Raw genomic sequence first — 48,865 nt, 5'->3', positions numbered from 1 at the left:
CGCCCAATACCGCGCCATGCTCGACGCCGCCCAGAAAGGCGGCTATGCCTACCCAGCGATCAATGTCACCTCGCTGCCCACCATCAACGGCGCGCTGAAGGCTTTTGCGGAGTCCAAGTCGGACGGCATCATCCAGGTCTCCACCGGTGGCGGGGAATTCGCCTCCGGCACCGCGGTCAAGGACATGGCGCTCGGTGCCATCGTCCTCGCTGAGGCCGTTCACATCCTGGCGGAGAAGTACAACGTCCTCGTCGCCCTCCACACCGACCACTGCCACCCGAAGAACGTGGAGAAGTTCCTCAAGCCCCTCCTCGCCGCCACCAAAGCCCGTCGCGAGGCTGGCAAAGGCAATCTCTTCAACTCCCACATGTTCGACGGCTCCGAACTCAGCCTCGAAGAGAACATCAGGGTCTCCAAGGATCTCCTCCAGCAGTGCGCCGAGCTCGACATCATCCTCGAAGTCGAAGCTGGCGTCGTCGGTGGTGAGGAAGACGGTCACGACACCTCCGGCGTCGCCAACGACAAGCTCTACACCACTCCTGAGGACATGGTCGCCGTCTATGAAGCCCTCAACGGCATCGGTCGCTTCATGTTCGCCGCCACCTTTGGCAACGTCCACGGCTCCTACAAGCCCGGTGCTGTCAAACTCAAGCCCACCATCCTCCGCGATGGCCAGAAGGCCGTCATGGACAAGCACGGTGCCGCTGCAGAGATGGATCTCGTCTTCCACGGCGGTTCCGGCACGCCTCTCGAAGAAATCCGCGAGACGCTCGGCTACGGCGTCATCAAGATGAACATCGACACCGACACGCAATACGCCTTCACGCGTCCCATCGTGGCCCACATGATGAAGAACTACGACGGTGTCCTCAAGATCGACGGCGAGATCGGCGACAAGAAAGCCTACGACCCCCGCTCCTACCTCAAAAAGGGCGAGCAGGGCCTCTGCGACCGCATGAAGGAAGCCTGCAACGACCTCCTCAGCACCGGCAAGACCATCTTCGGCACGGTCTGAGACCAACATCGTTTCGCCAGTCAACAATCCCACGAGGGCCATGCTTCATCGCATGGCCCTTTTTCTTCGGGTTTCTCACTTCTTCGCGTCAGCTTTCGCCTCGGCGCCGTCCTTCTTCTCCGGCTTCGTCACTTCCCGCATCGGATTCGGGGCCTTCTCGTCCTTGTAGAGCTGGAATTTGCTCTTCACCGGGCGGCGTGGCCAGAAGTTGTTCTCGATGTCGGTGTCCACGAGTTCCTGGCGCGGGTCGAAGGTGATCGACTTCAGCTCCTTCTTCGTGAACAGCATTTTCGAGGCCCTCTGGGTGTTGAAGCGCCAGATTTCCGGCGGCAGCTTGATCTCCTCGGTGCTGCCGTCGGTGTATTCGGCCTTCAAAATGACCGGCGTGACGAGCCCGCCGACGTTGCGCAGCTCGATGGAGTAGAAGTTGTGCTTCGTCTCCAGGAGCTTCGGGTCGATCTCCTCCTCGTTGAGTTCCTTGATGAGAGCCTCGAACTTCTTCTTCTCGCTCGGCAGCACGGTGGTCTCGTCAAAGCTGTCGTAAAAGTCCTTCAGTTCGGGAAAACGGTCCACGCGCTTCGAAAGCGGGTAGTTGCGCTCCTTCGTGGTGGTTTTGGGCAGTTCGTCCTCCTCCTGCTTCTTTTTCTTCTTCTCGATGGCAGGATCACGAGTGTCGAGTTGCAGCCACTTCACCTCCTCGACGGCCACATCGACGTGATCGACGCTGTAGAACCAGCCGCGCCAGAACCAGTCGAGATCCACACCGGTCACGTCCTCCATCGTGCGGAAAAAGTCGCTCGGCGTCGGCCGCTTGAACATCCAGCGCCGGGCGTAGGTCTTGAACGCGTGATCGAAGGCCTCGCGGCCCAGAATGTGCTCGCGCAGGATGTTCAGCGCGGCAGTCGGCTGGCCGTAGGCGTTCGGGCCGAGGTCGGCGATGCTTTCGCTGTTCGTCATCACCGGCACACGGTCGGTGGTGCGCATGTAGCTGACCATGCCACGCTCGTCGCGGCGGTGCTTCCAGTCGTTCTCCCATTCCTCCTCGGCCAGGTATTCCACAAAGCTGTTCAGGCCCTCGTCCATCCAGGTCCACTGCCGTTCGTCGCTGTTCACGATCATCGGGAACCAGTTGTGGCCGACTTCATGGATCACCACGCCGATGAGCGCATACTTCGTGCGCTCGGGATAGGTGCCGTCCTTTTCAGGACGCGGGCCGTTGAAGCAGATCATCGGGTATTCCATGCCGCCGATCGGACCGTTCACTGACCACGCGACGGGATACGGATAATCAAACGTGAACTTCGAGTACACCTGGATCGTGTGCGCGATGGCATGTGTGGAATACTTGTCCCACAGCGGCATGCCCTCCTTCGGATAAAGTGACATCGCCATGACCGGCGGGCGGTACATGCGGTCGGAGATGCCGCCTCTGCGCTCCGGCGTCGGTGGATGCGTCGCGCCCTCCACTGCCATCGCGTCCCAGATGAATTTGCGCGAGGAGGCGAAGGCAAAGTCACGCACGTTGTCCGCCTTGAAGATCCAGGTCTTCTTTCCCTTCGGCTTGCCCTTCTCGGCCGCCCTCGCCTCGTCAGGCGTGACGATGAAAACCGGCTTTTTCGTCTCCTCCTGGGCCTTCTTGAGCCGTTCACGCTGAGTTTCGGTCAACACGGCCTCCGGATTCTGCAACACGCCCGTCGCACCGACGATGTGGTCATCCGGTGCGGTCAGCCGCACGGTGTAGTTGCCGAATTCCAGCGTGAACTCGCCCGTGCCGAGGAACTGCTTGTTGATCCAGCTCGCGTAATCGGTGTAGGCCGCCATGCGCGGAAACCACTGCGCGATGGTGTAGATGCAGTTCTTGTCCTCCTCGAAGTATTCGTAGCCGGTGCGGGCGCTTATGCGCTTGCAGTCGTTGATCGGGTAGCTCCAGCCGATGTTGAAAACGAAGTCCGCCCCTGGAGCCAGCGGTTGCGGCAGATCCAGCCGCAACATCGTCTTCACCACCGCATGCGGCAGCTTTTCGCCTTTTGCGTCCGTCAGCTTGGCGATCTTCATCTCGCCGTCGTAGTCTTCGTAGGCCAGCAGCCGGTCCACGGCCGAGTAAGTGATCTTTCCCGGATCGATCCCGCGCTTCGTGTTCGGCGCCGCACGCGAGTCGGCGTTGTGGGAGAGGTAGTTCTGATCGAGTTGCACCCACAGATACTCCAGCGTGTCCGGCGACGCGTTGTGATAAGTCACCGTCGCCTCCGCTGTGATCGTGCGCTTCACATCGTCCAGTTCGACGCTGATGTCGTAGTCGGCCTGGTTCTGCCAGTAATCACGCCCCGGTGCTCCCGAGGCCAGTCTCACCGTCGAGGGCGTCGGCATCGTGGAATCCAATTGCTGGAACTTCTGCACCGGTGCGCCGGTTTCGGCGGCAGCAATCGACAGCAGGGCGAAAAACGCAGGCAGAAAGGCTTTCATGGGCCGCGATTCTCCCAATCCCGGCCCGGAAGGCAAGCCCCGCGTGCTCGCAAGATCAGGTGAGGCTCCGTCACTTCATTTCGCCCAGCAGACGCTTCAAAGCGGCCAGGGTGAAGGTGTTTGACGCCGCCTTTTCATGACCTTCGAGCTTTGCCAGGGCCTCCGTGGCCTGCGGCTTGCGCTTTTCGCGCACTTCGATGCCGAATCGCAACTCCAGCAGGTCGAAGGCGTGATCGGCCGTCGGTGTGGGCTTGCTCTTGAGCGCCGCGTCGATCACCTCGCGGGCGATTTCGGCCTTGCCGGCGTCCAACGCGTGTTCGGCCAGGGTAATTGCGAGCCGTTGCTTCTTCGCCAGCGCGGCATGCAGCGCCACCGCGTTCTCCGCGATCTCGCGGCGGCTCAAAACGCCCTCGTCGATGATCTTGGAGAAGACCGTGGTCGGATAGCGGCCGGCGATCACGTCATCGGCCAGCAAATGGACGACCAACTTGAGCCGCGAAGCCAGCGGCAGCCGAGTTTTCAGCGCTTCATCACCGGCGAGGCGGCCGGCGTTGCGCCAGACCTCGTCCTTCACATTCAATCCGGCGATGATGGTGCTCAGTTGCGGGCGGCCCAGCGTTTTGCGCCAGTCTGCCAGCATCGTGTCTCCAGATGCCGCCAGCAGAGGCATCAGCAGGCTGACCAGATGCCCGGTGTGTTCGGAGCGGCTGTCGCCACTGGCATCGATCAATGGCATGAGGAGCTTCTGCCAGAACGCAGCCTCCCGTCTGCCTCCGGCCTGCCAGTGGGCGCTGATCGCATCCGCCAGCGCGTCTGCCAGCCGGTTGCGGGCATAGTTCCGCTGGTAAAGGTTGTCGCCCGTGATGTCAGCGAGTGTCTGGAAGGCGTCGCTCCAGGGCTTGGCATTTCCTGCGAGGGCGCTTTTCGCAATCGCGGCGCTCAGGATGTAGGCGGTCTCCGCACGTTCGGCATTGTCCTCGGTCGCGGCGAATGAATCGATCTCGATCCTGGACGCGGCGTCATCGAGAATGCTGCCCAGGTGCGCGGCGGCGGCACGCGGCGCGTAGTTGGAGACGAAGGTGGCGGCAAACACGCGCAGCGCCTCGTCCTTGAACGTGGTTTTGGCGATGCGTGGCGCCAGGGCGGCGATGCGTTCTTCAAAGGTGGACGGTTCCTTGAAGGCGCGGACAAAAGGCATCGGATGATTCTGCGACTCGGCCACGATCAGCTCACCCAGCAGTGCGAGTCCTGGGTCTTTGCAGGATTTGGCCAGCGCAGCTGCGTTTTTGGCGAACGCGGGCTCCCATTTCACGATGCCGGAGTTCCACCCGTGCAGATGGGACGCCTCCTTGGTCAGGAAATCCGCCGCGCGTGACTCCCAGCCGCTGGTGGCGATCAGCGCGACGGTCGTGCGCATCGTTTTGAGGTAAGCGGCATCCTTGTCGAGGAGCTGGGTGAGCCAGCGCTCGTTCCGCGCACGGGCGGCGACCTGCACCATGGCGAAGGTGGGCTCATAGGCCGTGCCGTAGTAGTTTCCACGGCCTGCTTTCTCCTGCGCAAAGCTCTGGCGGCGGGTCCAGCCATCCCACAGCTCCTGGGCGGTGCGTTTCCACGCGTCATCGACGGGCAGTTGCACAAACCGGCGCACGATGTGGGCGAGTTGTGAGCCGTGGACGCAGTGCATCTCCTTGTTCTCGCGGGCGGCGAGTTGAGCGGCTTTTTTCACCAGGTCATCCGGCACGGCAAAGGGACACACGTGGCAAAGATGGTGCGCCAGGGCCACACGCACACGTGGATTGATCTGATCGTTCAGGATGGCCGTGCGATGATGCTTCATGAGCAGATCGATGACCGGTGTGCGACCGATCTCGCAGGTGCCGTCCGGCCCGCGACCTTCGGCGCTGGCGGTCAGGAACAGGCGTCCGGAGATCGCCAGTTCACGCAGGATGGCCGCACGGGCGCCCCCGGCCTTTTCATTCTCCGCCCAGCTCGTGATCACGCTCACGTCGCCGGGTTGCAGCCGCGTGAGCAGATTGTGGAAGGGAATTCCGAGCAGTGTGGCGTGTTGGGGCTTCAGATGACGCGCGATCTCGGTCACGAGGCCGTTCATGCCCTCGGTGGCGGACGCTCTGCCGCCCCAGAACTCCCAGCGGTTCCGCATCCAGGGGCCCCAGCCATTCGCCGTGTGCCAGCCACTGCAGGCCAGCAGGCCGGACTCTTCCTCGTGAAACAACTGCATGCCGAAGCAGAAGACATTCGCCGGGGCGTTGTTGAGGATCTTCGACAGCATCTCGCTGCGCAGCGTCCAGCCGTTTGACTGGCCGTTCTCCCAGCCCTGGCGCTGCTGGCGTGCCTCCATGATCCGCAGCGCCTTGTCGAAAAAGGTCGCGCCGCCGCTGAAGTCGGCCTTGCGCATGTGGAATGTGGCCAATGCCTCGCGGAACTCCGTTTCGAAGGTCCGCACGTCGAGTTTGAACTCCTCGAAGGGCTTCCCGGCCATCACCATCTCGTGAAAGCTGGTGGACTTCTGCTTGATGAGATCACGCAAGGCTGGCGGATAATCGACAAACTCATCCGTGCGCATGGCGAGCGCCTCGGCGATGAGCGGGACAACCTCCTTGCGCAGTTTCACGAGGTCATCCGCATGCTTGGCGACGAATTCGCCCACCGCCTTGTCACCGTTCTCGTCCACGAGGCAGCGCACCAGCTCCATGCCAAAGCTGCGGCTCTTCTGGGTGTCGATGTGTTTGCGCAAGATGCCCGGGAGCGGTTTGCGGCTGCTGTCCCGCCAGAAGGTGCGGACCAGGCCTTGCAGCGCGGAGGAATCATCGCGACCGCCGAGGCCGGGCAGGGGATCGTAGCCTTCCGCCGGGCCGAAAAGGCCGCTCCTCTCAAACAGCGCGATGACAAAAGCCTCGTCCTTCTCGTGGTTGTTCAGCGCCGTGGAGCAGAAGGCGCTGCCACGCCAGTTGGTGTTGCTGTCCAGCTTGCGTTTGACCGCCTCGGCGGACATGAGCGGCCAGAGTGCAGGCTCCGTCTTCAAATACTGGAGGAATCGCGCGGCATTGGTGTGCTCCGGCTGGTCGCGAGGGTTTTGGGCGTCGAGATCATCCTGGATCTTCAAAATGTGCCCGGCCACTTCGAGGCCGCGCCTGGCGTCATAGGTGGCGATGAGGCAGGCATCCTGCGGATGATTGCTGGAACTGCTGGAGAGCCGGTAAAGAGCGTTGCTATCCCGCGCGGCCATGTAGGCGTCTGCCAGATCAAAAACGCGTTTTTGCGCGACTTTGAGCACGGGTGCGAGCGCAGTCAGTTCACGCGCCTGAAAAGGCAGCGGCGGGAGCTGCTCCTCCAGCACTGCCGCCAGGCTGAGCAGGGGCGTGTGTGACAGGGCGGCGATCGGGTCGCTGTGCCGGGTGGCGAACTCGCGCAGCGCCTTTCCTGGCTCATCATTCAGGAGCGCCAGCCACAGTTGCACGCCGAACACGGGCTTCTCGGCCTTCAACATCGTCGTCACCGCCGCGACGACGTCCTTCCTGCCACGGATGTGCCGCAGCACCATGCTCACCAGCGAGCCGTCATTGTGGCTGCTCAGCGGCAGGGCGTTGAAGAGCCTTTCATCCTCCAGCATGACCGATCCCTTCAGCAGCGTCGTGACAAAGGCCGGATCTTCGAGCTGGCGGTTCTGGGAGATCTCACCTGCCACGCTGTCGATCCACTCCTGCACCGAGCTGAGGCCTTCCGTTTCCGCACGCTTCATGGCGCGGCTGAAGAAGGGGGCGACACCGGCGCACTCCCGCAGCCAGTAGGCGATCGGCGTGTGTTCGAGGGAGTTGCCGGTCTGACGACGCGACTCGCCCATGAACAGCAGCGTCAGCTTTTCAAACAGGCGGCCGGCGAGTTCGCCATCTGTCGCCGCGAACCGCCGGAGCATGATGGCGAGCGTCTGGGTCTCGTTGCTGGAGACGTTCACGCTTTGCAGGTTGGTGGCGGAGAGAATGCGTTCCGCCAGTGCATTTTCGATCTTTTCGCGGGCAGTGATGAGCGGTTGCAGTGCCTCGCGGATGTCTTGCGGCAGCTTCTCCGGGGTTTTGTATTTGGAGCTGCGCTTTTCCAGCGTGCGCAGCAGCCCGTCGGCTTCCTCCGGCCTGAGTTTGGCGAATTCCGTGTGATTCTCCCGCAGGTAGGCATCCCCCTGGAAATTGGAGCCTGCCATCAGCAGCAGCGTGGTCTTCACCCCGAAGGTCTGCGGCTGGCGTTCCTTGAGTTCCTTCTCCAGGGCATCGTGCGCCTTCTTGTAGCCGCCGCCGCGCAATTGTTCGGCGATGCGATTGAGCGCCGAGGCCTCGTAACTGCCCGCCAGCGGCAGGCAGCGGAACTGCTCCGCCGCGGCGACGAACGGGGTGCCGGTGAAGATGGCCAGCACATGGCCGGGATCGCGCAGCCGTTCATCGCCTGTGAGTGAGTATTGATAGTCGCGGTTCCATCGCGTGGTGATCTTCTCCCGGTCGGCGATGGAGATCGTCTCCTCCATCAACTGCGGTGCGAGGCCCATCTGGCCCAGCACCTCGAACAACGGGCTGCTGCCGCTGGCGGAGTTCTGGATGTGGCCCTGCGTGCCTTTGAGCAATGGGACGGCCGCTTCGAGGATCTTCGCCGCCTTGGCCCGGTCCTTCCTGGCGATGACCGAAAGCGCACGCGGCAGATTTTCGCGCGCCCGATATTCCTCCATGCCGACGGCATCCCAGGTGAGCGCGGCCAGGATCTTGTCGCCGAGCTTGGTCAGAGTGGCCATCTCGGCCTCCAGCAGGGGAGTGATGGCCTTTTTCTCGGCCTCGGCCAGATAGCCGGGATAGGGTTCCACCTCCTCGCGGAAAAGCGCGTGCAGTTCCTCGCATGCCGGAGGTGTGAGCCTGGCGAGATCTTCAGAATGACTCCCGATGAACTTGGCGACAGCCTCCGCACGGGCCTGATCGCCTTCCTCCATGAGCGCCAGGATGAGCTCGCTGCCAAACGTGCGTTTCGGGCGTGTTTGCAGCGCTTGTTTGAGCCGTTGCGCGGCTTCCTTGCTGTCGGAGCTTTGCAGCTCATTGATGAGGCGGCCCATGACGGTGCGCATCTCCTGCGAATCTCCGAACCACGGACGGAAGGCGGGCGCGTCATCCAGCATGTGCAGCGTGGTGAGCGCGGTGAGCAGCTTGTCGGTGGGGCCTTTGACCAGCGCGTCTGACATGAGCAGGTAGCCGATGTCCTGCCCGAACACCTGTCCGTCGAGCATGCCGTCCTCGATGAGCACTGGCAGTCCGGCCAGGCTGCCGTTGCGGGACTGCAGCAGGGTTTGGTGGAGGTTGTTGTATTGATACATTACCTGCACGCGGTTCCCATTGCCGCTGAAGTAGTAGCCACGACTGGAGCGCTGTGCCTGGCGCTCCTTCCGGAAGGCATCGAAGATGATCTGCCGCTTCTCCGCCGTGGCGCCGAGCCACAGGTCCCGCAGACGACGGACAAAGGCGGTGGCCTCCTTGATGTTGCCGCCGTTTTCCAGCGTGAGCACGTAACGGCTGATTTCCTCCGGGTTCACCCGGCCCTGCTGGCTCTTGATGCGTTCGAGGAAGAAGTCGTGGATCGGTGCGGTGAGTTTCCGCTCCGACCAGATGCGCACGATCTCGCCGCCCGCGCCCGGATCGGCCTGCGGATACATGCTTTTCAGCCAGGTCTCCGCCGCGGCGGTGAACGTGTCGCTTCCTGCGCGGAACAGCTCCGCGTAGGCCCGGGCCTGGCGTGCGGCCGACTTCCCCTTGGCCCGTTCGATGAGCGGAATGACCTCGCTGTCGATCTTGTCGAACTGCCCGCGTCTGGCGGCGGCCAGCACCAGCAAATCTTCCGGATGCGGCAGGGAGATCTGGTTCTGGGCACCGTAGCGTGAATTGGAGTAGCCGTTCCAATACAGGGTGGATGGCGCGGCACGCTGCACCCAGCCCTTCGCGCCGAGGATGTCCCGTGCCTGCTGCTCCAGCTTTTCCAGCGGTGCCTCATCGCGAAGGGCCATGCCCGCCAGCGGGGCGAATCCGCCTTCCGCCAGCATGGGATGGCGTGTCATCGCGGTGCAGTAGGCGTCATGCGCCTCCCGGAGCTGCTGCTGGGCTTTGAGACCGGCCTCGGTGGGTTTCTGGCCGCTCTCCGCCATGCTGTACAGCGCGGGAAAGCGTGTCGGCTCGCGATATTCCTCCCGCTGGAAGTACTGCGGCAGGTTCATCAGCAAGTTCGACAGCGCGGGATCCAGGCGGCGCTTCTCGCTGGTCTGCGCTTCCAGCCACGCGGTCATCAGGCGGATCAGCGCCAGCCGGTTTTCAAAGGTGAATTGCTCATCCGACTGCGAGCTCTCCTGCGCCAGCCGCTGGACGAAGCGTGTCATCTCCGCCGTGGGCAGTCCGGTCAGCACCCGGGCTCCGGCAGCCGGATCTTTGCCTGCCAGCAGTGTGGCGGCACGCATCTGCGCCTGCCAGGCCCGTGGATGCTGCTGGATGGCATCCTCATAGCGTTTGAGCGCCGCGTCGGTGGCTGAGAGGTTCTCCAGGATGGCCGCGTCCTCGGTCATCTCACGCCAGCCGGCGGCGGTGCGTGCCGTCAGCCATTTGGCGAAGCCGGTTGCCGCGGTCTTGCGCTCCAGTTGCTCGACCATGTTGCGCATGTTGTAGCGCATGTTGCTCCACTGCATGGGATCTAGCCATTGACGGATCAGCGGACGCAGCGTGCGCAGGATCTCGGCGTGGGCGGTTTCCGTCTGTCCCTGGGCCAGCAATTTCTCCACCAGCGGACTGAGCGTGCCGTTGCTGGAGTTCCGCGTGAAGTTGCGGGAATACGGATTGATCGCCGCCTGTGCCGAAGCGGACGCGCGTTTGGAGTTCTTCGCGAGTTCGCGGGCCTGAAGCTCCTCCGCCTCTTTTTCAAATCCGGTGGTGCGCATCAGTCCGACGAGCTGCTGGAGCTCGTAGCTCTGCATGTTCGGCCGGTTCTGTCGTGCGAAGGCCGCCTTCAGCGCGTCCCGCATCGCGAGCCGCTGCTCCGCGTCGCCCCGCTGGGCGGCGTGGAGAATGGCATTGTCAAAATTGGCCGAGGTGTCGAGCTGCGCCGCCTTTTGCAGCCGCTCGACCATCAAGGGCAGGTCGTGATGAAGTTGTGCGATCCACGCGGCCAGTTCCCAGTGGCCCGCATTCACATCTTTGGCCTCCAGCATCGCTTTCACCGCTTTTTCCACCTCCTCGCGATGGCCAAGGCGCAGGTGCATGAGCATCTGCAAGGTCGGCGTCTTCAATTGGGCAAGCGTCTGCTCCAGACCGGTGCGCACGTCGTCCTCATCCGCCGGATCGCTCATGTCGGCGCCATCGTAGTCGATGTGGCCGCCGTTGCCGGCCTTGCGCAGGCTGATGAGCGTGTTGGCGATCGAAGCGGAGACATCGAGCCCGGTCCATGCGGGTTGAAGAGGCTGGGGCTGCAGCCTCGTGGCGTTGACGGAGCTGTAGGACGATAAGGTGACACGCACTGGCAGGCGGCCGCCTTTGGCCTGCTTCTCGAATTCCAGCGTGCGTTTGTTCTCCCGCTCGATCTCGGCGGCCAGTTGCGGCCAGCGTTTGGCGGCAGCCAGGGCGCTGAGCACCTGCTGGCCGCTCCAGTAGCCGTGTTTGCGCAGGATCGCGTCAAACGCGCGTTCGTTCCAGCGCTGGCCCAGTGCGAACAGGCGGTCGAGCACGTCCGCAGGCAGCGTCACGTGGTAGCTGGCCATGTAGGACGGATCGCTGGTCGCGAGAGCGAGCAGATTGGTCAGCGCGTTGAGCGTGCTGCTGTCCACCTCGGGAAAATCCTCTGCCAGCGTGATGGCTTCGCGGCCGATCTCCAGGCCTTCCGGCGTTCCGAGCATCATCGCTCGCACACCGGCCTGCCAGGCCAGCAGCGGCTTGGAATCCTTGAACAGCGTCATGCAACGCCGCAGGACGGAGATCGAATCCTCCTCCGGTCCGCGCTGCCAGGCGCGTGACACCAGCCACACAGCATGAAGCGCCGCGTGGTCGGCGTGTTGATTCAAAAGCTCGACCGGCACCCCAAAAGCCCCCTGATAAATCGGCACCTCCAGGATCAGGGCGGCGTCACGCACGCCCGCCGCGCTGATGCGTGCGGCCAGCGCCTGCTTGTTCGCCTCCGTCATCGCCTGGCCGATCTCAATGAGGTGATACAGCGCCATCGCCGAGAGCATGGTCACATTCGGCGGCTGGGCCACCCAGCCATGCGGCAGGGCAGGAGTCGCAGACGCTGACTGCCCGTTCAGGATGAGCATGCCGCGGCCGAGGCTGAGGCCGCCCCAGCCCATGCCCAGATTGCTCTGCTTGTTGCGATGCTCATACGCGGCCTGCGCCACGCTCGGGATCGTCATCCACTCGGCCGCGCCATCGGGAAGCTGGTAGTTTTCGCCAAAGCTGAAACTTCCCGGCATCTGGCCGTGCGCCTGGATCATCTGCTGCGACTGCACCGCGCTGACTTCCGGCATCTCCACATGAAAGCCGAGCAGTTCCGTGAAGGCCGCCGAGGCCTCCTGATCGCGCCCTTCCTCCTCCAACGCCGTGGCGTAGAGATAGCGCAGCCGGTAGTCGTCTGGAAACTGCGGCAGCAGCGGCTGCAGGAAACGAATCGCCCGCGCCCAGTCGCTGTGCTCGCACATCGTGTCCGCCATTTTCTCCAGCATGCGGGCGTCGGCATCCTTTCCGCCTGCCAGCTCGAACAGCAGCCGGTAACCCGCCTCGTCATCGCCCGATTCGATCATCAGACGTGCGATCCGCTGCTTCGTGTCCGGCGTTTTGTCCAGCGTGGCCGCCGCTTCCAGGGTGCGCAGCGCCTCCTTGGTCAAACCGGACTCCTCCTCGCAACGGGCGATCTCGGTGAGCAGGGCGAGATCCTTCGGCCGCAGTCGCGATGCCTCGTAAAGGCAGCGGCGGCGCTCCTCGTCGTTGTTCACGCTGCGATGAATCTCCGCCAGCGCCATCCACGGCGCCGCGCTGCCGCGATTCTGCCGCTGCCGCGTCTGAAACTCCTCCACCAGCGAGTCGAGCTGCCCCTCCGCCCGCGACATCTCCGCCAGCGGTGCCAGCAGGCGCAGACGCGTCTGAATGTCCTCCGTTTGTTCATACAGCGACACGTAAGCCCGCCGTGCCTCATCCGTGCGGCCCGACCGTGCCAGCGCCTCCGCCAGCGTGGTGAGCACCTGGCGGTCATCCGCAAACTTTCGCGAGGCCTGCCGCAGCACGTCGAGAGACGCGGTCTCCTTGCCCTGCTCCAGATGGATCGCCGACTCCTCCAGCCAGGGTAGCACCGCACCGGGAGAAAGCTTCTTCCACTCGGGAATCACTGCCAGCGCCTTGTCACTCGCCAGCGCACGCCGGTGCAGCGACACCAGCCGCCGCGCATGGTCGCTCGTCTGTCCGCCGGGCAGTTTCATCAGCTCCTCGATCACTCCGGCGGCGCGTGCCCACTCCTGCCGCGTCTCCAGCAGTTTTGCTCGTTGTGCTCCGAGCATCAATTGATCCGCCGGGGCCGCTGTGGGCCGTTGCAGCACCTGGTCAGCCTCCTCCGCACGGCTGGCTTGCTCCAGCAAGACCGCCAGCAGGCAGCGGTTCGGGATCGAAAGCCCCTCCGCCTGCTTTTGCAGCTCGTCGATGACCGTTTTGACCGCTTCCGCGTCTTCAATCGTGATTTGCGCCATGCGCACGGCCTCCGGCACCGCCGCGTGATCCGTGATCAGCGCCAGCCTCTGCCGTGCCCACTCCATCGCCTGCGGGTGATCCTTCAAGGATGTCGCCAGTTGGGAAAGTTGCGCGAGGAATCGCGGCTGTTTCGCAAACTCGGTTTCACGCGTGCGCAGCAGGTCCAGCGCCTCCTGCTGCTGGCCGTGGGATTGCAGCGCCTGGCCGACGCGCAGCACGTCCTCGATCCCGCCGGACTTCATCAGCGCCTTCCAGATTTCGAGCGCCTTGTCATGCGCCTCGTTCCGATGATGAAAGTGCGCCAGCGCCTCCTTCGCCGAAACGCTGTCGGGATGCGCGGCCGCCAGCGCGGTGTAAGTCGCATTCGCCGGCTCCTTCATCTCCCACGATTCGTACAACCGTGCCACCCGCAGGTAATCATGCTCCGGGGCCACGGCGTCTTTCCCGACCGCCTTCTTCAAATACACGTCGAGCGTCGCCTGCGCCGACTTCGTGTCCTTCAGCTTCTCCTGCAAGGTGGCCAGCCGCACCAGCAACTCCTTGTCATCCGCATGCTGCTCCGTGAGCCGCTTCATCTGCGCTGTGGCGTCTTCAAAGCGCTCCATCCGCTCCAGCATCGCGACAAAACGCTCCTGCAAGTCACGGCGGCCGGGCGTGCGTTCCAGCAGGGCCGTGACCAGCTTCACCGCCTCATCTTTCTCGCCGAGGTCCGCCCGCACCTCCGCCAGCTCCATCGTGATCGCCGGACGCAAAGGATTCGCCGTGTGCAGGGCCTCCAGGCGTTTCTTCAGGCCTTCGATGTCATCCTCTCGGCGGAACGGCTGCGCGATGCGTGACAGCACATCGCCTTCCACCCAGGAATCCTGCCCGCTTTGCTCAAGAACGCTCTCAAACACCTTCAGCGCCTCGTCCCGCTTGTCCGCACGCAGCAGCAGGTCGCCCAGCCGCAGCCGTCGCGTCATCAAATCCGTGCCGGGCTTCGTCTTCGCCACCAGCGCCTCGGCTTGTTTTGCCGCCTCGGCATACAAGCCCTCGTCCGCCATCAATTCGACCACTTCCTCCGCCAGATCGAGGTCATCCGGCCGTCCGGCGGCCAGTTCCTGCCAGAGCTTCAGCGCGTCGTCATTGCGTCCCAGCCGCAGCAGCGCCCGACCTTGCAGCCGGGCGATCTCCACGCGCAAATTCTCGTCCTTGGCCGACTTCGCCGCCGCTTCCAGGCTCGTGAGCGCCCGGTCGAACTCCAGCAGCCGCGTCTGTGCCCGCGCCTTGTCCAGCCAGGCGTCCGCATTTGTCGCGTTCAGCTTCAGTGCCGCGTCCAGTTCCGTCACCACCGCCGCGTCCTCGCCCTGGCGGGCGAAGAACAGCGCCAGAAGCTGATGATCCGCCGCCGTGGCACCAGGCGCAGCCGCCTTCGTCTTCAAAAACTCACGCAACGTGTCGCGCGTGCCATTCGCCAGCCATGCGTCCTGAAAGCGCTCGAAGATCGTGCCCGCCTGCGGCCGCTTGCGCAGCAGGTCGTGATACTTCGAGATCTCCGGTGGCACCGGAGCCTGCTGTGCGAGGGCAGGGCAGAGGAGGAGGGGCAAGGCAACCAGCAGCCGCAATTTCATGAGTGCGTTTTAGCGGAATCCGGGGCCTGATGACAAGGCGGAAGCGCAGAACCGCCTTGCTTCGGCAAAGCCCTTCTGATTGCATCGGCGCATGACTCCTCCCGCCGACTCTCTTTCCCGTCGTGATGCCCTGAAGGCCACCATCGCCTCCATTGGACTCAGTTCGCTCGCTTTTGAGCCTGCCAAGGCCGCCCCGGTCGCAGCGCCGGATGCGCGGCGGGGTTCGACGAAGAAATATGACATGCTCAAGTCGATCAACCTTTGGGCCTTCCCGTATCCGGAGCGCATGACGCTGCGTGAGTGCCTGCAACTCGCGAAGGACGCCGGATTCGATGGCATTGAGCTGAACTACGATCTCGACAACGACCTCTCGCCGAAGCACGGCACGGCGGATTATGTCAAAATCCGCAAGATGGCCGACGAGATCGGCATCCAGATCAGCGGGCTGTGTTCCTTCCTCTTCTGGCCTTATCCGCTGACGAGCAATGATCCCGCGAAACGTGCGCAAGGCATCGAACTGGCCGGAAAGATCGCGCAGTGTGCGCATGACCTCGGCGTGGAGAACGTGCTCGTCGTTCCTGGGGCGGTGCACATCCCGTGGCGCACGGATCACGAGCCGGTGGCCAATGACGTGTGCGATGCGCGGGCCCGCGAGGCCGTGGGGCAGCTCGCGAAGCAGGCGGAGAAACTGAAAGTCTGCCTCAACATCGAAAACATCTTCTTCAACGGCTACCTCATGACACCGATGGAGATGAATGCCTTCGTGGACAGCTTTGGCAGCGAGCAGGTGCGCGTGCATTTCGACACCGGCAACATCAGCATGTTCCAGTTTCCCGAACACTGGGCCAAAGTGCTCGGCAACCGCACGAAGAACGTCCACCTGAAGGAGTTCACGAAAAAAGGCACCGACTTCAGCCTCGAAACCTTCCGCCCGCTGCTCGACGGCACCACGAACTGGCCCGCCGTGACCGACGCGCTCGCAGACACTGGCTACAAGGGCTTCCTGACCTTCGAATACTTCCACCCGTATGCCCATTACCCGGAAGCCTTGATCTGGCAGACTTCCGACTCGCTGGACCGCATTTTGGGAAGGAAGGCGTGAGCTGATCTGCGTCGGAAGACATTATGGCAACGACGACATCAACTCCTCGAATGGCGATCTGAGTCCCAAAGGTTTAAGAAGGGATACGACGTGGCCCCCGACTTGATGCACAATGTCCGCATCCGTATCACTGAACACTGTGTTGATATCGAAGGCCGGGCCGAGCTGGTCGAGAAAGAATGTCAAGACGTCAATCTGGCCCGAAATAGCGGCAGCGCTGACCGCCGTTTCCTTGTTCAACCCGCGTGCGCCGATCTGCGCTCCATGCTCAACGAGCAGTTTGCAGATCTTCATCACCCCCATTCTGGCAGCGTTGATCAGCGGTCTTTCCCCATCGGAGTTGGCCGTGTCAGGAGACGCCCCAGGGAAAGCAGAAGCCGGCACATGCCTTCGTTCCCCATCAATGCGGCCTCAAACAAAGGAGTGTTACCGAAGTTGTTCTGTGGATCAATGGCCGCGCCAGCATCCGCGAGAGCTCGCACCAGATCCTCTCGATATTCAATCGCAAACCAGTGCAGCAGCGTCTCGCCCAGGCCGCTACGAACGTCCAGAAGCGAATGGTCCGCCTGGACCAGGCGCAGGGCTGCTTCGCAATGTTCGAGGAACAAGGCTTTGAGTTCGTAGAAGCGTGGGGCGCGTTGCATTCAGGATGATAAGTCGGTTTATTCAGCGGTCTCACCACGCCACCATGCGTCCATGAGGTCCGGCACGCAACGTGTGGGTGTTTGCGGGCAGACGGAAGCGCTGCGGGCTTTCGGCCACACCTTCGCCGAAGATCGCGAAGCGGCCGAAGATGAGCCGGCTACGGGCCCGGACATCCAAGTGTGGAAAAGTGTGCCAGCGACCTGACAGCCGACTGTCAGGTCCCTCGGGCAGGCGTTGGCGACGCACGGTCACCGTTCCCCGTTGCGGCGTCATCGTGCGCTGTTGAGACGCCGTGAATCGTTGCCGGCAGAATCCTGGGTCGCAGTGACGTTCATGGCCCCAGGGTGCCTGTGCCTCGACCAGGTCTCTCGTCACAGTTCAAGCTCCTGGTAGCCTGCGCTTCCGGGAGCGTGCTGTTTTTGCACCATGCCCGCCGACTCCTCGCCTCTTTTGGCGATAGCGTTCTTCATTGAGGCGCTTTGCTTCCTCGGGTAAGGCGTGGCATGTCTTGGGAGATCATTGCACTTTTGTTCTTCGCCGGCCTCAGCGCCGGATTCATTGATGCCATCGCGGGTGGCGGTGGATTGATCTCCGTGCCGGCTTTGCTGGCGGCCGGGTTGTCGCCGCAGATGGCGCTGGGCACGAACAAGATGCAGTCGAGCTGGGGAACGCTGATGGCCGTGCGCAAGTATGCGAAGGCGGGACTGGTGTCGTGGCCGCAAGTGCGTCTGGCGGTCGGTGTGACGTTTGTGTTCGCCCTTGTTGGAAGCTGGACGCTGACCCGAGTGAGCAATGAGGTACTCAAATACATCGTGCCATGGATGCTGATGGGCGCGGCTGTGTATGTGTTGATCAGTCCGCGGTTGAGCCGTCATGGAGCCCACGCACGTCTCGGCCTGGCTGCGTTCTCGCTGCTCGTGGGCGCGGTGCTCGGATTCTACGATGGCTTCTTCGGTCCCGGCACCGGCGCGTTCTGGACGATCTCGTGCCTGTCGCTGTTGGGACTCGAGCTCACGCGAGCCACGGCGTTCACGAAGGTCGTCAATCTCGCGAGCAATCTTGCTTCGCTGCTGGTGTTCGTGGTCACGGCGCGTGTGAATTATGGAATCGCCGCGGCGATGATCGCTGGACAGTTGATCGGCGGACGCCTCGGTGCGCACATGGCCATCAAGCATGGCGCGGGCTTCATCCGCGTGATCTTCATCTGCGTGGTGTTCGCGATGGTGATGAAACTGCTATGGGATCAGTTTGCGAGGTAACGAGCCTATTTTGTGGCGTCCGGCGCGAATCTACAGCGCGTAATTGCCTCCCACATCCTCCCTGCCTATGATGATTTCTCCCATGCCAACCATTCAGTCCTCCGCTCAAAGCCGCAGTTTTCCGAAATTCGATCTCTCACGCCTGCTCGGCACCGTGTTCAAACCGACGTTTGGCCGGAAGATCTGCATTTTGATCGACCTGCCGGATCTGGCGGAGGCGAAGGATTGCGCGTTCTTGAAGAATCCGGCGCGTGCGATCCAGCAACGTGCGCACGAGCATTTCCATCTGGGCCTGAAGAACGGCGTGGCTGAAGAACTGGCGCTCCAAGGCGGAGAGATCTACGCCTACACGCAGACGACTGGCAGCAATCTCGATCTGCCGGATCTCTGCGTCGATATGACGGGCAAGGAACTGAGCCTGGAGAAGGACATCTACCCGAACTACGACATCATCCTGTGCATCTCGACGTTCTCCGCCACCGCGCCGCTCACTGCGTTCGCAAAACAGTACGGTTTCCGCGGTGCCACGCTGCATGGCGTCAATGATGTGATCCTCAATTCCGGACTGGCTGTCGATTATGAAGTGGTGAGCCGCGATGCTGAGAAACTGCGTCTGGCAATGACCCGTGCCGACTGGGTGGAGATCGACTTCACGGTGGAAAATGGCCCTGACATGTCGATTCACCTCGATCTCGATCGTCAGGAGGCGCAGAAGAGCCACGGCCTCTGCCAGGGTGACACGCCGGACATCGCGAATCTGCCTGCAGGTGAGGTCTATTTCGTGCCCACCGGCGCGGAAGGCACCTTTCCGTTGAAATACGAGGACGGAACACTCGGCAAACTCACTGTCACTGGTGGTAGCATCATCAAAGCGGAGCTGATCGAAGGCAATCAGGCCACCATCGACGCTCACAATGCCAAACTGGCCGACGATCCGATGACCGGTGTGCTGGGCGAGCTTGGCTTTGGCACGCAGGTGCTTCCGGTGTCGGGCGCGGACATCCAGGACGAGAAAGTGCTCGGCACCTGCCACCTCGCCACCGGGCGTGACGATCATCTCGGCGGTCACATCACACCTGCGCAGTTCAAGCGTCACCAGAACGCCACGCACGACGACATCCTCTTCGCGCCGCACAAGACGCCGAACTTTGACATCAAGCAGGCCCGCATGCACCGCGATGGCATGACGACTGTGCTCATCGAGCACTTCCAGCCGTCGAAGTATTTGTTGGATGCGCTGGCGGCAGAATAACAAGGCTGCGTGATGAACATCTACGAAACCCGTCGCCTGCTCGACGAATACCTGCTCTTTCACTACGGCACGCCTGCGGAGGTGCTGCCGTGGGAGAGCGGCCCGCGTGAGGCGTTGGGTTTTCCAGTGCGCACGGTGATGGAGCTGATCGATCTGCCACGCACGCCCTGTGAAGCGGTGGCGCTTGATCTCGGTTGTGCGGTAGGGCGGTCGAGTTTCGAACTGGCGAACTTTGGCGTGAGCGTGCTGGGCATAGACTACTCGCAGAGTTTTGTCGATGCGGCAGCGAAGCTGGCTGATGAAGGGCAGATGGCGTACGAACGCGTGGATGAAGGCAGTGCGAGGACGGCCCTGGTGGCACGCGTTCCTGAGAATCTGCGGCGAGATCGCGTGCGCTTCGAGCAAGGGGATGCGATGAACCTGCGCGATGATCTCGGCGACTATGACATCGTGCATGCGGCGAATCTGCTGTGCCGGCTGACCGATCCACTCAAGCTGATCGAGCGGCTGCCGAGACTGGTGCGGCCAGGCGGGCAGCTTTTGCTGACGACGCCGTGCACGTGGCTGGAGGAATTCACTCCGCGCGGCAACTGGCCGAAGGGATCGACCCGTGAGTGGCTGACATCCCTGCTGGAGCCGCATTTTGACCTGTCGAAGACCTGCGACATGCCATTCCTCATCCGTGAACATGCGAGGAAGTATCAGTGGAGTGTGGCGCTGGGCATGAGGTGGCGGCGCAAGGTGGATGAGGCCTGAGGAGGGCGGGATGGATCGCTGCGTGTCTTTGTGCTCGCTGTGAGCGCATGGAGTAGGCATATTGGCCGCCATGGCCGAAGAAATCACTCCCAACGACCCGCCTTCCTTCGATGTTCCCAGCGTCGAGGAGATGGCTTCCTATCTTCCGCAGTTCCGGTTTGAAAAGCTCGCGGCCTGCGGAGGCATGGGGGCGGTGTACAAGGCCTACCAGGACAGCCTGGCGCGGTGGGTGGCGGTGAAGATCCTGCCGCCGAAGTTTAGTGCTGAGCAGGGCTTCGCCGAGCGCTTCAAGAGCGAGGCGCGTGCGATGGCGAAGCTGAATCACACAAACATTGTGGGGGTTTACGACTTCGGCATCACGCCGGGCGGGCATTTGTTTCTGGTGATGGAGTGGATCGAGGGGCGCTCGCTGCACCATCTGATCTACAAGACCAACCTCCCGCCACGGAAGGCGATGAATCTGGCGATGCAACTGTGCGAGGCGCTGAGCTTTGCCCATTCTCACGGCATCATCCACCGCGACATCAAGCCAGGGAACATCATGGTTAATGACGCCGATCAGGTGAAGGTGGCGGACTTCGGCCTGGCACGGCCCGGTCAGCAGATGGAGGAGGACAATCCAATGGGAACGCCGGACTACGCGGCACCGGAGATCTGCGGCGGGAGCGTCACGGATCATCGCGTGGACATCTTCGCCGCTGGTGTGGTGCTCTATGAGATGCTGGCACGCCGTGTGCCGGAGAACCCACGGAGGCCGATCACATTGTTTGCGAAGGTGGCGCCGCGCTGGGATGAGATCGTGGCGAAGGCGATCAATGTCGATCCTGACAAGCGTTTCCAGGATGCGAGTGAAATGCGTGCCTTCATCAATGTGGCGATGAAGCAGGAGGCGGGAATCGCCCTGCCGGAAGCCATGGAGCAGAAGCCTAAAGGCCAGCCTGCGAAGAAGGCTGTCGCGAGCAAGGCGGCTGAGAAGCAGCAGATGGTGTTTGTGCTGGGCGTGGTCGGCGTTGTGGTCGTGGCACTGCTGGCATTGATTTTCTGGCCATCATCGAAAGGCGGCGCGAGCCAGGCCGCTGCCACGCCTGCGGAGATTCGCGAGGTGCTGGAGTCCCTGGAGCGCACTGATCCTGAACTGGCACGCATGCTGAGCTCGTTCAGCGAGGACTGGCAGGCCAGCGGAGCGGAGAGAAGCGCTGATGTGGCGGACAAACTGCGCGCAGCGCAAACTACGACAGCTCTAGGCAAGGCACGTGAGCGGATGGACGCCGCGCGACGTGCGGAGATTGTCGCTGCGGAGCTGGCCCGGCTTTCTTCAGCCCCTTCGCTGAAGAATCTGAAGCAGGCAGTTGAATGAGAGACAAAAAAGCCGTCACCCAGTGGCTGGGTGACGGCGTGGTTGTGAAGGACGGCTTACTTGTCCTTGCAGCAGTCCTTGGTGCAGGTCTTGGTCTTGGCCTTGCAGCATTCAGCGCAATTTGCGCACTTTTCGGCGGCGAAGGCACTGGACGACAGGGCGGCGACGGAGGCCGCGGCGATGAGCGTGAGGATGGTTTTCATGATGTCTTTAGTTGTGTTGTGTTTTGCAGTGTGCCCGCTTGAGGTGACCGGCATGCGTCGCAGGCATGCGCGTGCCGGTTTTGCCACGGATGGCAACTGAACTGGCGGTGAAGCCAGACTGCCGGTCAGGCGTCTGGAGGCGGCTATGTCAGCAGCCGTGATGAGTGAGGAGGGCGATGCCCGGTCGTCTGGCTTCGAGACGAAGGGCGGTGGTCTCAAAGAAGGAGCGCACAGTGCCGCGCATAGGCTGGGACTGTGCTCAATGGCGGTCCGTGGTCGTGACGGGCGCCTGAAATCTCATCAGTGACGGGAAAAATCGCCCGGAGCGACACTGTCTGCCAAACGGGCTCCACCAGCAGCTTCAAGTCCGGCATGAGGGCCTTCACCGGACTGCCTGCCACATCTCGCGAGGCTTCATGTCTGGCGCAGGGGCAATTCCGGTCCTGAGGTGCCTGCTCCTGCGAATGAGAGGACTGTTCAGCCTGCACACAGCAGCCTTTCACCGCAGTTTCCACCTGCGCAGGCACACAGCACCAGCACACCGGCAGTGCGATGCAGCAACTGAGAACCAAAGCTGTCAGGCGTGAGAACATGAGCGACTTCCGTGTTTAAAACGTCGCTCACGTTCAAAATGTTGGCCTGATTTTCAATGCGCATGTTTTGCGCATCCGGCGGGTCACCGGAAGCTCTTGGCAAAGTCGTCCGAGGTCGCCTTGGCGACGACCTTGGTCTTCTGGAAGGTGCTGCTCTCACCCTTCTCAACGAGGATTCGCTCGTAGTCAGCGCTGCTCATCGGGAGTTCGATCGTCTTGTCCTGCCACGTTGAAAGGAGGATCGCATTCGCCAGTTCGACGCTGCGGATGCCTTCGTCGGCGGGAGAGAGCAGTTTTTCGCCCTTCAGAATGGCATTGGTGAAGTTCTGCAGGATCTCCACGTGCTGTCCGCCGCTGGCTTCGACCGGAATGTCCATGTGCCAGCTTTCAGGCATGGCGAACGCGGCCTCGGCCTCCATGCAGAACTTGCTCATCGGCACGCGATTGCGCTGGAAGTGGATGCGGGTGCCGTCAGTGACGGTCAGACGCCCTTGTTCGGCGGAAATCTCCAGTTTGTTGATGCCTGGAGCTTCCCCAGTGCTGGTGACAAAGGTCGCCGTGGTGCCGTTGTCGTATTGGAGGACGGCGGTCACATCATCTTCCACCTCGATCTCATGGAAACGGCCGAACTGGCAGAAGCCACGCACGCGCTGCGGCATGCCGAACATCCATTGGAAGAGGTCCAGGTTGTGCGGGCACTGGTTCATGAGCACGCCGCCTCCCTCGCCCTTCCAGGTGCCGCGCCAGCCGCCGGTGGCGTAGTAGTAATTGGTGCGGAACCAGTTCGTCACTTCCCAATGCACGCGACGCACCTGACCGAGCTCACCGCTGTCGATGAGGTCCTTCACCTTCTTGAAGCAGGCATTCGTGCGCATGTTGAACATGGCGGCAAAGATCTTGTTCTTGTCCGTGTGGGCGGCAATCAGGCGTTCGCAGTCGGCCTTGTGGACGGAAATCGGCTTCTCCACGAGCACATGCAGCCCGGCTTTGAGCGCCTCGATGCCGATGGTGGTGTGGCTGAAATGCGGCGTGCAGATGAGGATCGCGTCGATGTGGCCGCTACGGATCATCAGGTTCACATCGGTGAAGGCCTTTTCGCCTTCGATCAGGGAGGGCAGGGTGCCCACGCTTTCGCAGAGCGCCGTGACGCGCAGTCCGGGCACTTTGCCCGCACGAATGTTCGCAAGGTGTGCCTTGCCCATGTTTCCAAGCCCGACAATGCCGATTCTGACTGTGTCCATGGGGCGAGACTAGCGGGCGGTGCGAGGCGGTCAAGCGACTCAGCAGTTGCGTATGTATCAGCACACGACACTTTTTGACGATGCGACCACCTACTTGCTCCACGCTTTGGGGCATCCTGCTCACAGGATGCCTGTCGCTGTTGTCATTTCATCCGCTTATGGCCCAGGACATCCGCATCGGCATCATCGGTCTCGACACCTCCCACTCGGAGCAGTTCACGTTGCGGTTGAATGATCCGGCCAATCCGAATCACATCCCAGGTGCTCGTGTGGTGGTGGCATACCCGGCGGGAAGCCCGGACATCGAGGAAAGCAAATCACGCATCGATGGCTTCACTGCGGCCGTGCGTGACAAGTTTGGCGTGCGCATCGTCAGCAGTGCCGCGGAGGCCTGCAAGGACGTGGACGCCGTGCTGCTGCTCAGTCTGGAAGGCCGTCCGCGGCTGGAGCAGATGAAACAGATCATCGCCGCAGGCAAACCTGTGTTCATGGACAAGCCCGTGGCCTCCTCCCTCAAGGACGCGGTCGAAATCTACAAGCTGGCCGTGGCGTCGCAGATTCCGGTTTTCAGCGCCTCCGCCGTGCGCTGGTATCCAGGTGTTCTCGAAGTCGCCAACGCGGAGAAAACGCCCGCGCGTGGTGTCATCTCGTATGGGCCAGCCCACGTGCTGCCGCATCACCCTGACCTGTACTTCTACGGCATCCACCCGACGGAGGCGCTTTTCACCGTCATGGGCGGCGGCTGCGTCTCCGTGACCCGGACGACCACCGCTTCGCAGTCCGTCGTCACCGGTCTGTGGGCAGATGACCGCGTGGGCACGCTTTTTGCCCTGCATGACGGGGCGAAGGCCTACAAGCTCATCCGGTTTGGTGACCAGCAGGTCTTCGAGCAGAAATCCGAGGGCGATTACACGCCGATGCTGCGGGAGATCGTGAAATTTTTCCAGACGAAGCAGGCTCCCGTATCGCCGAGGCAGACCCTGGAGATCTACGCTTTCATGGAGGCAGCGGAGGAGAGCAAACGTCGCGGCGGTCAGCGTGTGACCCTGCGCGAAGTGATGGTCAAGGCAGGTGCTCCCGAAGCCTGGCTGCCTGAGGATGGCAAAGCCAAGCCTGCGGAGCCAAAGTCCGTGCCCAAAGGACTGCCGCAGCCGGGCGGAGCGTGATCACTCCGCGTTCTGCACCTGCTCGCGGATTTTTTCGAGCTCGGTCTTCGCGGTGACGACGTGATGGGCGATCTCGGCACTGTTGCACTTGGAGCCCATCGTGTTGAATTCGCGGAAGAACTCCTGCAGCAGGAAGTCCAGGCTGCGCCCCGCAGGCGTTTCAGCATCCAGGTAGGCACGGAACTGCTTCACATGACTCGCGGCACGTGTGAGCTCCTCCGAGATGTCCGTGCGATCAGCAAACAGCGCGATCTCCTTCACCAGCCGTTCATCATCGAGCGGCAGCGGCAGGCCGGCGTCCTCCAGGCGCTGTCGCAATTGTTTGCGCTGATGTTCTGGGACCGTTGCGGCTTTGACACGAATCGACTCCAGAAGCGATTCGATCGTTTGCAGCCGGGATTCGATGTCTGCACGCAGACTGGCGCCTTCCGCCACACGCATTGTCGTGAGTTGCTTCAGCGCTGCCGCCAGCGCGGATTGTATGGCGGGCCAGGCCTCGTCGGCCGCGATCTCACTCTGCGCCAGGTTCATCACTCCAGGCAGCCGCGTGATGTCAGATAGTGCGATCTCGGCGGAAATCTCCAGCTTCAGCGCCAGCGCGTGCATGGCGTGGAAATAGCTGGCTGCCAGCATGTGATCCACCGTGACATTGTTTGCCGATGTGGCGGCGGCCTCACGACGCACTGCCACATTCACCCGTCCCCGTGAAACGACGGCGGACACGTCGTTGCGCACGGCGTTTTCCAGCTCCGCCAGCTCACGCGGCAGATTCACCGCCACTTCGAGCTGCTTGCGGTTCACGGAACTGCACTCGACGCTCCATGTCACGCCCTCACGCTGCGCTTCTCCGCGCCCGAATCCTGTCATGCTTTTCATGAGTCATGCTTCGGGCAGGATTGGCACGGGGTAAAGCGGCGGATATGACCTTCGTGGGATTCACGAGATTCCGGTTTGCATCCGCGCCCAGTCTCCCTAGGCTCGCGCCCCCATGGCAAAAGCAGCACTCGGAAAAGGACTTGGCGCACTCATTTCCTCACCCACGGCGGTGACAGGAGTGTCGCGTCCTCCTGCTCTCGCCCAGCCTGCGCCCGGGGATGTGGTGCAGCGTGTTTCGCCAGAGCAGATCATTCCCAGCCCGCTCCAGCCACGCAAGGAGTTCCAGGCCGACCAGCTTGCCGAGCTCATGGAGTCCATTCGCGAGCACGGCATCATTCAGCCGCTGATCGTCCGCCGCGTGAATGGCAAGCTCGAACTGATCGCGGGTGAGCGTCGCTTCCGTGCTTCTAGCCAGCTTGGTTTGAAGGAGCTGCCCGTCATTGTCCGCGAGGCCTCCGACAAGGATGTGCTGGAGATGGCGCTGATCGAAAACCTCCAGCGCGAGGGGCTCAATCCCATCGAAGAAGCGCAGGCCTATTCGCGTCTCGCGAAGGACTTCAACATGCGGCAGGAGGACATCGCCCAGCGAGTCGGCAAGAACCGCGCCACCGTGGCGAACACGATGCGCCTGCTCGATCTGCCGCAGAACGTGCGCGACATGCTCGCCACCTCGAAGCTTTCCACCGGCCATGCCAAGGTGCTCCTGATGCTGAAGAACGGCTCGGAGCAGGAGCGTGTGGCGCTGCAGATCCTCACCAAGGGCCTCACTGTCCGTGCCACGGAGAAGGTCATCGATGCCATCCTGCATCCGCCGCCTCCGCCGAAGCCGAAACCTGCGGAACACGAGTTCTCCCGCGCCATCGAGGCCGTGGAGCAGAAGCTCATCCAGCACCTCACCACCAACGTGAGCATCCAGCACGCCGAGAAGAAAGGTCGCATCGAGATCGACTACTACGGCGTCGATGATCTCAATCGCATCCTGGCCGTGCTCGGCTTGGAGGAAGAAAGCTTCGCGGGTAATTGACCGGTGGTCATCTGGCCGCCAATGACGAATGACGAATGCAGAATGACGCATCCAGACCGTTGTTCATCATGATGAGACGATTCTTGATTCATTTGTCATTCGTCATTCTGCATTCGTCATTCCTCGCCAGTTGCAGCCCTTCTGTGGGGACCACCTCAGGCGATGACGCCGACGTTCGCGCTTTTCTCACCCGCTATTTCTCCACCTGGTCCGCCAAGGACATGGAAGGCTACGGCTCCTGCTTTCATGAGCAGGCCCGCGTCAGTTTCGTCCAGCAGGGCACGCCACACACTCAGGGGCTCACGGATTTCCTGCATGGGCAGAAGCTCGGCCATGCCACGGCCTCAGCTCCCATGACCGAGGTGCCCACCGACATGAAGATCCTCCGTGACGAACGCACCGCGCAGGCCAGCGTGCGCTGGAAACTCACCAAAGGGGCCGAGATCACCACCGGCACCGATTGTTTCACGCTCATCAAGACTCCCCAAGGCTGGAAGATCATGAGCCTCGTCTTCTACAACGACTGACCTCACGTCCCATGTCCCGTTCTCCTGCCAAAACACCCCCTCCCGTCGTCGCGGAAGACGTTTCCGCCCGCAAAACCCGCCTCTTCCTCGGTCTCATTTGCTTCGTGGCCGGCGCGGCCATCATGGTGGTCGAAATCAGCGCCTTCCGGCTTCTGGCACCCTACTTTGGCAATACCATCTACACCTCGACGGCGCTCATCGGCGTCATCCTGGTCGCGTTCAGTGTGGGCGGTTATCTCGGAGGGCGTCTGGCGGACAAACACCCGGCCCTGGGACTGATCGGCTGGCTGCTGGCAGGTGCCGCAGTGCTGACACTGTTCATTCCGGCCCTGCACATGGTGTTCAGCATCGCTTTCATTCGTCTGGGCGTGATCAGCGGGCCTCTCATGATCTCATTGGTGCTGTTCGCTTTGCCGGGCGTGCTGCTCGGCGCGGTCTCGCCTGCCTCCGTGCGTTTTTACAGCCTCACCCAGAAGGACACGCATGTCGGCATCGCCGCCGGGACGATCAGCATGCTGGGGTCGCTTGGCAGTTTCGTCGGCACCTTCGTTTCGGGCTTCTTCCTCATCGCCACGTTCGGTGTGCGCGGCATTTTTGTGGGAGCGGGAGTCGTTCTGCTGCTGCTGGCAGTCGCTTCCTTCATGCTGGCTGGAAAATCACGAAAATCCCAGGTGCAGGTGCTTCTGGGCGGCTTGATCGCGGGCATCGTCGGCTGGGGGTCGGAGCGACCGCCTCTCAAGGGCCTCATCCATGAGCGTGAATCCGTTTATCATCACATCAGCGTCTATGAGGAGGGCGAATCACCGAACAAACGCCGCGTCCTCGCCCTGGACTCCACCCAGGAAGGGGGCATCAACCCTGAAACCGGAGACATCATCCTGCCTTACCAGGAATACTGGAAGCTCGCCCTGCTGCGCGAGCCGGCCGAGGTGAGCAGCGCACTGTTCATCGGTGCCGGGGCTTTTGGCATGCCGGAGAATGTCTCGCGTGATTTTCCGAAGGCGACTGTCGATGTCGTCGAAATCGATCCCGAGGTGATCGAAGTCGGCCGTCAGTTCTTCAAGCTCGACGAACATCCGCGCGTCGATGCCCACGCCGATGATGCCCGGCGCTTTCTGCGCCTGTCGGGTGACCGCAAGTGGGATCTCATTTTTGGGGACGCCTACAACGGCCGTCACGCCGTGCCCTCCCACCTCGCCACGCGTGAATTCTTCCAGTTGGTGGCCGATCACCTCGCCCCGGGCGGAGTTTACGTGATGAACATCATCGCGGCGGTGAAAGGCAAGAAGTCCGAATTCACCGCCGGCATGCTCGCCACACTGCGCCAGGTGTTCCCGTCCGTGGAGGTCTTTGGAGCCGGGTATCGCCATGACGAGACGCAGAACATCATCCTCTTCTGCTCCCGCGAAAATCTGCGACCGCTGATCGTGGATCGCTACGTCGCCGCCGGTTCGTGGCAGGAGCGCCTCATTCGCTCGCATATTCCTGCCGGGACCGTGCCTCGCTCCGATGTCGTTTTCACGGACGATCACAATCCGGTCGATTCGATCATCGCCCGCGGGCTGCTGGAGTGAACGTAGGCCAAGTTTTCCAACTCGTTTGCCCACGCCGCACAAACGAACTGGAAAGTTCGTTCTACGGCTTCACTTCCAACGGTTTTGCCGCTGGTGCGAGTCCTGGGGCCACGAAGGCGTCAAACACCAGCACGCCTTTGAGCGCGTCCACCGCCCGTTCGAGCTGCTTGTCGCCCAGCCCGGCCAGTTCCAGGGCAGCAGCCTCGCCCGTGCCGTGTGAGGCACGCCATTTGGAGATCCGCATTTCCTCCTCGGTGGTCAAGGCGGACACGATGTTCGGCTCCACCCCGTTCTCGTGAATGGTGCGATGGCTTGGCGTGTAATACTTCGCCGTCGTCAGTCGCATCGCCGCGCCATTCTTCATCGGCAGGATGGTCTGCACGCTGCCTTTGCCGAAGCTTGTCGTGCCCACGACAATCGCACGCTTCAAATCCTGCAGTGCGCCCGCCGTAAGCTCGCTGGCGCTCGCGCTGCCGTGGTTGATCAGCACGGCGATCGGATACTTGCGCGGTTCCTTGCCGTTGCGTGACGGCGTGCGGTAGGGCGGGGGATTCTGCGAAGCGACCCGGCCCTCCGTCGTCACCACCACCGTGCCTTCCGGCAGAAATTCACCACAGACGGCCACAGCGCTGTCCACCAGGCCTCCCGGATTGTTGCGCAGGTCCAGCACAAAGGCCTGCATGCCTTCGGCTTCGAGATCGTCGAGCGCTGTCGCCAGCTCACCTGCGGTGGGAGCGTTGAACTGCGAAATGCGCATGTAGCCGATCTTATAATCGCCCGTCATTTTCGATGACAGCAGCAGCGCATCGTGCACCGAGGTCTCGGCCAGCATCTCGTGCTTCACTTTGAAGTCCAAAAACTGCTTCGTACCGGGACGCCGGACCGTCAGCCGCACCTCGTCGCCAGATTTGCCTTTCAGCAGCTGCATCGCTTCAGCCACGCCCACGGAATCAGTCAGCACGTCGTTGATGCGCACCAGCTGGTCGCCGCTCAGCACGCCGGCCGCCGCCGCAGGGCCGTCCTCACGCACGGTGATGATCGTCAGCATGTTCTGACGCAGGGCGATGGTGATGCCGATGCCTTCGGAGGTGTCACGCTGCTCCCGCTGCATGTCCTCGAACAACGATTTCCCCATGTACTCGCAATGCGGATCAAGGCGGGCCAGCATGCCCTCCAGGGCTCCCTGAACCAGTTCCTCATACGTGATTTTCGACTCTTCCACGTAGTTCTGCCGCACCATCTCCATGGCACGCGTCAGCATCTCCATTTGCTTGTAGGCATCCTCCGGCGGCGGCTTCACCGGTGGGGCCGCGGGAGCCAGCTTCGGCTCAGCCGGCGTGTCCGGCTTGGGCGTTGGCTTGGCATCTGCCGGTTTGGTGGAGGGTTTGGGGCCGCTGGCCGGTGCCGGGGCAGGGGTCGTCGGGGCCGCCATGAGGCAGACGTTGGTGGCCAACAGAAAAAGAGGTGCGAAGACGCGACGCATGGCGGCACAGTGCATGAATCAGCGCTTTGGAACAGGGGAAATTCGTGCTGGCATGGTTGTAGGCGCCGTCGACAGACTGCGGGGCGATTGTTGAGTCACTCGTGCTCTGGCGAGCACGCCTACAAGGCATCACTCCAGCGTGATGCCGTGCCAGTAGGCGAACTCCCAAGCCCAGCCGTTGGCATGCGCTTCGAGGCGCAGGGTGACGTCCTGGCCTTTCCACTTGGCCAAATCGACCTCCACAGCCTTCCAGCGCGGCTTCTCGTGGTCCACGGTCACCGCCTTTACCTCCTGACCGTTGACCAAAACCTTGACCAGCCAGTCACCACGATCATCGGCGGCCACGCTGAACTTCAATTTCGTCTTTTCGACCTTCAGCTTTCGCTCAAAGCTCGCGGGCGTCTTTTTGTCCGTGAACGGATGCATCAGCAGCACGTTCGTTTTGCCGTGGTATTCGGCCAGTTTGACCGGGGTGCGCTCGAAATCGGGCGCATTGACCTTCCAGTCGGGATTCCACAGGCTGACGCTCTCCCAGTCGATGGCACGCCAGTTGGTCTTTTTCGGCTGTGAGGCCGTTTCAGGCAGTTCGACGCCTTGGATGAGCAGTTTCTTCTTTTCGGGCGTGAGCGGGCCTTCTTCCGGTGGAGCCAGAATGTACCAAATGAGGTCGCGGAAGGCTGCGTCTGGCAAATTGCCGAATCCCATCGGCATGAGGCTTTGCTTCGTGTTCGTGAGCGACGCGATTTGATCGCGCGGCACGACTTGCGCAGCTCCACCGGCTCCGAGCAGCTTCACATGCCCCGGCGTGTCCTCCACGATGCGGCCTGCGAGCGTGCGGCCGTCCTTGGTGCTCACGCTGATGTTTTCGTAGCCGTTTCCGATGATTTGATTCGGATCGATGACGTTTGCCAGCAGCGCGTCGAGGTTGCTGCGTCCGCTGCCGATCAAATCCGGCCCCACCTTCTGTCCACCACCGTGAAACTCATGGCAGACCATGCAGGTGGCCGTGAAGAGCAGTTTGCCGTTCGCCAGATCGGGCTCGCCCGTCAAACACGCCTGCTTCTTCTGCGCGATGAGCGATTTCACATCGTCCGACGAATCCTGCCACGCTCCGAGCACTTTGTAGGCGAGATCGCGGATGGCTTTGTCCTTGTGCGTGGCCAGTGCCCGACGCACCGGCGCGGGGAAGCCGCTGGCGCTGACTTTTTGCTCGGAGATCGCGTTCAGGAGAGCCTTTGTCCACGCGTCGCGATTGGAAAGCGCCTCGATGGCTGCGTTGCGCATGTTGAAGTCCTTCGAGGCCGATTGTTGAAGCAGCGGCGCGATGAAGTCATCGCCGCCGAGGTCCGCCGCCGCGCGAATCGCCATGATGGCGACTTGAGGCATGAAACTATGCGTATGGCCCAGCAGCGTTTTTAACGCTGAAGCATAGACCGGATGCTTGGTTCCACGAAGGCGGTTTAATGCATCCATCACCTCGTAATCAGGCGCTTTTTGATTCGCGAGCACTCCAGCAAGGTGCCGAATAGCTTCTTCATCCCCCCACATCACCGCGAGCGTCTGCGCGTGCTTCCGCACGTCCGCATTCGAGGACGAACGCCACTTCGCGAGACTGGCCGCGACCTCCTTCACCGGCTTGATCACGCCGCCTTCCTGACCTTTGACGAGTCCATCGAGCGCATGCGCGAGCAGCATGTCATGCTCGGCGATCTTGTCGCAAAACTCGACCGCGAGATCGAGATTCTCTGCCTTCCGCGTGTCGCAGAGCCGGCGCATGGCTTTGTGGGAGAGGACGCGGGAGAGGGGCTCATCTGGCAGTTTGGTCAAAACAATGTCCAACGTCACTTTGGGCAGCGTCGCAATGATTGGCTCCATTGCCTGCCAACAAGCAAATTCAAGGACTGGGTCTTTTGTCTTTGCTGAGGAGGCGATTAAAGCCTCAAGGCCATCCCACATACCACGCGCGATTGGCATGCCCCCCCAGCCCTTGGCATCTGATACAGTTAAGCGAGGCTCGCCGAATCTTCTCAGAACCATGGCTGTCTCATACAGCACACGAGGATCTGCGTCCTTGCAAAACACATCCCATAAAGATGCTGGCGGGTCGGTAAAATCCGAAGGCCAGCGGCTGCTCATCTTATCGCCTAGCAGTCTGGCATTCCACGCACGCACTGTTGGATCAGCATCGTCGCCATAGGATATGCGTTTTTCAGAGCCATCGAAGTAGGCTTCTTTTGGGATGAGCCGCCTTCCATACATTTCGCTCCAGATCGGAGCACACTGCCTTTTTACCCAAAGCGCCTCAATTCGGCTCGGTCCGTTCTTTGAAGAGTGAAAAAGTTCTCCTAGCAGCTTGCTTGCTGAAAAGTCAGCTCGCACCACCAACACTCGCCTCGCCATCCTTCGCATCCAGTTGTTGGGATGCTCCAGGGTCTTCACGAGGTCGGCGGTGGAGAGTTTTTTGAGGTCGAGGTCGTTCGTGGGCCGCGTTGGAGTGGAGCCTTTAGGCGAGGTGGGATTGCTGGGAGGAGCGAGGGCGTTTTTGTCGGCTGAAGCCTGGACTCCAACTTCGCTTTCGTGCACCACACGCCAGATGCGGCCGTATTGGCGGTCCACGCCTTCGGGGTTGGCCTTGGCGTTTTGGTAGCAGGGATACTTGTCGCACCAGTCCATGATCCAGAGGAAGCCGTCGGGGCCGGTCTGGGTGCTGGCGGGGCGGAACCAGCCGTCGTTGGCGCGGAGGAAGTCGCGACGCGGCTCGCATTTGAAGGTGGCGCCGACGGGCGTGAGGATTTCCTCGTGGATGGCGTTGTCGTGGATGTTGCCGATGAAGGCGTGGCCGTGCGTGTCGGCGGGATAGCGGCCGCCTTGGTAAATCTGCACACCGGCATACGCGGCGCGGAAGTGCTTATGCTTCACGATGCTGGGCAGCAGCTCATACGAGTACGGATTCTCCGGCGCGCCTCCCTGACGCACGTAGATGCCGCCGGGGGCCATGTGGAAGAAGTGGTCGATGACGCAGGCGCTGACGAAGAAGTTCCCCGCGGCGTCGTAGTCGCAGCCCCAGGGATTGCTGGTGCCATCGGCGAAGACTTCGAATTCCCAGGGAGGTGCTGTAGCCGGGCCATTCTTGGCCCGTTCGCCTTCGCGGGGCAGGAATGCCCCGGTTACGGGCCGCGCACGGCCGATGCCCGCATCAAACTTGAAGCCTTCGCTCTCCGGCTGGCCGGGGCGGCGGACTTTGCTGTGGGTGAAGACGCCGTGCGTCATGTAGAGCCAGCCATCGGGGCCCCAGCAGAAGCTGTTCACGAGCTCGTGCGTGTCCTCGCGACCGAAACCGGTGAGCACGACACGCCACGCGTCCGGTTTGTCGTCGCCATCCGCATCGCGGAAATGGATCAAATGCGGCTGCTGGCCGATGTAGATGCCGTCATCGCCGCAGAGGATGGCGGAGGCGAGATTGAGGCCCTGGACGAAGACGGTGCGCTTGTCGGCCTCGCCGTCGTTGTCGGTGTCTTCGAGGATGATGACGCGGTCGCGGGGAAGGTTCTTGGTTCCTGGTTCTTCGTTCTTGGTTGGGAGGCAATTCGCGGGCACAGGATGGTATTGATCGTCCTTCGCCTCGCCGCCGAAGGGCGCGGGGTGCGGGGAGCCGTTCGGGTATTCGTAAGCCTCCACGACCCACAAACGCCCGCGGTGATCCCAAGTCATGGCGACGGGATTTTGCACCATCGGCTCATGCGCGAAGCAGCGGACCTCGTAGCCCTCCGGCACGGTCATTTTCTTCCGCGCTTCCTCCGGCGAGGGACATTCGTTCGTCGAGGGCAGGTAGGTGCCGGTGAGTTCTTTGGCCTGCGCGAGGAGGTGCGTGGTCAGGAGGCAGAGCGGGAGGAAAAGGAGCGGGCGCATGGTCTGACAGGTTGTAGCAGGAACTACGGAGTGGCGGCAAGGACGATGTCGGACGCGGTTTGGGCGCGAGAACCAGCAGCATGCGTCTCCGAAGTCGCGACAGCGTCGTGGAGTGCGTGTGGCAGAGGGGCAAGGCGCAAGCCTGCCCCGGCGACACCGCTGTCGAGCGTGGAAAGAACTCGATCAGACCTTTGGATACTCTCCGGCAGGCGACAGCGGTGTCGTCGATGCGCGTGCAGCGCCCTCGCATCTCTGCCACCGGCACTCCACGACGCTGCCGCGACGTAGCATACACCACCCTCGATACACCCCATTCCGGTATCGCACCCGTCGGAAAACCTGGGTATCGATCGTTTTTGGGACTGCTGGGCGATTTGATCGAGGACGAGTTTGAGAGGAGAACGAGGACGATTTGACCGGACGCCATCCATCCTGTTAATCCTCCCTGATCCCGTTCATCCTGTCACAATGTCCTCCCCCACCACTCCCGTCCGCAAGACTCCCGAACAACTCCGCTCCTGGCGCTGGTATGGCCGCGACGAGCTGCGCTCTTTTGGCCATCGTTCGCGTGCGAAGCAGAATGGCTGGGGCAATGAGGACATCGTGGGCAAGCCGGTGATCGGCATCCTCAATACCTGGAGCGATCTGAACTCCTGCCACATGCATTTGCGCCTCACGGCCGATGCGGTGAAGCGCGGCGTGCTCCAGGCGGGCGGTCATCCGATGGAGATCCCGGTGATGTCGGTCGGCGAGATGCTGACGAAGCCGACGGCGATGTTTCATCGCAATTTTTTGGCGATGGAGACGGAGGAAATGCTCCGCGCGAATCCCATCGACGGCGCGGTGCTGCTCGGCGGATGCGACAAATCCACGCCGGGGCTGCTCATGGGGGCCTTCAGCATGGACATCCCGGTCATCTACATGCCCTGCGGCCCGATGATGAAGGGCAACTGGCGCGGCGACACGCTCGGCAGCGGCAGCGATGTGTGGAAATACTGGGACGAGAAGCGGGCGGGCAATTTGAGCTGGGATCAGTGGTGCGAGATCGAGGACGGCATCGCCCGCAGCCCCGGTCATTGCATGACGATGGGCACCGCGAGCACGCTCACGGCGCTGGCGGAGACGCTTGGCCTCGTGATGCCGGGTGCATCGTCGATTCCGGCCGTGGACAGTGCGCACACGCGCATGGCCGCCGCTGCGGGCCGTCAGATCATCGAGAACGTGTGGCTGGACCGCAAACCTTCCGGTATCGTCACCGAGCGCTCGTTTGAAAACGCCATCGCGGTCGATATGGCGCTCGGCGGCAGCACAAACGCCATCGTGCATCTCATCGCCATGGCCGGACGTCTCGGCATTCCGCTGCCCTTGGAGAAATTTGACGAGATCAGCCGCAAAGTGCCGCTTTTGGCGAATCTGCGTCCCGCGGGCAAATATTTGATGGAGGAGTTTTTCCTCGCTGGCGGCCTCACGGCGCTGCTGAACGGCATGCGCGAGCTCTTGCACACCGACGTGGCCACCATCACCGGCAAGACGCTCGGCGAAAACATCGCCGAGGCGATCATTCACAACGAAGATGTCATTCGCACGCCCCAGAATCCGCTCCAGCCCGATGGCGGCACCGCCATCCTGCGCGGCAACCTTTGCCCCAACGGCGCGGTCATCAAACACGCCGCCGCCACGAAGGAACTCTGCACGCACACCGGCCCCGCGCTCGTCTTTGACAGCTATCCCGAGATGAAAGCGGCCATCGAGGACATGGATCTCGATGTGACGAAGGACACCGTGCTCATCCTACGCAACGCGGGCCCGGTCGGTGCTCCCGGCATGCCGGAGTGGGGCCAACTGCCGATCCCGAAGAAGCTCATCATGCAAGGCATCCGCGACATGGTGCGCCTGAGCGACTGCCGCATGAGCGGCACCAGCTACGGCGCGTGCGCCCTGCACATCGCGCCTGAAAGCGCCGTCGGCGGCCCGCTCGCCCTCGTTAAAAATGGCGACCTCATCGAACTCGATGTGCCGAATCGCAAACTGCACCTCCACGTCAGCGACGAGGAGCTTGAAAAGCGTCGCGCCGCCTGGAAACCCGCTCCGCAACGCTACCACCGCGGCTACGCGAAGCTTTTCGTCGAGCACGTCACGCAGGCGGATCAAGGCGCTGACTTCGATTTCCTCCAGCACGGCCCCGCGGTGCCGGAGCCGGATATTTTTTAACAGCCGACCGCCCATGACACCGCAAACCAACGTTCTTCCTGAGCACAAAGACGAGGCCGAACTCAAGCGGTTGCTGGAGTTGGAGGAAGAGTTCGACCGCCAGCAAGGCTGTGGCGGTGCCGAACCCTATGCTGATGATTTGGCGGGCTGGGACGATGGTGCGGACGGCGACGGGGAATGAGTTGGACCCGGATTGATTGTGGTTTCATGTTTTCGGCACAGGGGATTGCCTGCACGAAAGCCAAGGGTTGATGTCGTGCCTGGCGCCATGTTTGGCGTTTAGTGCAGAATCCGCTGCGCAGCAGTCAGGATGGTTTAATTTGCCGCCCCCCCAAAAAAATCTGTCCTGACGACGGACGACGATGCGAGCAAAAACCCCTGTTTGCCCTTCGTCTCTGAGCGTCAGGACTCCTGTCGTGTGTCCATGAAAGGCTCTCGCTTCCTCTGCTGCTGTCTCGTCGTCTCGAATCTCCTACTCCAGATCTGCCCGCCTGCCCATGCCCAGTCCACCTGGGTGGATGGAGCGGGTGATGACAAGTGGAGTTCCACCAGCAACTGGTCCACCAACGCCTCGCCGACTGGAACGATCGTGATCTTCAACGAAACCGGCATCGCCGCGAACAGCACCACGGTGAGCAGCATCGTGGATGGAACCTACACGATCTCAGGGCTGTCCTTTTCCCACGCCACAGGCACCACGTTTTATCATCGGCTGCAACTGGCGAACGAGCTGACCATCAGCTCCGCGCTCACCACCGGCGATGTGTTCAGTGTTTTGAGCAACCAGCTCAGCGGCAGCCATGGCGTGTCGTTCACGGGCGGGGGATCGCTGGTGATCAATGCCTCTGGACAGAACTTCCTCGTGCAGAACAGCAACACGGGCGGTGCCAACACGATGAATTTGGATTTGAGCGGAATCGCCAGCTTCACGGCGACGGTCAATCAGTTCAATGTCGGCTACGGCTCGAACCAGACGAAGGTCAATTTCACCCTCTCCGCCAACAGCAACACGATCACAGCCAATACGATGCGTTTCGGGGCCAATTACGGCAACGGTGGCGGCACGAACACCGTCAAACTCGGCAAGACGAACACCTTCAATGCCAACACGATCATCATCGCCGCCGCGCGTGCCAGCACGACGGTGAGCGTGCAGGCGGGCGTCACGAATCCCACCTGGGCCATTCGCGGGACCAGCGGCGGCGTCAGCCGGTCGGATTTGATCCTGGGCATCAACGGCAGTGCCTACGGTGCGAACTCGGGCGGCTCCAGCGCCTCCACGGCGAACGTGAATCTCACCGGCGTGAGCGTGGACTTCCTGCTGGATGAACTCGTGCTCGGTGTCGCTGGAAGCGTGGCCTCGGATCGAATCGGCCATGGAAATGGCAATCTGACCGTCGCACAGGGAACGGTCGATGCGAAATCGGTGACGATCGGCCGGGCGCTGAACATCACATCCCAGGCAATCAACTATACCGGAACTAATGGCGACTACACGGGTGCCACCACACACGGTACCTTGAACATCACGGGCGGCATCTTCACTGCGGGCAGCGTCACGATTGCTGAAAACCTGGACGGGTTCGGCTCCGATCCGACCAATGCGACGGCGGGCGTGAATGTGAACGCGGCCATCAAGGGAGCGCTGAACATCTCCGGAGGCACCACTTTCATCACCGGCGATCTCACGCTCGCCACCCGGACGAATGCGACGCCGAGCAGCGGCAGAACCGAAGGCATCGCCACGCTGACCGGGGGCTTTGTCACGGTGGGAGGAAACATCAAGGAAGGAACGTCCGGCGGTTACGCGAACAACCTGAGCACGCTGACGCTCAATGGCGCGGTTTTGGATCTCACCAACGGCTCCATCAAGGTGGACACCTTGAACCTGCAGTCAGGCGTGCTGCGCAATGTGAGCGAGATCAATGACGGCGCGGGCTGGAGCAAGACAGGGGCAGGCACGCTGGTGCTCGGCGGTACGAATGCGTTTTCAGGCGCGGTCAGCGTCAATGCGGGCAGGCTGGTGGTGGCCAGCAGCAGCGGGTTCGGCTCCAGTTCCACGGTGAGCGTGGCCAACCCGGCTGCGTTTGACCATGCTCCGGGCGCCGGACAGGTGCTCACGCTCACCAGCTTGTCTCTGGCGGGTGGCTCGACGATTGGAGCCGAGCTCAAAGAAGGTTCGATCAACGTGACAGGCACCGGCAGCAGCACGGGAACGATCAAGGTCGATGTGTTCGGCATCCCGGGCATGAATTACACCAACGGAGCCTACCACATCGTCACGGGCAGCGGTTTCGACGTCGTAGGTGCGGTTTACCAGACGGGCAGCTTCTACAACACGACCAACTTCGGCGTGAACGGCGTCGGAGCGGACGCCAGCGGCATTTTCGCGAACGTGTCCACCGCGACGGAACTCACGGACGCCTACTGGTTCGGCGGTTTTACTGGAGCGACCAACGTGTGGGCCGTTTCGGATGGCGGTGGTGCCAGCGGGCACAGCAATTGGGTCACGGGAATCAATGCCACTGGAAACAACACGGGTCTGGTTCCCGGCATGAACACCAACACAATTTTCTCCGCCAACTCGGCCACGAACCAGTCGAGCATGACCTTGGGCGCGAACATGACCCTTGGTTCGCTCACCTTCAACGACAGCGCGGCCATCCTGCTGAGTGACATGAGCTATGCGCTGACGCTCGCCAAGGCGACGGCCATCACCGTGAACAGCGGCGCGGGTTTGGTGAAGCTGAACACCGATCTCTCCTTCGGAACCGACGGTGCGGCTGTTGATGTGGACGCGGCTTCAAGCGGTCTGGAGTTTGGTCTTATTGTCAGCGGAGCGAACGGATTTACCAAGACAGGTGACGGAACTCTGACGCTCTCAGGAACGCTGGACAACACGCTCAGCGGCACGATTGCGGTGCATGGCGGTCTTCTGCTTTTAAACAAGCTGACCGGGACCGACGCGATCTCCGCAGGGCTGAGCATCGGTGATGGCAGCGGGACTGACACGGTGCGTTTGATGGCGCTCGACCAGATTTCGGACAGTTCCGTCGTCAGCGTGAATGCGGGCGGTGTTTTGGACCTCAACGACCGCACGGAGACGATCGGCGGTCTCGGTGGCACGGGCGGTGTGGTGACGAACAGCGGCACAGGCAGCGTGATTTTGAACGTGGGCGGCAACAACGTCAGCGCGAGCTCCGGGACGGTGATTCAGGACGGCAGCGGCCAGTTGAGCCTGACCAAGACCGGTTCTGGAACCCAGACGCTGTCGGGAACGCAGACCTACACCGGCCTGACCACGGTTTCAGCCGGCACGCTGGCACTCGGGGCGAACGATGTCTTCAGCGGCACGATTCTCGTCAGCGGTGCCACGGCGGTGCTGGATGTGGCTTCGTTCACTGACACGGTCAGTTTGGTGACGCTGGTCAACGGAGGCACCATCGGAGGTGGCACGGGCAGCTTGAGCAGCACGTCCAACTTCGATCTGCGTGATGGCACGGTCAGCGGCAGGCTGGCTGGGAGCACCGGCATCGACAAAACGACGACTGGCACGGTGACGATTACTTCGACCGCCAGCACTTACAGCGGAACGACGAACATCCTGCAAGGAACGCTCGCCATGGGGGCGGTGAATGCGCTGCCGCTCGGGGGCAATGTGACGCTGGGCAATGGCACGACGGTGGGCACGCTGGACTTGAACACGTTCGACCAGACCATGGGGGCGTTGCAGATCAATTTCGGCACGGGCAATCAGATCGTGATCGATGCCGGGGCCACACTGACGCAAACCGGCGGGCTGATCTTCGGCGCGGCGGCGACTGGCAGCGGCACCTTCACCGCGACCGGTGGTGGCGCATGGGTGATCGACGCAGCGACGCAGAATGTGGAGATTCGCAACACCGTGACGGGCAATGGCACGCTGACCTTCGATGTCGCCGGGCTGCAGAGCTTCAACGCGAATGTGAAGGAGTTTAACCTCGGTTTCAGCTCTGTGTCGCAGACGATCACCAAGACGAAACTGGCGCAGAACAACACGATCACCGCCAACATCATTCGCATCGGAGCCGGCAGCGGCACGGGAACGCTCACCGGGACCAAGATGGAGCTAGGCCTGACGAACGTGATCAACGCGAACTCCATCCTCGTCGGCCAGGCTCGCACGACGTCGGATCTGGTGTTCCAGACCGGTCTCAGCGGCACGCCGGCCCTCGTGATTCGTGCCCAGGATGGTGTAGGACGGACCGATTTGACCCTGGGAGCCAATACAACGACGACGTTTGTGAACGGAGCCAGCGTGGGTGGTTCTTCCTCGCCCCATGGCCGTGTGGATCTCCGTGGTGGCTATGTGGACATGCTGCTGGATGATATGATACTCGGAGTCGCGAGTCAGGTCGATCCTGGCAACGGATTCGGCTATGGCCTGGCGACCTTCAGCTTCAACCAGGGCATCATTGACGCGAACAACGTGATCGTGGCCCGCACGCTGAACAGCGACCAGGCTCAGACCGTCATGGGCGGTGCCTGGCCGGGTGGAAACGCGAACATCAATCACGCCACGCTCAATGTGGAAGGCGGCACGCTCCGCGCGGGCACCGTGGTGATCGCGGACAACCAGGACGGCACCGTGGGCATCAATGGCAACAGCACCGGCACCATGAATGTCACGGGCGGCACGCTGGATGTCGCGGGAGACATCATCATCGCCCGTCACACGGCAGGCAGTCCCAGCACCGGCTACGCCAAAGGCACGCTGAACCTCACTGGCGGCGTGGTCACGGTGCAGGGGAACCTCGCTGAAGGTGCCACAGGCGACAATCAGAGCACGCTGACGCTGAACGGCGCCACGCTGGACCTCACGGGTGGAAACATCCAGGTGGACACCTTCAATGCGCAGAGCGGGATCCTGCGCAACGTGGCTGAAATCAACGGCGGCGCCGGTTTGACCAAGACGACGGCTGGAACGCTCACCTTGGAAGGCGCGAACAGCTTCACGGGTGGTTTGACGGTCTCCGCCGGCCGCGTCTTCGACACCGCCAACACCGCGCTGGCGGCCAGCAACAGTGTCTCCGTCTCCTCCGGTGCCACATTCGACTACGCTTCGGGCGCTGGTGATGTTTTGACCCTCGGCGCACTCAATCTCGTGGACGGCTCCAGCATCGGTGCCGAACTGAAGAACGGCTCGATCAATGTGACTGGTGCCAGCAGCGTCAGCGGCACGATCAAGGTGAATCTCTTTGCTCTTCCAGGAATGAGCGCCGGCACCTATCACATCGTGACCGGCAGCGGTCTGGACGGCGGAACCTCGTATCAGAAGGGTGTCTTTTACAACCTGACCGACATCGCCATCGACAGCGTGGGCGCGGACACGACGGGCATTTACGTGAATGCCTCCACCGCAACGGAGCTCACCACGGCGTATTGGCATGGCGGCTTCTCCGGCGCGGTCAATGTGTGGGCCGTTTCCGATGGCGGTGGTGCCAGTGGCAACAGCAACTGGGTCACGGACATCAACCCGGTCGGGAACAACACCGGTCTCGTGCCCGGCGCGAACACGAGTGTGATCTTCTCCGCCAACTCAGCGGGCAATCAGACGAGCATGGTGCTGGGCGCGGACATGTCCGTCGGCACGCTCACCTTCAATGATGCTGCGGCGGTGGCGCTGAATGACCCCGATTATCAGCTCACGCTGAACGGAGCCAATGCGATCACGGTGAGCAATGGCGCGGGCGCGGTGAGCTTGAATGTGCATCTGCTGCTGAACGGCGCTGCTCCGGCCCTTTCGGTCGATGCAGGCAGCGCGGGGCTCACGCTCGGTGGCATCGTGAGTGGTGCGGATGCATTCACCAAGAGCGGCGGTGGAACGCTGGTTTTTACCGGTGTGGAGGCCAACGACTACAGCGGGCAGGCCAGCGTGACCGAAGGCACTCTCGTTTTGGACAAGGACAACGGCGTCACGGCCATCACGGGCGATCTTGTTGTGGGTGATGGCAGCGGAACGGACACCGTGCGGCTGCAAAGCCTGGAACAAATCGCGGACGACGCGGATCTCACGCTGAACAGCAGTGGTGTGCTTGACCTGGCTGGGCAGACGGAAACGCTGGGTGGCGTCAGCGGCACGGGACGCATCACCAACTCGAGCACATTGGCCGCCACACTCGCGGTGGGAGCAGGTGATGAGAGCAGCAGTTTCTCCGGCCTCATCGAGGATGGCACGGGAATGCTTTCATTGATCAAAACAGGCGATGGCACGCTGACGTTGAGCGGCAGCCACACCTTCAGCGGCAGCCTTTCCGTTCTCTCCGGGACTCTATCCGTGGCTGCGGTCAACAACGCTGTTGTCTCCGGCGTTTTTGGCAACAGCACGCAGGCCATTCAGTTGGGCAGCAATGGCAAAACGGCGACGCTGCAATACACCGGCGCCACCGCGTCCACCGACCGTGATTTCTCCCTCGCCTCCGGCGGCACTGGCGTCATCGAGATCACGAGCAGCGCCACTGAACTCACGCTCAGCGGCAGCATTGGCGGCACGGGCAATTTTGCCAAAATCGGCCCAGGAACACTCATTCTCGCCTCAGCCAATGACTACACCGGCAGCACTTTCATCGAGCAGGGCGAGGTCGTCGTCGGTGCCGATGGCGCATTGCCGGATGGCACGGATGTCATCTTTGGCTCCACCGATCCCGCCGTTCCGGGCACCTTGGCGGTCACTTTGGATCTCTCGGCCCACAGCGCCACCATTGGCGACCTGAAGGTCTTCGTGAACAGCTCCTCCGTCACTTCCAACGTGGTCATCGGAGCCGCGCAAAGCCTGAACATCAGTGGTGCGGTCCTGATCGGTCCCAATGTGACGGGCACCAACACGGCCACGAAGCTCACGTTCTCCGGCGGTGGCACGCTCAATGTCGGCTCGGGGGCAGTTCCCACGAATGCCGGCTTCCAGATCGGCGGCTCCACGGTCGATGGCAAAGGCAATGCGGTGACTTTGGACATGTCCGGCCTTTCGCACTTCAATGCCTACCTCGGCACCGGCACGTTCTTCGTGGGTGACGCGGCGGATTCGGGTGGCGGAGGCAGCGGCAACGTGACCTTCACCATGGCCACGGACAATTTCATCAACGCCCAACGCTTCAGCACGGACAACGCCCACTACACCAACACGACGCTCGTGAATCTCGGCACCGGCGCCAACATCATCCAGGCGGACACGGTCACCATCGGCATTTCGGACGGACGTGGCGCGGGCACCTTCGGTTTCGCAGCCGGCAACACCACGGGAACGCTGACCATCCGTGCCCAGGACGGCGTCAGTCGTGCCGCCATGACGGTTGCTTATGCCGTCACGGCCGGCACGGGTGCAGGTCCTGCCCAAACGGCCGATTTCCGCAATCACACGACCGACTTGCTCCTCAGCGATCTGAAAATCGGCGGACGTCTGGCCGGAACTGGAGCCAACAACACCACAGGCACGTTCCACTTCAATCAAGGCACGCTGGATGTCACGAAGGTCACGATTGGCGACAAATCAGGCGGCGGAACGGCCACGGTCACCGGCAACTTCAACATCAGCGGCGGCACGGTGAAAATTGGGGCGGGCGGAATCGCCATGGCCTCCAACACCACCTCCACGGGCGCTTCGGCAGTCGCCAATGTGTACTTCACCGGCGGCACGATCACCATCGATGGCGATGTGGTCCGCACCGGAGCCACGAGCGGCGGCGCATCCACCGCCAATGTGAAAGTCGGCGGCACGGTCGATCTCGACATGAAAGGTCACGACATTGGCGATGCCTCCAATGCGGTCGCGTTGACGGTGGAAGGCGGCACTTTGCGCAACGTGGGCGAAATCAATGGCGGCGGGGCTGTCACCAAGACCACGACTGGTAGCCTGGTGCTTGATGGAACCAACACGTTCACGGGCTCCACGGCGGTCGATGCGGGCTCCTGGTTCGTCAATGGCGCCCACAGCGGCGGTGCAGGCTACGCCATCAGTGCCAATGCCACTCTCGGCGGCATGGGCTTCGTCACTGTGGCCGGCGGCAACGACATCACCATCGCCACCAACGGCAAACTCAGCGTCGGAGACGCCACTCCGGCAGCGGCGACGCTCAGCCTCGACACCACCTCCGGCGGTGCGCTGGTGTTTCAGGACAACAGCAGTTTGGAAATGGATTTGTTCAGCGCCAACACCGGCGGGCTCAACGTTTCCGACCTGCTCAATCTGGACGGCACGCTCACGATTGGCAGCAATGTCAGCCTGAACGTGATCAACAGCACCTCGCTGCCCACCACCGCATGGCAGGATGGCGACACCTGGCAGCTTTTCGACTGGTCGGGCGTCTCACTCCGCACCGGCACCTTCAGCACCGTGCTTCCCGACCTCACCGGCACCGGTTTGACCTGGGATCTGGGCGATCTCTACACCGGCGGCGCGATCAGCGTCGTGCTCGTTCCCGAACCCGGCCGGATGTCGCTGCTTCTCCTCGCCGCAGCGATCTTCGCCTTGCGCCGTCGCAGGCGTTCGCAGGATTGACCGAACACACGGCCGCTGAAGGCGCATCTTCGCCCTTGCGCCTTCTCTTTGAGACGCTACAAATGCTGTCCCGCTCGCGGTGCCCCCGCGAGAAAAACCGCAGATTTTGTCAGCAATGACCAAACGGCGGGCTGTGGCTCAGCCTGGTAGAGCGCTTCGTTCGGGACGAAGAGGTCGTGGGTTCGAATCCCGCCAGCCCGACCATCCAAACCACTGATAATCAAGGGGCTTGGGTGTGAAGGTTACTAACCGCATACAAGATTAGTAACGCAAATAGTAACACTTCACACATCCTCAGCCGTGGACTCGTCCACTTCATCAGAACAGAACCAGAAATCCAAAACCCCCAACTCTCTCAGGCGCGTCAGCGAAGGTCTTTACCGGAATCCAGCTTCCGGTGCCTACTTCGCTCACTTCCGATTGAATGGGCGGGTGTTCAAAGAGAGCCTTGGCACTGCCGAGCTTCCCGTCGCGAAACGGAAGCTCAGGGATCTGCGCCAGGAGAAGGAGCACCTTGATCCGAACGCAGGAAAGCAAACACTCCGCGAGATCACCGAGCGGCACCTGAAACTTCAGGGAAACCTTTCCCGGTCGAGCATCACCAAGAAGACCGGCATTGCCAAGGCGGTTTACCAGGAGTGGCCGAAAAGTATTGATCGTCCGGCACTGGAGATCCGTGCCTCGGAGGTTGAGGAATGGCTGCTGAAAGTCACCAAAGGCATGCGGCACTCCTCCCGGAATGAATGGCTCTTTTTCATCAAGGGGGTCTTCGAGCGTGCCGTGCGGGATGGCATCCTGGTCAAGTCACCCGTAGCTCACATCATGCCGGTGAAACGTCAGGCTGTGGAGCGGCTCACACCAACCTGGGAGCAGTTTCAGGAAATGGTCCGCTACATCCGCAATAACACGATCAACCGGCGTTGTGCGGCCAGCGGCGATTTCGTGGAGTTCATGGGTTTGTCAGGGCTCGGAAATGGCGAGGTGGCCGAGTTGAAGGTCCGGGATGTCGATCTCGCCCGAGGCACCATCTGGGTGCGCAGGCAGAAGACCGACACCGGTTTCCATATTCCCATATTCCCACGTCTCCGTCCCCTAGTAGAGCGCCTAGTTCGTGCGCAAGGAGGTGCCCCGAATGCCAAGCTCGTTCCGATCTCGGAAGCCAAGCACGCTCTCGAATCCACCTGCAAGGCGTTGAACTACCCCCACTTCACTCAGCGATCCCTGCGCCGAATGTTCATCACAGATGCTCTGGAGAAAGGCATCGACGTGAAGACCATTGCCGAGTGGCAAGGGCATCGGGATGGCGGAAAGCTCATCCTCGACACATACAGCCACGTCCGCCGTCCGCATCACGACCGCATGGCGGAACTGCTGGCGTGATTCTATTTGGACGTAAACTTGCCCATCCCTGACTGCCTAGACCAAGACACATGACACCCAGCCTGCGCCCCTGCCTTCGAGAACCCATCCCAGAAATCGGCGAGGCAGCACGTTTGCTTGAGTCTGCGGTCCAGGCACACCTCGCGGGCAATCCAAATCTAGCCCATGAAATGATCCGGGGTGCTGACCTGCCTGCGATTCGAGAATGGACGGAATCCCTCTGGGGTAGCAACAGCCCGTATGTTCAATATCGGCCCGTTGAGAATGCGCCGCCCAGTATTCCCAAAGAGCAACGGGTGAAGCTTCGTATGCCCACCAATGCGGAAAAGAACGTCCTGCATGAGCGTGACGGGTTCCACTGCCGGTTCTGTGGCATTCCCCTCATCCGCAAGGAGATCAGAGAGCGCATCAAAAAGGCGTATCCCAAGGCACTTTCATGGGGATCGAAGAACATCGACCAACACGCCGCATTTCAGGCGATGTGGTTGCAATATGACCATCTGCTCCCGCACGCTCGTGGTGGAGACAACAGCTTGGATAATATTGTGATCACCTGCGCTCCGTGCAATTTCGGGCGTATGAACTGGACTGTGGAGGAAGTCGGATTGATCGACCCGAGAACCCGCCAGGCAGTGCGGTCATCATGGACCGGGTTGGAGGAATTCAGGTGATCAAAGCAGGTCACTTCTTTACGGTCGCTGTTCCGGTGAGCAGTCCTGAAGCGTCCCGGAAAGTGATGGTGTTGCCTCGGATGGCGCTGGTGCCTGTGACTCGACCTGATGAATCGCGGTAGGTTGTCACTCCCGAGGATGAGCTTGAGGAGGTCCCGGTGAGTCGTCCCTGAGCATCTCGGCAGGTAGTTTTCGATCCGCTGGTGCTTGAAGTCCCGGTCATTCTTCCTTGGGCATCGCGGAAGGTCGTCTTGCCGGTGCTCGATTGTGTGGCTGTTCCTGTCGTCCTTCCCTGAGCATCTCGGAAGGTCGTTTTGGTTCCTGATGTGCTGTAGGTTGTCGAGGCTTTGCCCTTTCCGTCTCTGAGCGTGGCAGTTTTACCAGCAAGTGAAGACGCAGGATCAGCAAGGGCGAGAACGGGGAGCAGGAGGGCCAGAATCAGCTTCATGCGGGCCTTGGACGACGTGAGGATGGAAATCTTCAGCCCTCCACATCGAAAGGCAGGTTGAAATACCCGAAGACAGCCTTGGTCCGCTCGAAGGAATGGCGCGAGGCGGTGGACAAGCTGCCGCTCACGCTGCTGGACTCGGCACAGGTGAACGCGTGGCAGGTGGCCTATCGGAAGGCAAAGCCTGCGAATCCCGAGGCACAGCGCCGGGTGCTGAACTCCGCCCGCTCCATCGTGAGGAATGCGAAGGCGATGTTTGGCGTGAAGATCGCGAAGGCGCTGCGAGATGTGGCCGGGCTGAAACTGCCGGAGCCGCTGCCGATGGGGGATGTGAATCTGTCGGAGCTTTTCGGGAAGAAGCAAAAGACGCGGTATCAGTCCCGCATCGACGCTGAGAGGCTGCTACGGCTGGCCGGTGATGAGCTGGCGGCGACTCAGCCGGAGGCGTTCAAGGTGCTGCTGCTGGCGCTGTGCTGCGGCCTGCGAAAGCGGGAGATTGATTGCCTGCTGTGGCATCAGGTGGACATGGAGGCGGGCGTGATCCGCATCGAGGCCACGGAGCATTTCCGCCCGAAGAGCGAGGACTCCGCAGGCGAGGTTGATCTTGATCCCGAGTTGCTGGCGCTGCTGCGGCGCTGGCGGTCGCTGGCAAAGGGCGAGTTTGTGATTGAGGGCCGGGCGACAACGGACTTCAAAAGCCGGGTGAGCTACCGCTGTGAGCCGGTGTATGCGGCGCTTTATGAGTGGCTGCGCGGTCATGGAGTGAAGGCGCAAAAGGCGCTGCATGAGCTGCGGAAGGAAGCGGGTGCGCTGGTGGCAAAGTCGGCAGGCATCTACGCGGCCTCCCGACTGCTGCGGCATTCAGACATCCGCGTGACCGCGGACTTTTACGCGGATAAGAAGCAGCGCATCAGCACGGGGCTTGGCTCGCTGCTGCCGCCTCAAAACGTGATCGCGTTCCCCGGAGCGGATGCGGCACAGCCTGAGAGGCTGTCGGCATAAGGCGACCGTTCAAGCAGGCGGGGCGGGGGGGTGAGCTTTCGCCGCTGTCTGCGATTTCTGATATGGATTCGAGCACGAGAAATTTTTCTGCATTGCGAGGCGGTCTAATCAACGATTGCCCTCCATCGCGTATCAACTAGACATAGATGATGACTGCGGATGAAGAATCAAAGCTGTATGCGGAGACATTGCGCTGGATGGCACGAGCTAAACTGCTGACCTGGCCGCCATGTGCGCCGAAGCATTGGAGCCCCTTGGATTTTGGATACCCTCTCGACGCATCAGTCTTGGCGGGTATTGACTTTTATATGCTGGGTGGGGTGAAGTGGTTTGAACTCAAGAGCGTCTATGACGAATGGAAGGCACGCCATCAGCGAGAAGTCGCCGACGAGATCGCGGAGGTAGTGATATTCTTGGTTGGACTATGTGAGGTGGACCCCGAAAATCGGGCCAGGGGTTAAGGTATGCGATTATGGTGGTTGTGGCTTGGGGCGGCATACCCCGAACCCAAGAACAGACCATGAAGAACAAACGCAAACGACATGACTCGCAGTTCAAGGCCCGTGTGGCCTTGGAAGCCCTCAAGGGGCTGAAAACCGTGCAACAGATCGCCAAGGAATTTGGCATTCATCCCGGACAGGTTTCGGTGGTAGGAGTCCGGCAAATCGACTTTCAAAACTGTCGACGGGCATGTCTTCGGCATCACCCAAATTCCAGAATTTGCCGTGTCCTATAAGATAAATGGGTTCTGATTGTGGCCAGAGGCTAAAAGCTGGGCCCATGCAAGCAGGGTTTCGCCCGATCCGTGTAGAC

The 48,865-nt window shown here is 61.6% G+C and carries 27 protein-coding genes, 1 tRNA gene and 1 pseudogene; 18 read left to right on the top strand and 11 right to left on the bottom strand.

Features of this window, described 5'->3' with window-relative positions:
• Window positions 1–16 precede the first annotated feature (16 nt).
• Window positions 17–1,015 (top strand): class II fructose-bisphosphate aldolase, encoded by a 999-nt coding sequence (gene fbaA, locus IAE77_RS05750; protein ID WP_294223136.1) that lies wholly within the window; start codon window positions 17–19, stop codon window positions 1,013–1,015.
• A gap of 75 nt (window positions 1,016–1,090) precedes the next feature.
• On the opposite strand, the gene IAE77_RS05745 is transcribed toward fbaA, so the two are convergent.
• Both IAE77_RS05745 and IAE77_RS05740 read right to left on the bottom strand, forming a co-directional pair.
• Entirely contained in the window at window positions 1,091–3,478 is a 2,388-nt protein-coding gene (locus tag IAE77_RS05745; RefSeq protein WP_294223134.1) for a M1 family metallopeptidase, read from the bottom strand.
• 70 nt (window positions 3,479–3,548) lie between these two features.
• Window positions 3,549–14,840 (bottom strand): tetratricopeptide repeat protein, encoded by an 11,292-nt coding sequence (locus IAE77_RS05740; RefSeq protein ID WP_294223129.1) that lies wholly within the window; start codon window positions 14,838–14,840, stop codon window positions 3,549–3,551.
• A gap of 91 nt (window positions 14,841–14,931) precedes the next feature.
• Between IAE77_RS05740 and IAE77_RS05735 the strand changes: the two genes are divergently transcribed.
• Window positions 14,932–15,942, top strand: coding sequence for a sugar phosphate isomerase/epimerase family protein (locus tag IAE77_RS05735; RefSeq protein ID WP_294223125.1), 1,011 nt, complete (start codon window positions 14,932–14,934; stop codon window positions 15,940–15,942).
• A 21-nt stretch (window positions 15,943–15,963) separates the two neighbouring features.
• On the opposite strand, the gene IAE77_RS05730 is transcribed toward IAE77_RS05735, so the two are convergent.
• Window positions 15,964–16,245: an ankyrin repeat domain-containing protein gene (locus tag IAE77_RS05730; protein WP_294223122.1), complete on the bottom strand. Its 282-nt coding sequence runs from the start codon at window positions 16,243–16,245 to the stop codon at window positions 15,964–15,966.
• Window positions 16,246–16,259: 14 nt separating this feature from the next.
• The gene (locus IAE77_RS05725) at window positions 16,260–16,586 is read right to left on the bottom strand and encodes an ankyrin repeat domain-containing protein (RefSeq protein ID WP_294223119.1); all 327 of its coding nucleotides are present in this window, start codon (window positions 16,584–16,586) and stop codon (window positions 16,260–16,262) included.
• Window positions 16,587–17,090: 504 nt separating this feature from the next.
• Between IAE77_RS05725 and IAE77_RS05720 the strand changes: the two genes are divergently transcribed.
• The 4 genes from IAE77_RS05720 (at window position 17,091) to IAE77_RS05705 (ending at window position 21,211) form a co-directional block, all read left to right on the top strand.
• On the top strand, window positions 17,091–17,846 hold the full coding sequence (locus IAE77_RS05720; RefSeq protein ID WP_294223115.1) for a TSUP family transporter: 756 nt from the start codon (window positions 17,091–17,093) through the stop codon (window positions 17,844–17,846).
• Between the two features lie 82 nt (window positions 17,847–17,928).
• Window positions 17,929–19,098, top strand: a complete 1,170-nt coding sequence (locus tag IAE77_RS05715; protein WP_294223112.1) for an aminopeptidase — start codon at window positions 17,929–17,931, stop codon at window positions 19,096–19,098.
• 12 nt (window positions 19,099–19,110) lie between these two features.
• Window positions 19,111–19,854 (top strand): putative 4-mercaptohistidine N1-methyltransferase, encoded by a 744-nt coding sequence (locus IAE77_RS05710; RefSeq protein ID WP_294223110.1) that lies wholly within the window; start codon window positions 19,111–19,113, stop codon window positions 19,852–19,854.
• A 70-nt stretch (window positions 19,855–19,924) separates the two neighbouring features.
• Entirely contained in the window at window positions 19,925–21,211 is a 1,287-nt protein-coding gene (locus tag IAE77_RS05705; RefSeq protein ID WP_294223107.1) for a serine/threonine-protein kinase, read from the top strand.
• Between the two features lie 56 nt (window positions 21,212–21,267).
• Here the strand turns inward: IAE77_RS05705 and IAE77_RS05700 are convergent, their stop codons facing one another.
• The 3 genes from IAE77_RS05700 to IAE77_RS05690 form a co-directional block, all read right to left on the bottom strand.
• Window positions 21,268–21,414, bottom strand: a complete 147-nt coding sequence (locus tag IAE77_RS05700; protein ID WP_294223105.1) for a hypothetical protein — start codon at window positions 21,412–21,414, stop codon at window positions 21,268–21,270.
• Between the two features lie 215 nt (window positions 21,415–21,629).
• Window positions 21,630–22,007 carry a hypothetical protein gene (locus IAE77_RS05695; protein WP_294223103.1) on the bottom strand — a complete coding sequence of 126 codons (378 nt, stop codon included), beginning with the start codon at window positions 22,005–22,007 and terminating at the stop codon, window positions 21,630–21,632.
• Window positions 22,008–22,090: 83 nt separating this feature from the next.
• Entirely contained in the window at window positions 22,091–23,248 is a 1,158-nt protein-coding gene (locus IAE77_RS05690; RefSeq protein ID WP_294223101.1) for a Gfo/Idh/MocA family oxidoreductase, read from the bottom strand.
• A gap of 158 nt (window positions 23,249–23,406) precedes the next feature.
• On the opposite strand from IAE77_RS05690, the gene IAE77_RS05685 reads away from it, so the two are divergent.
• A complete protein-coding gene (locus IAE77_RS05685; RefSeq protein WP_294223099.1) occupies window positions 23,407–24,414 on the top strand; it encodes a Gfo/Idh/MocA family oxidoreductase in 1,008 nt (335 codons plus the stop codon).
• On the opposite strand, the gene IAE77_RS05680 is transcribed toward IAE77_RS05685, so the two are convergent.
• Window positions 24,415–25,290 carry a YicC/YloC family endoribonuclease gene (locus IAE77_RS05680; RefSeq protein WP_294223096.1) on the bottom strand — a complete coding sequence of 292 codons (876 nt, stop codon included), beginning with the start codon at window positions 25,288–25,290 and terminating at the stop codon, window positions 24,415–24,417.
• 112 nt (window positions 25,291–25,402) lie between these two features.
• Between IAE77_RS05680 and IAE77_RS05675 the strand changes: the two genes are divergently transcribed.
• From IAE77_RS05675 to IAE77_RS05665, 3 genes are all read left to right on the top strand, one after another.
• A complete protein-coding gene (locus tag IAE77_RS05675) occupies window positions 25,403–26,314 on the top strand; it encodes a ParB/RepB/Spo0J family partition protein (RefSeq protein WP_294223093.1) in 912 nt (303 codons plus the stop codon).
• A gap of 68 nt (window positions 26,315–26,382) precedes the next feature.
• On the top strand, window positions 26,383–26,841 hold the full coding sequence (locus IAE77_RS05670; protein WP_294223090.1) for a nuclear transport factor 2 family protein: 459 nt from the start codon (window positions 26,383–26,385) through the stop codon (window positions 26,839–26,841).
• Between the two features lie 11 nt (window positions 26,842–26,852).
• Window positions 26,853–28,415, top strand: a complete 1,563-nt coding sequence (locus IAE77_RS05665; RefSeq protein WP_294223087.1) for a fused MFS/spermidine synthase — start codon at window positions 26,853–26,855, stop codon at window positions 28,413–28,415.
• Window positions 28,416–28,476: 61 nt separating this feature from the next.
• On the opposite strand, the gene IAE77_RS05660 is transcribed toward IAE77_RS05665, so the two are convergent.
• Window positions 28,477–29,898 carry a S41 family peptidase gene (locus IAE77_RS05660; protein ID WP_294223085.1) on the bottom strand — a complete coding sequence of 474 codons (1,422 nt, stop codon included), beginning with the start codon at window positions 29,896–29,898 and terminating at the stop codon, window positions 28,477–28,479.
• A gap of 129 nt (window positions 29,899–30,027) precedes the next feature.
• A complete protein-coding gene (locus tag IAE77_RS05655; RefSeq protein WP_294223082.1) occupies window positions 30,028–33,807 on the bottom strand; it encodes a PVC-type heme-binding CxxCH protein in 3,780 nt (1,259 codons plus the stop codon).
• Between the two features lie 468 nt (window positions 33,808–34,275).
• On the opposite strand from IAE77_RS05655, the gene araD reads away from it, so the two are divergent.
• The 6 genes from araD (at window position 34,276) to IAE77_RS05625 (ending at window position 46,602) form a co-directional block, all read left to right on the top strand.
• Entirely contained in the window at window positions 34,276–36,018 is a 1,743-nt protein-coding gene (gene araD / locus IAE77_RS05650) for an L-arabinonate dehydratase (RefSeq protein ID WP_294223079.1), read from the top strand.
• Window positions 36,019–36,031: 13 nt separating this feature from the next.
• Window positions 36,032–36,199, top strand: coding sequence for a hypothetical protein (locus tag IAE77_RS05645; protein WP_294223076.1), 168 nt, complete (start codon window positions 36,032–36,034; stop codon window positions 36,197–36,199).
• 243 nt (window positions 36,200–36,442) lie between these two features.
• Complete coding sequence (locus IAE77_RS05640) at window positions 36,443–44,551, top strand: autotransporter-associated beta strand repeat-containing protein (protein ID WP_294223073.1); 8,109 nt, start codon at window positions 36,443–36,445, stop codon at window positions 44,549–44,551.
• Between the two features lie 127 nt (window positions 44,552–44,678).
• A tRNA-Pro gene (locus IAE77_RS05635) sits at window positions 44,679–44,755 on the top strand.
• A gap of 96 nt (window positions 44,756–44,851) precedes the next feature.
• A complete protein-coding gene (locus IAE77_RS05630) occupies window positions 44,852–45,931 on the top strand; it encodes a tyrosine-type recombinase/integrase (RefSeq protein WP_294223070.1) in 1,080 nt (359 codons plus the stop codon).
• Between the two features lie 50 nt (window positions 45,932–45,981).
• Window positions 45,982–46,602 (top strand): HNH endonuclease, encoded by a 621-nt coding sequence (locus tag IAE77_RS05625; RefSeq protein WP_294223067.1) that lies wholly within the window; start codon window positions 45,982–45,984, stop codon window positions 46,600–46,602.
• Between the two features lie 10 nt (window positions 46,603–46,612).
• Here the strand turns inward: IAE77_RS05625 and IAE77_RS05620 are convergent, their stop codons facing one another.
• Window positions 46,613–47,050, bottom strand: coding sequence for a hypothetical protein (locus IAE77_RS05620; protein WP_294223065.1), 438 nt, complete (start codon window positions 47,048–47,050; stop codon window positions 46,613–46,615).
• Between the two features lie 78 nt (window positions 47,051–47,128).
• Between IAE77_RS05620 and IAE77_RS05615 the strand changes: the two genes are divergently transcribed.
• Together IAE77_RS05615 and IAE77_RS05610 are read left to right on the top strand one after the other, a co-directional pair.
• Complete coding sequence (locus IAE77_RS05615) at window positions 47,129–48,052, top strand: tyrosine-type recombinase/integrase (RefSeq protein WP_294223063.1); 924 nt, start codon at window positions 47,129–47,131, stop codon at window positions 48,050–48,052.
• A gap of 520 nt (window positions 48,053–48,572) precedes the next feature.
• Window positions 48,573–48,698 (top strand): annotated as a pseudogene (locus tag IAE77_RS05610) (IS3 family transposase); the annotation flags it as partial.
• Between the last annotated feature and the right edge of the window lie 167 nt (window positions 48,699–48,865).

Origin of the sequence: Prosthecobacter sp. (genome assembly GCF_014879935.1) — a bacterium.
GTDB lineage: Bacteria > Verrucomicrobiota > Verrucomicrobiia > Verrucomicrobiales > Verrucomicrobiaceae > Prosthecobacter.
This window is presented reverse-complemented; position numbering and strand designations above follow the sequence as displayed.

What these genes read in the sequence shown, in the direction of transcription:
- fbaA (WP_294223136.1), top strand. Translation starts at nt 17, where the DNA reads ATGCTCGACGCCGCCCAGAAAGGCGGCTATGCCTACCCAGCGATCAAT.
- IAE77_RS05745 (WP_294223134.1), bottom strand. Translation starts at nt 3,478, where the DNA reads ATGAAAGCCTTTCTGCCTGCGTTTTTCGCCCTGCTGTCGATTGCTGCC.
- IAE77_RS05740 (WP_294223129.1), bottom strand. Translation starts at nt 14,840, where the DNA reads ATGAAATTGCGGCTGCTGGTTGCCTTGCCCCTCCTCCTCTGCCCTGCC.
- IAE77_RS05735 (WP_294223125.1), top strand. Translation starts at nt 14,932, where the DNA reads ATGACTCCTCCCGCCGACTCTCTTTCCCGTCGTGATGCCCTGAAGGCC.
- IAE77_RS05730 (WP_294223122.1), bottom strand. Translation starts at nt 16,245, where the DNA reads ATGGGGGTGATGAAGATCTGCAAACTGCTCGTTGAGCATGGAGCGCAG.
- IAE77_RS05725 (WP_294223119.1), bottom strand. Translation starts at nt 16,586, where the DNA reads ATGCAACGCGCCCCACGCTTCTACGAACTCAAAGCCTTGTTCCTCGAA.
- IAE77_RS05720 (WP_294223115.1), top strand. Translation starts at nt 17,091, where the DNA reads ATGTCTTGGGAGATCATTGCACTTTTGTTCTTCGCCGGCCTCAGCGCC.
- IAE77_RS05715 (WP_294223112.1), top strand. Translation starts at nt 17,929, where the DNA reads ATGCCAACCATTCAGTCCTCCGCTCAAAGCCGCAGTTTTCCGAAATTC.
- IAE77_RS05710 (WP_294223110.1), top strand. Translation starts at nt 19,111, where the DNA reads ATGAACATCTACGAAACCCGTCGCCTGCTCGACGAATACCTGCTCTTT.
- IAE77_RS05705 (WP_294223107.1), top strand. Translation starts at nt 19,925, where the DNA reads ATGGCCGAAGAAATCACTCCCAACGACCCGCCTTCCTTCGATGTTCCC.
- IAE77_RS05700 (WP_294223105.1), bottom strand. Translation starts at nt 21,414, where the DNA reads ATGAAAACCATCCTCACGCTCATCGCCGCGGCCTCCGTCGCCGCCCTG.
- IAE77_RS05695 (WP_294223103.1), bottom strand. Translation starts at nt 22,007, where the DNA reads ATGTTCTCACGCCTGACAGCTTTGGTTCTCAGTTGCTGCATCGCACTG.
- IAE77_RS05690 (WP_294223101.1), bottom strand. Translation starts at nt 23,248, where the DNA reads ATGGACACAGTCAGAATCGGCATTGTCGGGCTTGGAAACATGGGCAAG.
- IAE77_RS05685 (WP_294223099.1), top strand. Translation starts at nt 23,407, where the DNA reads ATGGCCCAGGACATCCGCATCGGCATCATCGGTCTCGACACCTCCCAC.
- IAE77_RS05680 (WP_294223096.1), bottom strand. Translation starts at nt 25,290, where the DNA reads ATGAAAAGCATGACAGGATTCGGGCGCGGAGAAGCGCAGCGTGAGGGC.
- IAE77_RS05675 (WP_294223093.1), top strand. Translation starts at nt 25,403, where the DNA reads ATGGCAAAAGCAGCACTCGGAAAAGGACTTGGCGCACTCATTTCCTCA.
- IAE77_RS05670 (WP_294223090.1), top strand. Translation starts at nt 26,383, where the DNA reads ATGATGAGACGATTCTTGATTCATTTGTCATTCGTCATTCTGCATTCG.
- IAE77_RS05665 (WP_294223087.1), top strand. Translation starts at nt 26,853, where the DNA reads ATGTCCCGTTCTCCTGCCAAAACACCCCCTCCCGTCGTCGCGGAAGAC.
- IAE77_RS05660 (WP_294223085.1), bottom strand. Translation starts at nt 29,898, where the DNA reads ATGCGTCGCGTCTTCGCACCTCTTTTTCTGTTGGCCACCAACGTCTGC.
- IAE77_RS05655 (WP_294223082.1), bottom strand. Translation starts at nt 33,807, where the DNA reads ATGCGCCCGCTCCTTTTCCTCCCGCTCTGCCTCCTGACCACGCACCTC.
- araD (WP_294223079.1), top strand. Translation starts at nt 34,276, where the DNA reads ATGTCCTCCCCCACCACTCCCGTCCGCAAGACTCCCGAACAACTCCGC.
- IAE77_RS05645 (WP_294223076.1), top strand. Translation starts at nt 36,032, where the DNA reads ATGACACCGCAAACCAACGTTCTTCCTGAGCACAAAGACGAGGCCGAA.
- IAE77_RS05640 (WP_294223073.1), top strand. Translation starts at nt 36,443, where the DNA reads ATGAAAGGCTCTCGCTTCCTCTGCTGCTGTCTCGTCGTCTCGAATCTC.
- IAE77_RS05625 (WP_294223067.1), top strand. Translation starts at nt 45,982, where the DNA reads ATGACACCCAGCCTGCGCCCCTGCCTTCGAGAACCCATCCCAGAAATC.
- IAE77_RS05620 (WP_294223065.1), bottom strand. Translation starts at nt 47,050, where the DNA reads ATGAAGCTGATTCTGGCCCTCCTGCTCCCCGTTCTCGCCCTTGCTGAT.